This is a genomic window from uncultured Campylobacter sp. (assembly GCF_938030145.1).
GTDB lineage: Bacteria > Campylobacterota > Campylobacteria > Campylobacterales > Campylobacteraceae > Campylobacter_B.
Map to the genome: position 1 here is coordinate 57,672 of NZ_CALHGM010000030.1, position 57,671 is coordinate 115,342.

At 46.6% G+C, this 57,671-nt stretch carries 53 protein-coding genes, 1 tRNA gene and 1 pseudogene (2 of these 55 cut by a window edge); 36 read left to right on the forward strand and 19 right to left on the reverse strand.

Going from position 1 to position 57,671, the window contains the following annotated elements; translation table 11 throughout:
• Window positions 1–306: the 5' portion of a DUF1508 domain-containing protein gene (locus Q0323_RS05720; protein ID WP_298052401.1), read on the reverse strand. The gene continues 57 nt to the left of window position 1, outside the view; only the first 306 of its 363 coding nucleotides appear in the window; its start codon is at window positions 304–306; the stop codon falls past the left edge of the window.
• Between the two features lie 116 nt (window positions 307–422).
• Between Q0323_RS05720 and Q0323_RS05725 the strand changes: the two genes are divergently transcribed.
• The 4 genes from Q0323_RS05725 (at window position 423) to Q0323_RS05740 (ending at window position 4,951) form a co-directional block, all read left to right on the forward strand.
• On the forward strand, window positions 423–902 hold the full coding sequence (locus Q0323_RS05725) for a hypothetical protein (RefSeq protein WP_297904142.1): 480 nt from the start codon (window positions 423–425) through the stop codon (window positions 900–902).
• 429 nt (window positions 903–1,331) lie between these two features.
• The gene (locus tag Q0323_RS05730) at window positions 1,332–2,174 is read left to right on the forward strand and encodes a DUF3737 family protein (RefSeq protein ID WP_298052404.1); all 843 of its coding nucleotides are present in this window, start codon (window positions 1,332–1,334) and stop codon (window positions 2,172–2,174) included.
• A gap of 1 nt (window position 2,175) precedes the next feature.
• Window positions 2,176–3,369: a MalY/PatB family protein gene (locus Q0323_RS05735; RefSeq protein WP_298052407.1), complete on the forward strand. Its 1,194-nt coding sequence runs from the start codon at window positions 2,176–2,178 to the stop codon at window positions 3,367–3,369.
• A gap of 196 nt (window positions 3,370–3,565) precedes the next feature.
• Entirely contained in the window at window positions 3,566–4,951 is a 1,386-nt protein-coding gene (locus Q0323_RS05740) for a DUF3137 domain-containing protein (protein ID WP_298052410.1), read from the forward strand.
• 650 nt (window positions 4,952–5,601) lie between these two features.
• Here the strand turns inward: Q0323_RS05740 and Q0323_RS05745 are convergent.
• The 5 genes from Q0323_RS05745 to Q0323_RS05765 all read right to left on the reverse strand — a co-directional run bounded on the left by Q0323_RS05745 (window position 5,602) and on the right by Q0323_RS05765 (window position 10,045).
• Window positions 5,602–6,462: a cysteine ABC transporter substrate-binding protein gene (locus tag Q0323_RS05745; RefSeq protein ID WP_298052412.1), complete on the reverse strand. Its 861-nt coding sequence runs from the start codon at window positions 6,460–6,462 to the stop codon at window positions 5,602–5,604.
• 20 nt (window positions 6,463–6,482) lie between these two features.
• Window positions 6,483–7,220, reverse strand: coding sequence for an amino acid ABC transporter ATP-binding protein (locus Q0323_RS05750; RefSeq protein WP_298052415.1), 738 nt, complete (start codon window positions 7,218–7,220; stop codon window positions 6,483–6,485).
• Entirely contained in the window at window positions 7,220–7,876 is a 657-nt protein-coding gene (locus Q0323_RS05755; RefSeq protein WP_298052418.1) for an amino acid ABC transporter permease, read from the reverse strand. The genes Q0323_RS05750 and Q0323_RS05755 overlap by 1 nt, the downstream gene beginning before the upstream one ends.
• Before the next feature lie 2 nt (window positions 7,877–7,878).
• Window positions 7,879–8,532, reverse strand: coding sequence for an amino acid ABC transporter permease (locus Q0323_RS05760; protein ID WP_298052420.1), 654 nt, complete (start codon window positions 8,530–8,532; stop codon window positions 7,879–7,881).
• Between the two features lie 166 nt (window positions 8,533–8,698).
• Window positions 8,699–10,045, reverse strand: coding sequence for a DASS family sodium-coupled anion symporter (locus Q0323_RS05765; RefSeq protein WP_297943958.1), 1,347 nt, complete (start codon window positions 10,043–10,045; stop codon window positions 8,699–8,701).
• Between the two features lie 616 nt (window positions 10,046–10,661).
• Between Q0323_RS05765 and Q0323_RS05770 the strand changes: the two genes are divergently transcribed.
• Window positions 10,662–11,291, forward strand: coding sequence for a hypothetical protein (locus Q0323_RS05770; RefSeq protein WP_298052422.1), 630 nt, complete (start codon window positions 10,662–10,664; stop codon window positions 11,289–11,291).
• Between the two features lie 170 nt (window positions 11,292–11,461).
• Here Q0323_RS05770 and Q0323_RS05775 read toward each other — a convergent pair.
• From Q0323_RS05775 to purB, 3 genes and pseudogenes are all read right to left on the reverse strand, one after another.
• Window positions 11,462–11,666, reverse strand: a pseudogene (locus Q0323_RS05775) (ATP cone domain-containing protein); the annotation flags it as partial.
• Between the two features lie 117 nt (window positions 11,667–11,783).
• Window positions 11,784–14,210, reverse strand: coding sequence for a pentapeptide repeat-containing protein (locus tag Q0323_RS05780; RefSeq protein ID WP_298052425.1), 2,427 nt, complete (start codon window positions 14,208–14,210; stop codon window positions 11,784–11,786).
• A gap of 65 nt (window positions 14,211–14,275) precedes the next feature.
• Entirely contained in the window at window positions 14,276–15,604 is a 1,329-nt protein-coding gene (gene purB, locus Q0323_RS05785; RefSeq protein WP_298052428.1) for an adenylosuccinate lyase, read from the reverse strand.
• 75 nt (window positions 15,605–15,679) lie between these two features.
• On the opposite strand from purB, the gene Q0323_RS05790 reads away from it, so the two are divergent.
• Window positions 15,680–17,092 (forward strand): pseudouridine synthase, encoded by a 1,413-nt coding sequence (locus tag Q0323_RS05790; protein ID WP_298052430.1) that lies wholly within the window; start codon window positions 15,680–15,682, stop codon window positions 17,090–17,092.
• 973 nt (window positions 17,093–18,065) lie between these two features.
• Here Q0323_RS05790 and Q0323_RS05795 read toward each other — a convergent pair.
• The 4 genes from Q0323_RS05795 to hisF form a co-directional block, all read right to left on the reverse strand.
• Window positions 18,066–18,656, reverse strand: a complete 591-nt coding sequence (locus Q0323_RS05795) for a hypothetical protein (protein ID WP_298052432.1) — start codon at window positions 18,654–18,656, stop codon at window positions 18,066–18,068.
• A gap of 67 nt (window positions 18,657–18,723) precedes the next feature.
• Window positions 18,724–19,833: a 23S rRNA (adenine(2503)-C(2))-methyltransferase RlmN gene (gene rlmN, locus Q0323_RS05800; protein WP_298052434.1), complete on the reverse strand. Its 1,110-nt coding sequence runs from the start codon at window positions 19,831–19,833 to the stop codon at window positions 18,724–18,726.
• On the reverse strand, window positions 19,830–20,375 hold the full coding sequence (locus Q0323_RS05805; protein ID WP_298052436.1) for a purine-nucleoside phosphorylase: 546 nt from the start codon (window positions 20,373–20,375) through the stop codon (window positions 19,830–19,832). The genes rlmN and Q0323_RS05805 overlap by 4 nt, the downstream gene beginning before the upstream one ends.
• A 353-nt stretch (window positions 20,376–20,728) precedes the next feature.
• Window positions 20,729–21,583 carry an imidazole glycerol phosphate synthase subunit HisF gene (gene hisF, locus Q0323_RS05810; protein ID WP_298052438.1) on the reverse strand — a complete coding sequence of 285 codons (855 nt, stop codon included), beginning with the start codon at window positions 21,581–21,583 and terminating at the stop codon, window positions 20,729–20,731.
• A 91-nt stretch (window positions 21,584–21,674) separates the two neighbouring features.
• Here hisF and rsmA point away from each other — a divergent pair, with 91 nt between their 5' ends.
• The 6 genes from rsmA (at window position 21,675) to ybaK (ending at window position 27,359) form a co-directional block, all read left to right on the forward strand.
• Complete coding sequence (gene rsmA / locus Q0323_RS05815; RefSeq protein ID WP_298052440.1) at window positions 21,675–22,535, forward strand: 16S rRNA (adenine(1518)-N(6)/adenine(1519)-N(6))-dimethyltransferase RsmA; 861 nt, start codon at window positions 21,675–21,677, stop codon at window positions 22,533–22,535.
• Window positions 22,516–24,756, forward strand: coding sequence for a ribonuclease J (locus tag Q0323_RS05820; RefSeq protein ID WP_298052443.1), 2,241 nt, complete (start codon window positions 22,516–22,518; stop codon window positions 24,754–24,756). Before rsmA ends, Q0323_RS05820 begins: the two co-directional genes overlap by 20 nt.
• A gap of 44 nt (window positions 24,757–24,800) precedes the next feature.
• Complete coding sequence (locus Q0323_RS05825; protein WP_298052446.1) at window positions 24,801–25,028, forward strand: hypothetical protein; 228 nt, start codon at window positions 24,801–24,803, stop codon at window positions 25,026–25,028.
• A 104-nt stretch (window positions 25,029–25,132) separates the two neighbouring features.
• On the forward strand, window positions 25,133–26,095 hold the full coding sequence (locus tag Q0323_RS05830; protein WP_298052448.1) for a KpsF/GutQ family sugar-phosphate isomerase: 963 nt from the start codon (window positions 25,133–25,135) through the stop codon (window positions 26,093–26,095).
• An 8-nt stretch (window positions 26,096–26,103) separates the two neighbouring features.
• Window positions 26,104–26,865 carry a pseudouridine synthase gene (locus Q0323_RS05835; protein WP_298052520.1) on the forward strand — a complete coding sequence of 254 codons (762 nt, stop codon included), beginning with the start codon at window positions 26,104–26,106 and terminating at the stop codon, window positions 26,863–26,865.
• Between the two features lie 20 nt (window positions 26,866–26,885).
• Window positions 26,886–27,359, forward strand: coding sequence for a Cys-tRNA(Pro) deacylase (ybaK, locus tag Q0323_RS05840; protein WP_298052450.1), 474 nt, complete (start codon window positions 26,886–26,888; stop codon window positions 27,357–27,359).
• Window positions 27,360–27,721: 362 nt separating this feature from the next.
• Here the strand turns inward: ybaK and Q0323_RS05845 are convergent, their stop codons facing one another.
• Entirely contained in the window at window positions 27,722–28,285 is a 564-nt protein-coding gene (locus tag Q0323_RS05845; RefSeq protein WP_298052452.1) for a LemA family protein, read from the reverse strand.
• A gap of 70 nt (window positions 28,286–28,355) precedes the next feature.
• Between Q0323_RS05845 and Q0323_RS05850 the strand changes: the two genes are divergently transcribed.
• Together Q0323_RS05850 and Q0323_RS05855 are read left to right on the forward strand one after the other, a co-directional pair.
• Window positions 28,356–28,432: transfer RNA gene (locus Q0323_RS05850), tRNA-Met, on the forward strand.
• A gap of 201 nt (window positions 28,433–28,633) precedes the next feature.
• The gene (locus Q0323_RS05855) at window positions 28,634–29,227 is read left to right on the forward strand and encodes an effector protein (RefSeq protein ID WP_298052454.1); all 594 of its coding nucleotides are present in this window, start codon (window positions 28,634–28,636) and stop codon (window positions 29,225–29,227) included.
• Between the two features lie 91 nt (window positions 29,228–29,318).
• Here the strand turns inward: Q0323_RS05855 and Q0323_RS05860 are convergent, their stop codons facing one another.
• Window positions 29,319–30,470 carry a hypothetical protein gene (locus Q0323_RS05860; protein WP_298052456.1) on the reverse strand — a complete coding sequence of 384 codons (1,152 nt, stop codon included), beginning with the start codon at window positions 30,468–30,470 and terminating at the stop codon, window positions 29,319–29,321.
• A 312-nt stretch (window positions 30,471–30,782) separates the two neighbouring features.
• On the opposite strand from Q0323_RS05860, the gene Q0323_RS05865 reads away from it, so the two are divergent.
• The 8 genes from Q0323_RS05865 to Q0323_RS05900 all read left to right on the forward strand — a co-directional run bounded on the left by Q0323_RS05865 (window position 30,783) and on the right by Q0323_RS05900 (window position 37,890).
• On the forward strand, window positions 30,783–30,950 hold the full coding sequence (locus Q0323_RS05865; RefSeq protein WP_169765898.1) for a hypothetical protein: 168 nt from the start codon (window positions 30,783–30,785) through the stop codon (window positions 30,948–30,950).
• A gap of 9 nt (window positions 30,951–30,959) precedes the next feature.
• Window positions 30,960–31,673 (forward strand): disulfide bond formation protein B, encoded by a 714-nt coding sequence (locus tag Q0323_RS05870; RefSeq protein ID WP_298052459.1) that lies wholly within the window; start codon window positions 30,960–30,962, stop codon window positions 31,671–31,673.
• A gap of 11 nt (window positions 31,674–31,684) precedes the next feature.
• Window positions 31,685–32,581, forward strand: coding sequence for a hypothetical protein (locus Q0323_RS05875; protein WP_298052461.1), 897 nt, complete (start codon window positions 31,685–31,687; stop codon window positions 32,579–32,581).
• A 22-nt stretch (window positions 32,582–32,603) separates the two neighbouring features.
• The gene (locus Q0323_RS05880; RefSeq protein WP_298052464.1) at window positions 32,604–34,895 is read left to right on the forward strand and encodes a molybdopterin-dependent oxidoreductase; all 2,292 of its coding nucleotides are present in this window, start codon (window positions 32,604–32,606) and stop codon (window positions 34,893–34,895) included.
• A gap of 1 nt (window position 34,896) precedes the next feature.
• A complete protein-coding gene (locus Q0323_RS05885; protein WP_298052466.1) occupies window positions 34,897–35,448 on the forward strand; it encodes a 4Fe-4S dicluster domain-containing protein in 552 nt (183 codons plus the stop codon).
• Between the two features lie 10 nt (window positions 35,449–35,458).
• Complete coding sequence (locus tag Q0323_RS05890; protein ID WP_298052467.1) at window positions 35,459–36,106, forward strand: molecular chaperone; 648 nt, start codon at window positions 35,459–35,461, stop codon at window positions 36,104–36,106.
• Window positions 36,107–36,108: 2 nt separating this feature from the next.
• Entirely contained in the window at window positions 36,109–36,996 is an 888-nt protein-coding gene (nrfD, locus tag Q0323_RS05895; RefSeq protein WP_298052469.1) for an NrfD/PsrC family molybdoenzyme membrane anchor subunit, read from the forward strand.
• A 180-nt stretch (window positions 36,997–37,176) separates the two neighbouring features.
• Entirely contained in the window at window positions 37,177–37,890 is a 714-nt protein-coding gene (locus tag Q0323_RS05900) for a rhodanese-like domain-containing protein (protein ID WP_298052471.1), read from the forward strand.
• A gap of 611 nt (window positions 37,891–38,501) precedes the next feature.
• Here the strand turns inward: Q0323_RS05900 and Q0323_RS05905 are convergent.
• The 4 genes from Q0323_RS05905 to folE all read right to left on the reverse strand — a co-directional run bounded on the left by Q0323_RS05905 (window position 38,502) and on the right by folE (window position 42,596).
• On the reverse strand, window positions 38,502–39,290 hold the full coding sequence (locus Q0323_RS05905) for a transporter substrate-binding domain-containing protein (protein WP_298052472.1): 789 nt from the start codon (window positions 39,288–39,290) through the stop codon (window positions 38,502–38,504).
• Between the two features lie 405 nt (window positions 39,291–39,695).
• Entirely contained in the window at window positions 39,696–40,697 is a 1,002-nt protein-coding gene (locus tag Q0323_RS05910; RefSeq protein ID WP_298052474.1) for an iron-sulfur cluster assembly scaffold protein, read from the reverse strand.
• 3 nt (window positions 40,698–40,700) lie between these two features.
• Window positions 40,701–41,900, reverse strand: a complete 1,200-nt coding sequence (locus tag Q0323_RS05915) for a NifS family cysteine desulfurase (protein ID WP_298052475.1) — start codon at window positions 41,898–41,900, stop codon at window positions 40,701–40,703.
• Between the two features lie 111 nt (window positions 41,901–42,011).
• Complete coding sequence (folE, locus tag Q0323_RS05920) at window positions 42,012–42,596, reverse strand: GTP cyclohydrolase I FolE (protein ID WP_298052477.1); 585 nt, start codon at window positions 42,594–42,596, stop codon at window positions 42,012–42,014.
• 187 nt (window positions 42,597–42,783) lie between these two features.
• On the opposite strand from folE, the gene Q0323_RS05925 reads away from it, so the two are divergent.
• The 14 genes from Q0323_RS05925 to Q0323_RS05990 form a co-directional block, all read left to right on the forward strand.
• On the forward strand, window positions 42,784–44,934 hold the full coding sequence (locus Q0323_RS05925; protein ID WP_298052479.1) for a TonB-dependent siderophore receptor: 2,151 nt from the start codon (window positions 42,784–42,786) through the stop codon (window positions 44,932–44,934).
• Window positions 44,935–45,090: 156 nt separating this feature from the next.
• Window positions 45,091–46,404 carry a trigger factor gene (gene tig / locus Q0323_RS05930; protein ID WP_298052482.1) on the forward strand — a complete coding sequence of 438 codons (1,314 nt, stop codon included), beginning with the start codon at window positions 45,091–45,093 and terminating at the stop codon, window positions 46,402–46,404.
• Window positions 46,405–46,989 carry an ATP-dependent Clp endopeptidase proteolytic subunit ClpP gene (clpP, locus tag Q0323_RS05935; protein ID WP_005871578.1) on the forward strand — a complete coding sequence of 195 codons (585 nt, stop codon included), beginning with the start codon at window positions 46,405–46,407 and terminating at the stop codon, window positions 46,987–46,989.
• Entirely contained in the window at window positions 46,990–47,508 is a 519-nt protein-coding gene (def, locus tag Q0323_RS05940) for a peptide deformylase (RefSeq protein WP_298052484.1), read from the forward strand.
• Entirely contained in the window at window positions 47,505–49,022 is a 1,518-nt protein-coding gene (locus Q0323_RS05945; protein ID WP_298052486.1) for a YifB family Mg chelatase-like AAA ATPase, read from the forward strand. The genes def and Q0323_RS05945 overlap by 4 nt, the downstream gene beginning before the upstream one ends.
• Window positions 49,019–50,665, forward strand: a complete 1,647-nt coding sequence (locus Q0323_RS05950; RefSeq protein WP_298052487.1) for an NAD(P)H-hydrate dehydratase — start codon at window positions 49,019–49,021, stop codon at window positions 50,663–50,665. The genes Q0323_RS05945 and Q0323_RS05950 overlap by 4 nt, the downstream gene beginning before the upstream one ends.
• Window positions 50,656–51,234, forward strand: coding sequence for a phosphoribosylglycinamide formyltransferase (gene purN, locus Q0323_RS05955; RefSeq protein WP_298052488.1), 579 nt, complete (start codon window positions 50,656–50,658; stop codon window positions 51,232–51,234). Before Q0323_RS05950 ends, purN begins: the two co-directional genes overlap by 10 nt.
• Before the next feature lie 139 nt (window positions 51,235–51,373).
• Window positions 51,374–52,414 carry a DUF3137 domain-containing protein gene (locus Q0323_RS05960; RefSeq protein WP_298052491.1) on the forward strand — a complete coding sequence of 347 codons (1,041 nt, stop codon included), beginning with the start codon at window positions 51,374–51,376 and terminating at the stop codon, window positions 52,412–52,414.
• Window positions 52,415–52,931: 517 nt separating this feature from the next.
• Entirely contained in the window at window positions 52,932–53,534 is a 603-nt protein-coding gene (locus tag Q0323_RS05965; RefSeq protein ID WP_298052494.1) for a CDP-alcohol phosphatidyltransferase family protein, read from the forward strand.
• A 459-nt stretch (window positions 53,535–53,993) separates the two neighbouring features.
• Window positions 53,994–54,632 carry a 1-acyl-sn-glycerol-3-phosphate acyltransferase gene (locus Q0323_RS05970; protein WP_298052497.1) on the forward strand — a complete coding sequence of 213 codons (639 nt, stop codon included), beginning with the start codon at window positions 53,994–53,996 and terminating at the stop codon, window positions 54,630–54,632.
• A complete protein-coding gene (locus Q0323_RS05975) occupies window positions 54,613–54,966 on the forward strand; it encodes a hypothetical protein (RefSeq protein ID WP_298052500.1) in 354 nt (117 codons plus the stop codon). The genes Q0323_RS05970 and Q0323_RS05975 overlap by 20 nt, the downstream gene beginning before the upstream one ends.
• On the forward strand, window positions 54,963–55,892 hold the full coding sequence (locus tag Q0323_RS05980) for a phosphatidate cytidylyltransferase (protein ID WP_298052503.1): 930 nt from the start codon (window positions 54,963–54,965) through the stop codon (window positions 55,890–55,892). The genes Q0323_RS05975 and Q0323_RS05980 overlap by 4 nt, the downstream gene beginning before the upstream one ends.
• Before the next feature lie 7 nt (window positions 55,893–55,899).
• Window positions 55,900–56,454, forward strand: coding sequence for a DUF1287 domain-containing protein (locus Q0323_RS05985; RefSeq protein ID WP_298052506.1), 555 nt, complete (start codon window positions 55,900–55,902; stop codon window positions 56,452–56,454).
• Window positions 56,455–56,492: 38 nt separating this feature from the next.
• A protein-coding gene (locus Q0323_RS05990; RefSeq protein WP_298052508.1) for a bifunctional alpha/beta hydrolase/class I SAM-dependent methyltransferase crosses the window boundary here: on the forward strand, window positions 56,493–57,671 show its 5' portion. The gene runs 861 nt beyond the window's last position; 1,179 of the gene's 2,040 nt are visible here — the first part of the coding sequence; it begins with the start codon at window positions 56,493–56,495; its stop codon lies off the right edge, out of view.

The window sequence follows — 57,671 nt, forward strand, 5'->3', positions numbered from 1 at the left end:
TAGAGCGTCCGCTTTGGCCTCAAAATCTTTACTAACGGCGATGATCTGTCCGTTGCTGGCCGTTAGGCGGAAGCGAACCTTGTCTGCTTTATCGGTGTAAAGCTCAAATTTCGGATTGTTTAGCTTCTCGCCGCCTGAGATTTGATCCTCGATCTTATTTAGCGCGGCGTTTTTTGCGACGCTTTCGATGCCGTTTTTGCAAGCGGCCTTGCTCGTGTAAACCTCGGAGGTGCACAGTACGTGCCCGTCATAAAGTAGATCGAATTTGCAGCCGTCCTTGGCGTCTTTGATTAAAAACTCAGCCATTTTTCATCCTTTCGTAAAAGATATCGTTATTTTAGCTAAAATTTTAATAAATATTTTTAATAGGCGCGGAATTTTCTGCTAAAATTGCGTACAAATTTCATTTACAAAGGATCATAATGATAAAGGCTCTACGTTTTAGCTTGATTTTCGCCGCTACTTTAGGATTTGGCGCGGATGAGAGCGATGCATTATTTAAGGACATAAGGACGCGTCTGGGTTGCAATCTAGCCGCACAGGACTGCGAGACTAACGCGGGCGGGCAGAAGGCGCTCTTTAGCGTGGCGCGCCATCCGATCGAAGCGGGAGCAAACGAGCTAAAAATAAGCGGAATTTCGCGTGAGCTGAAAAATCCGAGCGTTAAAATTTCGGGCGTGAGTATGAATATGGGCAATGCAGAATTCCCGCTAAAGCGCAGCGCAGACGGCTATGAAGCGACGCTTGATGTTGCAGTGTGCACGCACGCCGTAATGCGCTACAAACTTGAAATTTACGAGGATGGCGAGCCTAGTGGGCTTTTTGTGTATTTTGATCTGCGAAAGCGCGCTACAGATCGAGACCGCGGCGAAGATATCCACTTGCATCACCACGAGCATTAGACGCGCCCCGTCGCAATATGGTATAAAATTTTACGCTTCTTTGCGACGTCTGCTAAAATTTACACGTTGCTCGGAGAAAATTTTATAAATTTTAAAGCGACGCTTGCGAGAAATTTTATGTATCTTTCGAGCGACGCCCGTCGCGGGCAGACACGGATGCCTGCACAAATACGCGAATAGCCGTAGTGATCTAGGCGCGCTTATGGGCATTTTGCAAGCGCACCATTGACTTCTTATAAGCGCGCGGCTATTTGCCGCGCATTCGCCGCATATGTTTCGTAACCGCTACCGAGGCGCGTCAAATTTAGCCCCTCGTCGCCTTTAAATTTTAAAATTTTTAAAATTCGCTTGCGTTTCATACGCCTAAGCTACGCGGAATTTTGAAATTCCTTGTATAATCTGAAGCAAATTTTAAATCTAAGGAAAGCCATGCAAATATTAAGACAAAAGCACTTTAGCGGCGAGCGCGCGCTGTTCGGCGCAAAGGATCTGCGGATCGAAAATTCCGTCTTCGGCGAGGGCGAGTCGCCTCTAAAACACAGCGCAAATATCGTCGCGCAAAACTGTAAATTTGAGTGGAAATATCCGTTTTGGTATGCCGAAAATATCCGCGCGCAGGACTGCTTCTTTGACGAGATCGCGCGCGCAGGGATCTGGTATAGCCGCGGTGTGGTGCTAAAAGACTGCCTCTACGGCGCGCCCAAGGGGCTTCGCCGCGTAAAAGACGCCGCGTTGCAAAATGTGGAATTCCACGATGCGCAGGAGACCTTGTGGCACTGCAGCGACGTCACGCTAAAAAACGTCACCGCAAGGGGCGCGTATTTCGGCCTTGATTGCGAAAGCTTAAGCATCGAAAATCTATCGCTCTTCGGGGATTACTGCTTCGACGGCTGCAGAAACGTAACGATCAAAAACTCCAAACTCCTATCCAAGGACGCGTTTTGGAACTGCGAAAATATCCTCATCGAGGACTGCTTCATCGCGGGCGAGTACTTCGGGTGGAATTCCAAAAACGTAACGCTGCGAAACTGCAAGATCGAGAGCCTGCAAGGCTTTTGCTATATGCAAAATTTGCGCTTGCAAGACTGCGAGCTCATAAATACGACGCTAGCGTTTGAATACAGCGACGTGCATGCCGAAGTAAAAGGCGCGATCGATAGCGTCAAAAATCCGAGCAGCGGGCTAATCCGCGCAGAAAGCATCGGCGAGCTGATCCTAGACGGCGCAACGGACGCGTCTAAAACTGAAATTATTACTGAATTAAGGGCGTAAGATGGGGCTTTTTGATTTTATAAGTGGCAAGGAGAAATACGACTTCGACACGTTGCCGAACCGCCGCGGCACGAAGTCGCTTAAATGGGACGTAGGCGAGAATGAGCTTCCGATGTGGGTCGCGGATATGGACTTTGCCGTCGCGCCCGAGATCATCGAGGCTCTGCAAAAGCGGCTGAACGAGCGGGTTTTGGGCTATTCGATTATCGATGATGAGTGGCGCAGCGCGTATCAAGGCTGGTGGCTCGCGCGCCACGATTATGAAATCCAAAAGGAGTGGCTGATCTATGCTGGCGGCACGCTGCCTGCGATCGATTCGATCATCCGCAAGCTCACCTCGCCCGCCGAAAACGTGCTGCTGATGAGCCCGGTTTATAACTGCTTTTATTACTGCATCAAAAACGCCGCCCGCGTGCCGTTGCAAAACGAACTTGCCTACGCTAGCGGCGATTATAGCATCGATTGGGATGATCTACAGGCTAAGCTCGCCGATCCGCAGACGACGCTTTTTATCCTTTGCAATCCGCACAATCCGGTCGGCCGCACCTTTAGCAGAGACGATCTTGCTCGTATCGGCGAGCTGTGCGAAAAGCACGGCGCGACGGTACTTAGCGATGAGGTGCATTGCGATCTGACTGAGCCCGGCGTGCGTTACACGCCATTTGCTGCCGCGAGCGAGACGTGCGAGAAAATTTCAGCTTCCATAATCGCTCCTACGAAGGCGTTTAATATCGCGGGGCTGCAAAGTGCGGCGGTCTTTGCCGCAGATAAGCGCTTGCGTCATAAAATTTCAAAGGCGCTAAATTCCGACGACATCGCCGAGCCGAATTTTTTCGGCGTCCAAGGAGCGATCGCTGCATTTACGAAGGGTGCCGCGTGGCTGGATGCTCTGCGCGAATACCTCAGCGAAAATCGTAAATTCGCGACGGAATTTATCGCGCGTGAGCTTCCGCAGGTGCATGTCGTGCCGCAAGACGCGACTTATCTGATGTGGCTTGACGCGGGCGCTTACACGCAGGATAGCGCGGAGCTTGCGCGCTTCATCCGCGAAAAAACGGGGCTGTATCTCTCCTGCGGTGCGCAATACGGCAAGGGCGGCGAGAAATTTTTGCGCCTAAATATCGCGACTTCTAGGGCGCTGCTAAAAGACGGGCTAGGGCGGCTGAAAGAGGCGCTAAAGATTTGCCCGCATTAAGCAAGCTGCGGCGCGGCAAGGACGAAATTTAAAATTTTACAGCGGCTAAATTTAAAGTGGCGGAGCAAATTTTAAAATTTTGCAGTAGGGCGCGGCTTTGCGCTAAATTTAGCGGCGATCAGGCGGCGGCGCGCGAACGTTTAAATTTACGCGCGACAAATGAACCGGCGCTTAAATGCACTACAAAAGGCGGATTATGGATAGAAACGGCGATTTAGAGGAGCTTTACCTACTTGAAAAACGGCGCGAAAAGCTCGCGCGCATTAGCAAGCTCGTCTCATTTTTGACAACCCTGCTGCTGCTCGGACTTTACGTGTTTTTGAATACCAGGGCGGAACCCGTCTCATTTGATACGAATTGGCTTATAGTCGTGCTTTTCATCATCTTTCCAGTTTTAAACGGACTGCTCTACCGCTTATTTTACAGCTTAAGCTTTGGCAAAAATGAGGGCGCGCAGCGCGCAAATTTTGATAAATTTAGCGGCTTTGATACGGCGCAAGACAGGGGCGCGCTAGGGCAGGGTGCGGCACAAAATGGGCAAATTTTAGGCGCCGATGCGAAAGAGGGGCGGGTATTAAAAGCCGAAGCGGGCGAGGGTAGCGGCTCCAAAGACAGCGATAGCCGCACATCCTCTACCTACGGAAGGTTTGAGCCTAAAGCCGCCGAAGGCGAGGGCGGGAGCGAGAAAGACGGCGCAACTCAGTCAAAATTTAACTTCTTCACCGATCTGCAGAGCCTGGAGGATGAGCGCGCGGCGCTGCAAAAAGCGGTGAAAAAGGCTGGTCTAATCGCCGCTGTCGTAGGGACCGGCGTGGGCGCACTGGTGGCGCGCTTTTGGGACGAAGTGGCGGCCGGCGTATTTTTCGGCATCTCCGTTTACGGCGTCGTGAGCGCTCTTTTAACGGCGAGTAAAAGACGAAATTTCAGATCAAATTTTAAAAGCAGGGTCGTCGCGAGTATCGCAAAAAGCTTCGGGCTTAGCTACGATGAAAGCGGCGGATTGGGGACGGATGAGTTTTTTGAAATTTACGACTGCTACATAAACGAGCAATCGAGCGAGGATATGATGAGCGGGGAGGTGCAGGGCGTGCGCGTTAGATTTAGCGACTTTTATGCCGCTGAAAAGGTGCGCACCAAAAACGGTACTCGCACCGACGTAAAATTTCACGGAGTGCTTTTCGTCGCGGACTTTCACAAAAGGCTTAGCTGCGAGGTGCGGGTGTGTCACAAAAACTCGCGAAATCTGCGCAAATACGGGCAGAGAGCGAATATGGACGACGTGAAATTTGAGGAGTTTTTCGACGTCTATACGACCGATCAGGTAGGCGCGAGATACGCTCTGACGCCGCTTTTGATGCAGCGACTGACGGAGGTTTATCTAAGGCTGGGCTCGCAGATAAACGCGGTGCTAAGGGAGGATAAAATTTACGTGGCGATCGAGACCTGGCGCGATAATTTCGAGCCTAGAATCGACTGCTCGCTAAAGCAGGACGCTACGATAGCGCTTTATGTAGATGAGATCGGCGCGCTTGTGGGTATCGTGAGCGAGCTAAATTTGAACCGTAAAATTTGGAGCGAATGAAGCGGGCGGCGGCGCTGTGGAGTATGGCGGAGGCGGCGGGCTGCATACGGCTCTGGCGACACACAGATATGCAGACAAAACGCACGCGATCGTAGGCTTAGCGACAGCGGCACGGATGCGTTGTACAGCCGGGTGTGGAAACGGATGCGCTGCGCGGATCGTGCGTTTGGGCGGATGTACGATCGCTTCTTCACGCGAGCCAACTGAAAGATGGAACGCACGCGGAAGGCGTTGGTATAAGATTTTGCAGGCTGCATGAGCCGATAAAATTTTATAAATTCCCGATCCGTTTAATGAGCGAGTGCTCGCGATTTATCATTGCTCGCACGGCAAAATTTTTACCGCACGAGCAGTTTGCATTAGAATTCTACTATCGCTTGAAATTTTATGTCGCCGCGCGCGACTTAAATTTTGCCGCAACAACCCGCGCTAGGCTGTATTCCATCTCGGCTAAAATTTACTCCGCGGCAAATTCGCCGCGTGGAAGCAAAACTCTGCCGCAAGATCGATAAATTTAGTTATCTTATAAAAGCGCTCGCCGCCACTTTGGCGTTTGCAGCCGCCGTTTCCGGTAAAGTTACGGCGGCTCGTTCCTGCGAGGTGCAGGGCTTAATAAGATTGCCCCGCTAAACTAGACGGCGAATCTAAATTTATAGCTTCCCGCCCTCAATTACGACGTCGTCAGCCTTGATATCGTCGCCATATACCGGCGCTAGCGTCGCGTCGTAGTCAGCGTGAAAAAATTTCTCGCCCGCGAGCTTTACGATTAGATCGTCAAGCCATTTGCGAAGCTCGTCGTTGCCCTTTTTGACCGCAGGCGCGATGACGTCCTGATCGCCCAGCGAGCGGATACCTACCTTAAAGCCAGGATTTGACTTCGTCCACGCAAACAAAAGCGTATTATCATGCGCGATCGCATCGCCCCTGCCGTCCAGCATCGCACCGAAAGTCTCGGTATTTTGGTCAAATTTTAAAAGCTTGATCTCGGGATGGTTTTTCGTAAAATACAGATCTGCGGTCGTGCCTTTGTTGATTAAAAGCGTTTTGTCTTTAAGCTGCGAAACGTCGGTGATATCGCCGCCCTTGCTTGCGACGCCTAGGGCTACCTTCATATACGGCAGCGCGAAATCCACGACCTCTTTGCGCTCAGGCGTGACGGTGAAATTTGCAAGCGTGATATCGACCTTATCCGACGCCAAAAATTCCGCGCGATTGGCGGCCTCTACGAGCACGAACTGCACCTTGCTCTCATCGCCTAAGAGCTCCTTTGCGATGCGTTTTGCAAAATACACGTCATATCCCGCGTTTTTACCCGTCTCGTCGATATAGCCAAACGGCGGCTTATCGCCGAAAACCGCGATCTTTACTACGCCGCGCTTTTTAATCCCGTCGATATAACTTTGCGGCGCGGCGGAACCTTGCGCGGAATTTGAGGAGCCTTTGCCCTCGTCGTTGCAACCTGCGAAAAATAACGCACCTAAGATAAAAAGCGTGCTTAGCGTTTTTTTCATCTTTTCTCCTTTATTAAAATTTATTTTTTAAATTCGAACATATTTAAAAATTTCTTCGCGCGCGCTCTCTTCGGCGTGGTAAAGAACGCCTCCGGCTCATTAATCTCCACGATGCTTCCCTCATCCATAAAAACTATACGATCGGCTACGGCGCGCGCAAAGCCCATCTCGTGCGTTACGATTAGCATCGTCTGTCCCTCTTTGGCGAGATTTAGCATTACGTCGAGCACCTCGCGCACGATCTCGGGATCAAGTGCCGCGGTAACCTCGTCAAAAAGCATGATCTTGGGCTTCATCACAAGGCTTCGCACGATTGCGATGCGCTGCTTCTGCCCGCCGCTAAGTTCTTTGGGATAGGCTCGCTCTTTATTTTCTAGTCCTACGATTTTGAGCCAATGCCTGGCTAGCTCTACAGCTTGCTCGCGCGGTACGCCTTGGACTTTCACGGGACCTAGGATTATATTATGCAGCACGTTTAAGTGGTCGAAAAGCTCGTAGCTTTGAAAGACCATGCCGATCTTTTGCCTGATCCTACGCCACTCTTTGAAATTTTGATCGATCCGCTCGCCCTCGATTATAAAATTTCCGCTTTGTACCGGCTCTAAGCCGTTGATCGTGCGAAGTAGGGTGCTTTTGCCGCAGCCGCTAGGACCTAGGATCACAACGACTTCGCCCTGCGCGACGCTAAGGCTGACGTCCTTTAGCGCGTGCAGTTCGCCGTAGAATTTATTAACTTTATCGATTTTTAAAATTTCCATCAGCTCCACCTGTTTTCTAGTTTTTTCGAAAGCGCCGAGATCGGATAGCAGATCAAAAAATATACGAAAAATATCGCTCCATAGATGATTAGCGGCGCGTAATTGTCGCGGAAGACATTTACTTCGATGATCTGCTGTCCGACCTTGACGAGCTCGATAACGCCGATAAGCACGGCGATCGAGGTTGTTTTTATCATCCTGCTGAATAAATTTATCGTTGCGGGCACTAGCCGCCTCATCGCAAGCGGCAGGATCACGTAGAGATAAATTTGAGATCTGCTAAATGCGAGCGCTTCGGCGCTTTCGAACTGATGCTTAGGGATGCTAAGCACGGCGCCGCGCACCAGATCCATCATCTCAAAAACACCCCAGATGCTAAAGACGATGATCGAAGCCGCGATATTTGAGATGTGGATGCCAAATGCCTTGCTCGCGCCGAAATATACGATAAATAGCCAAACGATGGGCGGCATGATGCGCACGATCTCTAGGCAAATTTTAAGCGGGATGTATAGGGCTCTGCGCCCCGAGGCCATTAAAATTCCAAGTACCAAGCCTAGAGCGAGCGAAACTGCGATAGAGATTAGCGCGATTTGCAGCGTGACCCCGAGTCCGCCCAGAAGCCTGATTAAATTTTCGCCGCCGAATAGTTCCATCGCTAGCCCCTCATATACGCAAGGCGCTTTTCAAGCAGCGTAAGCGCGAGCGAAAGCGGCAGGATTATGATCAGATACGAAACGCTTAGCATAAACAGCGCCTCATTCGTCTTGTAATACAGCCCGATAATGTCCTTTGCGGCATAAACGAGATCGGCGAGTGCGACGATGCTAACGATCGAGGTTTCTTTAAGCAGAAAGATTATATTTGCGCTGATGGAGGGTAGGGCGATCGCAAAAGCGCGCGGCAGCACGACGTAAAATACTATTTGCGCCTCGCTAAGGCCCAGGCTCATCGCGCTTTCGATCTGGGATTTTTTTATTGCCTCAAAACCGAGCCTAAAGCTCTCGCTCATATAGCTTCCGCCCAAAAACGCAAGACCTACAATCGCGCAGGTAAAGCCTGAAATTTGAATGCCTAGCTTCGGCAGGCCGTAGTATAGAAAAAATAGCTGAATTAAAAGCGGAGTGTTGCGAGATAGCTCGATATATGCGTTTACAAGCGGACTTAGCAGAGGTACCCTTTTATATTTTATTAGCGTGCAGATAAAGCCGATGATGATGGATAGTAGAATCCCGTAAAATGCGAGCTTCAGCGTTAAAATACCCGCCTTTACGAACATCGGGCTAAATTTGGCTATAAAATCAAAATCCATAAATTCTTCTTTCCGTAAGATATGCGTATTATACAGATAACTGATTAAAATAGTATTAAATTAGAATTTTTTTATAAAGATTCCGAAAATTTAGGAGTTTAAAAATATATCTCATAAATATATTTAGTCCGAGTAGATACCCGGACTATAGAATTTTGACGGAATTTTACGAGTAAAAAATATACGCGTAACCCGAAACTAAAATCGCAGAAACCACTGCTAAAATTCCGCCGCTTCGCACCATCTCTATCTGACGGATACGTCCCGTGCCGAAAACCAAAGCATTCGGCGGCGTCGCTACCGGCATTACGAAAGCGCAGCTCGCGCCTACGCCGATGATAATCGTAAGAGTTTCTTTCGGTAGCCCCATCTGAGCCGCTACTCCCGCAAACACAGGCACTAAAAGCGCAGCAGAGGCGGTATTGCTGGTAAATTCCGTTAGGCAGATGATAAAGATCGCTGTTACAAGCAGTATTACGTAGGTAGGTGCTCCGCCGAAAGTGTGCGCGACTAGATCGCCCAGTACCTTAGAGGCTCCCGAATCGCCCAAAACAGCACTTAGAGTAAGTCCGCCGCCGAAAAGTAGCAATACGCCCCACTCGGTATTTTCGGCGATGTCGTGCCACTTGGCAAGTCCTAGTATGACGATTACGACTGCCGAGCAGATAGCGACGTAAGCATCGTCCACTTTAAAGCCCACAAGGGCTGAAATTTGCTTTGAAAATATCCAGCCAAGCGCTGTTAGAGCAAATACGACGATAGTAATAATGCGCTCGCGCGTCCAAGGGATATGCTCCAGATCCATCTCTATTTTATGGCTTAAATTCGGCTTGAAAATTATATAAAGCACCACAAGCATTATCGGTAGCATCACGCACATTAGCGGCAAACCTACCTTCATCCAGTCCGCGAAGCTGTAGTGCAAGGCTTGAGCCACGATTAAATTTGGCGGAGATCCCACGAGCGTGCCCAGACCTCCGATGCTTGCAGAATACGCGATGCCTAAAAGCAAAAACACAAGCGTGCCGCGATCTTTGCTCTCGTCCATGTTGGCGCAAATTCCAAGCGCGATCGGAAGCATCATAGCAGCAGTTGCGGTATTTGAAACCCACATCGAAAGGATCGCCGTAGCAAGGCAGATTAAAATCGCAGCTACACCCAAGCGACCGCCTGCGCGGGCGATTAGCCACATCGCGATCTTTTTATCGAGCTTTTGCATATGCAGAGCCGTTGCCAGAGCAAAACCGCCGAAAAAGGTAAAGATCGTAGGGTTTGCAAAATTTGCAAGTGTGCTTTTGATGGTGGCAGCCGTGAAAGTGCCATCTTTAGCGAATTTGCCAAGTCCGATAGCTACCGCAAGCACCGGCACCATAAGTGCGGTTACCGTGATATGCACGGCCTCTGTAAGCCACATAATCGCGATAAAAGCAAGTAACGCAAGGCCTTTTTTGACATTGGGCTCAAATGGTAGCGCGGCATATAGCGCAAAGCCCACAGCAGCGGCAATCGCTATAATGATGACACCACGCTTAGGAAACGGCACGGTGTCGGTGAGCCTGTCTAAACCCAGCTCGTCTACGTCTGAGTCCAGTGGTCCTTGTAAGCGGGAGTTGCGTAACTCCACTTTGTGTTCTTCCATAGATACTCCTTTTTTGGATTTGGCTTATGATACAAAAATGAGGCGGGAATTTTATAAATTCCAAATCAAATCGTATTAAATTTTTAAAAGTGCAGTTACTATCGGTAACACGGCACTTATCTCGTGTGTAAATTTTAAATTATACATAAAAACGAACAACTAAGTAAGCGCTTTAAATTTCATCACAGATTATTTTTTAATGACACCCGACATTAAATTTGCTAACTGCCCAAGGGAGGCGGTGTAGAATTTCGTCGAATTCCGTGCTGGCAATCGAGATAAAATTTTATCCAAGGCGAGTGAGATAAAATTCTGCGTCTTACCTTAAAAATTTATCGAAATTTAAGTGGGAGAGGGGGCTATTATAATCAACAAATTTTAAACGGATTTGTAAGCGGATCCGGTGGAGGAGGCTCAAAGATCGTAAGTTATAAAACGGTAAGAGCGGCGGCGGTGGAAAGCCCGAAATTATAAATTGTAAGGAGAAAATGTGAAAAACAAAATTTTAATCGCGGCGTTTACCGCTGCGGCTTGCGTTAGCGTAGGCTCTAGCGAGGGTTTACTTTTAGGCATCGAGGGAGATTATTCTTTTAAATCCAGCATCACTACTAAATGGTCTGACGAGGAAGATTCTGGCACGAATAAAGATAATAAGGGGCAGGCTGCGCTCGGCTTTAAAGGCGGCTATGATTTTGGTATAGCTAGAGCATATGGCGAGTATATGTATGACTTTAAGGTTACAAAAAATGGTAGTGATGAGGATGGAGATTTTAAACACTCTTGGAATAAGCATAGCTTGCTAGTAGGCGGAGATTTTACGCCTGAGATTACGAATAGCTTTAGGCTAGTAGCAGGCGCATATACGGGGGTTTCGTTTTTGAAATACAAAGATTCGTATAATGACTTCAGCGGCGATAGTGACTCTATATCAAAGACAGTACCAGGCTGGGTCATCGGTGCAAGACTAGGCGGGCTATATAGCTTTGATGAGCATAACGAGATCGAGTTTGGCTACAAGGCGGACTACACGAGGTACAAGGCCAGTAAGCTCGGAGAGGATGTAGACAAGGTATATGAGACTAACCATGGAATTTATCTGGGGTATAACTTTAAATTTTAAAAATTCTAACGTGCTAGCGCAGGATGGGGCGAACGAACTCCCGCTCCATCCGCTTTTAAATTACAAATAATTCTTAGTTAGATTGAGTCACAAAGCTAACTTAGATCCAAATCTGCGCTAATTTTACAAGCAGCTATAATGGTACTGCCCGCAGCGTTTTTATGCCTGTAGATGCCAATCTTTTTGAGGGCCGTTTTGATGAGGGTTTGTTGGATCTCTTCCGCGCCGATCATATCGCAAAATTAAATTTTTGCATCCACCTCAAGCTCGCTTAGGCTTACGTTTGCTAGCTCTGCGACCGCCTCGCTCGTGTATTTTTTTGATCTTGCTTACGTCAAGCTCTTCCGTGCGTCCGTTTCGTTTTTTTACTTTCATTTTCCTCTCTTTTAAAATTTTTTAAGATTGGTTTTAAACTACTTAGAATATTTTCGTACCAAATTTATGTAAAATATATAGTTTTAGCCATCAATATCAAAAACGCAACTCTTGTTCTTATGATATAATCGAGTTTTTGCGCGCTGTTTTAGTTAGAGAATATAAACATAAAATCATAATAATAACGTATAAAATATATATCGATTTATATGTTTGTGAGTTGATTTCATCTAGTCTTATAGCTTTATAAATATCAAGATAAATTTTTTGCTTTTCTACGATAGGGGCTAGTTTTTGTAATGCGCCTTTAATCTTTGTAAGAGCATCAATTACCAAATCTATCTCTTTTTGGATCTCTTTTTCATCAGCAAAACCAAATTTTAGCCTAAATTTATCACTTATTTCCATATCATAGAGGTCGCGCTTATATACTTTATTTGCTACAAATATCAAATCTAGCGCAATGCCTCTATTTTTAGGTTCTTTGAGTGTTGTATTTAAATCGTCTTTGTTAGAAAGATTTTTTAGAATTTTATTCAATTCCTCTTTTTCATCCTTTCGAAATAAAAGGCCCAAAACATTCTCTAACGTTGCTTTGTTGGCTATAATAAGCTCTTTTTGATTTACTATATTACTTTCTAAAAATGTTACGTTTTCGTCAATATTATAATCTCCAAACGATAGTCTTGTTAAATTTGCTAAATCTTTATAATCTATTTTAGCAAGCTCTTCTGACAAAATTTTATTTTCTATATTCTCTCTATTAAATATGCTTAATGTTGGATTTATAAGCTCTGGACTATTTAATAATACTATAATAAATCCGGCATACGCAATAATTTTCATTAGGATAACTGCTAAGTTGCTACTTCTAGTAAAAATAAAATATGTAAAAGATAAAATAAGTATATATAGCAAAACACTAAAAGTTATGTATGATATATTTTGTAAGATAAAAATAGTTAATATAAAAATAGCAAATAAAAATGTAATTGCTAAAGTGCTTGCGTCGCTTATCTTTTTACTATTAAGTATTGGTATAAATATAAGTAAGGCAAGCATTATTAAATTCAAATAAAAATACATTATTTCGTTTAAACTATTCCTATATATAATTTTACTAGTTGTATTAATACACAATAAACAGAACCCATAGCTTACAATCATTAGCAAAGTAAAGTGAAAAATTTTATTTAAATTTGTATGATGATCACTAGTTTCTCGGTATAGATACAATTGCAACACTTCAATCCATTTGGTTATATCCGGTAATTTCATTTTAAATAATGTGATCTTTATAAGATTAATAAAGTATTTTATATTAAATATACTATATATAAGTCCTGCGATTACTATATATATTCCATATAATACAATGCTACCGACTAATGAATACACAAAACTTTCTAAAAATTCGAATTTTTTACATAATTTTAAAAATAATAAAGAGGTGGTTATAATAATTACAAACACGATTAAAAGTACTTTAGAATATAAATAATTTATATTTCTTTTTTCAAATAAGCTTATACTTTTGTTAAAATTTACTCTTGTTTTTTCATCGTTTTTAATTTCATAATCAAGCCCCATTTCTTTACAATAAAGCTCTGCTTTGTGATGGTTGCTCGCATCTATTAAATTCCCATTTTCATTTAATGTATGTTTCAGTATAGAAAACGAGTTTCTAAAGTCAGAATAGACTTTTTGATAAATTTCTGTTTCGGTGGCTTCTTTATTGTTTTCAAGTCTTCTTTTTATCTCATCATCACAATCTCGTTTTATACTACTAAAACTATGCGAATCAAATTTCATATTAATTAAAATTGGTCTTTTCATGAAAGATACACTGCTAAAATTTGGCGTTTTATAAAATCTTATCCCATAAAAGGAAGCTAATTTTTTAAATTCACATTCATGAAAATCTGCAAATTTCTTAAACTCGGAATTATTAAAGTAGGCATTATCTTCAAAAATAGTGTTTTTAAAATTAGCAAAGCCGTAAAATTTGTTATTTTTAAAATTTACATTTTCAAAAATGCAATCGTTAGCTATAAAATCACCATAAATAGTACAATCGTTAAAAGTTATATTTTGAAATTTAACACTTCTTATATTTATATTAGACTTAAAAATACAGTCTTGAAAAACAATATTTTTAAAATTTGTTGGAGCAAAATCTATATTATATGATTTTGAATAGAATTCGCACTTTGTAAAAACTAATTTTTCTTTTATATTTGTATCAGATATATTAGAGTTAAACATTTCAATTTTACAATTATGAAATTCTATATTTTTAAAATCATTTATATTTAAAAATCCAAATTCACAATTTTGAAATTTTATATTATGTTTTTCTAAAATATCTCGTAAATTTTTATTGTTTATAGTATCTATTTGACATATTTCTTTTACAATATGAGTTTGCTCAGCGCCATTAACTCCAATTAAGGCATACTTGCTAACTTTATCGTCGCCAAAAAATTCTTTTAGTTTTTCATTGGCTAATTTAAATGTATCTGATGCTTCCGATGATGATGTCAAGCAAGCTCGCTTAAAACTATATTTGTTTAATAAATTTAAAAATTTGTAATATCTGGACTTAATCATTACCCAAAAACTCTCTTGAAAATTCCATCTACGTTTTTGGTGTAATATCCGTAGTCAAAGCACTCTTTGATTTCGCTTTCGCTTAGCTTTTCTCGTAGCTTTGTATCTGCTAGCAGATTTTGCAAAAACAGGCTATGCCCTTGCTCATCTATAGCTTTTTTGCCCTCTTGCAGATCCGCCCAGACCTTCATCGCATTACGCTGTACGATCTTATAAGCATCCTCTCTGCTAACTCCTCGTTTAGGCAGCTCTAGCAGCACGCGCTGCGAAAACACGAGCCCACCGGTTAAATTTAGATTTCTCATCATATTTTCAGGATATACGAGCAGTTTTTCGATCAAGCTTGTCAAGCGATTTAGCATAAAATCGGCGGTTATAAAGCCGTCGGGGAGGATAAATCGCTCGACTGAGCTATGGCTGATGTCGCGTTCGTGCCATAGCGCTACGTCCTCCATCGCGGGTATTGCGAAGCTACGGATCATACGGCATAGCCCCGTTACGTTTTCGCTAAGCACAGGATTTCGTTTGTGCGGCATCGCAGAGCTGCCCTTTTGACCTGGGCTAAAAAATTCCTCTGCCTCATAAACCTCGGTGCGTTGATAGTGGCGGATTGCGATAGCGATCTTTTCGCAGCTGGAAGCCAGGATCGCAAGTGCGCTCATTACCTGCGCGTAGCGATCGCGCTGGATGACTTGATTGGACGCGGGGGCGGGCTTTAACCCCAAATATTCACACACTAGCTCTTCCAGCTCTAGTGGAGCGTGGGCGAAATTCCCCATCGCACCGCTTATTTTGCCGTAGCTGATAACGCTTTTTGCGTGTTGCAAAAGCTCTAGCGCGCGATTTATCTCATCATACCAGACCGCAAGCACGAGTCCGAAAGTGATCGGCTCGCCGTGGATACCGTGGCTGCGCCCGACCATCAGTGTCATTTTATGCTTCATGGCTTGAGATTTTATCGCGGCTTTTAAATTTTGCACATCCTCAATGATAAGCTCCATGCTTTCTTTGATTTGTAGCGCGACGGCGGTATCGATGCAATCGCTGCTAGTCATGCCGTAATGCACGAAGCGGCTCTCCTGCCCAAGGCTCTCACTCACGCTCGTTAGAAATGCAATCACGTCGTGCTTGGTGGTCTTTTCGATCTCATCTATCCGCTCGATCCTAAAGCTTGCGTTTTGTAGAATTTTATCTTTATCGCAGTCACTTATTAGACCTAGCTTATTCCACGCCTTAACCGCCGCGAGCTCGACTTTTAGCCACGCGTCGTATTTGGCTTGCAAGCTCCATTTTTCAGACATCTCTTTTCTCGCGTATCTTTCGACCATTTTAGTAGCCTTTCGGTTAGAATTTCTTGTATAATGATGGCAAAAATTATATAAAAATGGGGCTGAAAGTTTAATATGGGTTATGAGAAAAGAAGCTTGGGAAGCTTTGAGGGGCGCAAAATTTACGAAATTCTGCTTAGCCTCGGATACGATATGAAATCCGCGCAGCGCATCTGTGACAAGCACCGCGTAACCGATGCAGAGGATCGAAATTTACATAAAAGCTCCGTCGCGCACGGAGAAATTTTTTTGATCGATTACAAATGCGAGCCGCGCGGACTGAAGCCGATCTTTGAGTGCGATGCGTTTGCGGCATTTGACAAGCCGAGTGGAATTTTAAGCCATCCGAGCGGGCGTAACTCGCCTTATAATATGTATGACGAGATCTGGTCGCTATACGGGCAGGATGCATGCGTGGCGCACAGGCTTGATTTAGAAACCAGCGGAATTCTTATCGTCGCTAAGGATAAAGACGCGGCGCGCGAGCTTAAAGAGTGTTTCGAACAGCGTAGGGTGATGAAAAGCTATCTAGCGCTCGTGCAAGGGGATTTGAGAGAGGGCTTGCGAGGGGATTTGCAAAGTGCTGCTTGCAATGGCGAGATAGAGAATTGCTATGCGCTAGGTTCCTATGAAATTTGCGGATCAAAATTTGCGGACGATGCTGTGAGTTTACCAGATAACGTGTCGGATCTGCGCGATACACTAGCTCTAAAAGGAGTAGGCAATAAATTTGGATTTAATATCTTGTCTAATAGTGCGAGTAGGGGATTATGGCGCAGCACTCTATCTGGCGGCGCGCAGGCTAAATTTGAATCTGGCACTCCTACTGGCGATGTTGGCAGCGGATCTGAATTTGATGCTTTATCCTACGACGTGAGCGATAAGCTTAAACCCGCTATCGCGATGAGTAGCGCGGATAACGGACATAAACCTTGCGCCTTATCTGTGGCTAAATCTTTGCCAGCTACTTCTAAGGGCTGTGTAAATTTGAAAAAATTTGAGCCTGCAAAATACGCAAAATTTAGCGAGAAACTGAAATTTTTAAAGGATTTTGAGGGGTTTGTGATTGATGCTCCGATCGCTCCTAGCGACGAGTTTGCCGATCTTAAAATTCGTATGAAAATATCGCGCGACGGTAAGGAGGCGATCACGCTGATACGCCCGCTGCGATATTTCTCGGACATGGACGCTAGCCTGATCGAGTGCTATCCGCTGACGGGTAGGCAGCATCAGATCAGGCTGCATCTATTTGCCGCGGGCATGCCGATACTGGGAGAGCCGCTGTACGGGCTTTCGCGCGAGCAAGCGGAGCGGATATTGGATAAAAAGATGGATGAGATAGAGCGGATCAGAACGACGGGAGCGCCGAGATTGTTGCTGCACGCGGATGCAATTTGCTTTGAACTAGGCGGCGAACGATACGAGATAAAAAGCAAATTCGATGCCGCAAGAGAGTTTTATAATCTCGCGAAAATCGATAAAATTTAGACAACTCAATAAAATCTGGGTGCTTTGGCGGATCAGATAAATTTTTAAGATAAGAATTTATTTTGTGTGCGTATTTAGAAGTTTGGCGTATATAAAATTTCTTGGAATTTTCGCGTAGCTTTTAATGAGATTTACTAAAAGGTTGAATATAGCTGCGTCATAAATCAAATAAGTCAAATCTAATTATATTCGCTAAAGCGCAAGGTGGGATGATAAATTCTACTACGATGATAAGGCGCGCCTAGACGTACATTTATTGTAAGCACGTTTTGTTTTTAAATTTTATTAGTTTTTTACGCCTTACGATATACCATAAAATTTTAAAATTTCAGCAATTACTTGCTTTGCCGTAATCTATAGCGCTAGGACAAATTTCTTTCATGCAGCGCGTTAACCTATCATTCTGATAAGTCTTTTATTTTGGTTTAAATTCTTGATTTTATTGAGTGGCCTTTTAGAACTTTGAAAAATTCTGCTTTAAAATCTCTTCTAATAAAATTAGAATTTAGGAAAATAATTTTTGGCTGCTATCGCACGCGGCTAAATTTATATAAACGCGGATCCGATTGCCATAAAGCATGTAGCTAAATGCATATTTATGCTCTATAATCGTCATAATTTCGCAACTTACGCGAAGTTTCAAATAAACAATTTTAAACTAAATTCAAATAGCCATAAACGCTACTTCCGCTTCGCCGATATTTATGACCTTGCCTTTGCGCGTCATAATGTCCAAATCGTGCTCCATATTCCACGAGTAGCTAAACTGAAAGCCGATTTTGCGTCGTCTAGGATATAGATATTTTACAGCTCCAATAGTTCGCTAAGTTCCTGTGTGGCGTGCTGATGCCTGGCATGAAATCGCTTTTCGTCTCACTCGGATAGTCGTAGATCTCCTGCCATTTTGGGTAGTTTTTTAAAATTTCAGCTAAGATGTCTGTTAAAAATTCTTCCTGATTTTGCTTTAGAAATTCTACGCGTCCGATTGTGCCTGGCTAGGCTCATCCGTCTTCTCGCCGTTTTCATCTAAAAACGCGCAGCGAAACTCGCCCTCTTGCTCTAAAGTTTTGCCGAAATACTCCAGTCGCAGCGGGAAACTAAAGTCCTCGTATTCCTCATCTTCAAATTTAGGAAAAATTTTAGGCTCCGCAAGACGTGCATTAAAAAACTCCGCGACCTTTGGGCTGCGGATGAAAAGATACTCCTCATTCGCTTCGTAACTTTTGCACAAAAATTTAAGCGCCTCCTGCTCCACGCCGCACTCCAAGCAGCATTCGCCCTTGTAATAATCGCTCACGTAGGGCGGATTTTCATTGCTTCTGGCGTGCTTATCCATCTCGCCTAGCCAGCGCAGCATATTTTGGGTGTCGCCCGCCCATTTGTTCTCATTCACCATGCGCGCCGCGTAGATGTATGAGTCGTAGACGCGGTATTTCTCATCGTCCGCCTCCGCCCATTTTGCCTCGATAAAGCGGATAATTTCCGCCTTTGTAATCTTTGATTTTTTAAGCAGCGATCTGTCTAAGAAGATGCCGATCTCATCCATTATTTTTTGCGCGTCCATTGCTACTCCTTTATAAATTTTTTGCCGATCTGCCTTATGATCTGAAAATAATCGCCGAATTTTTCCTCTACTTGTTCGAAATTTTATCGGCACTGATACTACTTTGAGCCGGAATTTTATTTTTCTCATTTCTTTGTTTGAGCTGTCCGCACGCCGCACTGATATCTAGCCCCTTGCTCTGGCGGATCGTGCAAGTAATGCCGTGCGCGCATAGATAGTCTTGAAATTTCACCATATTTTCGGGGCTTGGTCTGCCAAAGCTCGAGCCTTCGTGCGGATTAAAATAGATCAGATTTACTTTTGCACGGATGCCGTGCAGAAGCTTCACTAGCGTTTTGGCATCGCTTGAGCGGTCATTTACCCCATCGATCATTAGGTATTCAAACATCACGCGCTTTCGCAGATCGATTGGGAACTCGCGCACCGCCTGCATGATCGATGCAATATTGTAGGCACGATTTATCGGCATTAGTTTTTCACGCAGTTCGTCATCCACTGCATGCAGTGAGATCGCGAGTAGCACGCCAAGATCCATTTCGCCAAGCTTTTTTATCTGCGTAGAAAGTCCGCTTGTACTTATCGTTTGGCGACGCGGCGCTATTGCGAGTCCGTCGTTTTCTTTTAAAATTTGCACGGCTTTGGCAACGTTGTCTAGGTTATTAAGCGGTTCGCCCATCCCCATATATACGACATTGACGCGGCGCTCGTACGGGATCGCGTTCATTTTTTTGATGAGCCAAATTTGAGCCACGATTTCGCCTGGAGTTAAATTCCGTACGAAACCACTTTTTGCTGTCAAGCAGAAGCTACAGCCGATTTTGCAACCCACTTGCGAACTTACGCAGATTGAGTAGCGCGCATGTCTTATAATTTTTTCGTTTTTATCTCGCAGCTCATCCTTCATCGGTAGCAGGACACTTTCTATCGTCTTGCCGTCTTTGAGAGCGAAAAGGTATTTGATACTGCCATCGCTACTTGTTTCGGATCTGATGCATTTAAGCGGGTCTAAATAAAAATTTTGAGCTAAACTTTGACGGATCTCTTTTGGTAGATTTAGCATTTGTGCGAAGTCGTCCACATTCTTTTTGTAAATCCATTCGTAAATTTGCTTGGCTCTAAATTTTGGTTCGACGAAATTTTCAAGCTCTTTCATTGTAAAATCAAAGATATTTTTCAAATTAATGCCTTAGTTTTTAGATATTTAGTTAAATTTTCTTTTGCAGCGGCGTGATTTTTTAAAAAATCTGCGTGAGCGTTTGAATCGCAAAAATTCGTTGCACAAAAAATTCCGTAAGCAGGGATTTGAAATTTTTGAGCTACCTTAAGAACCGCAAAAAATTCCATATTTTCTAAAAAATAACCTCGCTCAAAGAATTTTAGCGCGGATTCTTTATCGGTCGTGATAAAATTTGAGCTATTAGTTATTGTTTCATATGAAACATCGGCAGAATCCCTAGCTAGAATTTTATAGTTAATTGGAGAGTATGAAAGTTCATAAAGCACCGATATCTCACAGTTTGCAGCCGATCTGCTTTCATAAATTTTTAGAATTTTACCTTCTTTATATAGCCCTGCAGAACCCACGAAAATGATTTCACTCGGCAAGCTTTGCCTATTTTCGCATAAAAATTTAGTCAAATTTATACTCATATCCACTAGCCCTACACCCATAGGCAGGGCAAAATCAAAAATTTCATTTCGTCCGGCAGAGATTATCATTTACGCATTCACGCTTTCATTATTTTTCACTAATCATAGCAAAATGACGATAAATTTAAAGCTAAATTTTGAAATTTTATCGTGGTAAATTATCTGATAAAATTAAAATCAATTTAAGCAAATATCTATGAGAACTGTACTCTTACCTTCCGTAATCGTAGTAGCGCAGGTGGCGGGTAGAAGATGGAAAAGTATTTAAAAAAGCTTATGATTTAGCTAAAACGAATAAATTTTATCTAAGCAAAATAATACTTGTCAAAAAACTTGCAAGATAACGAAGGGCTGAAATAAAATTAATTGTTTAGTCGCTTTGGCGGCTAAGTTTCAACCCCACGGTATAAACCTGACTAAATTTACAGTCTCACTTCAATGTTTTGTTCTCGCAAATACGCTTTTAGTGCCTTGATTTCGATTTCTCTGAAGTGAAAAATCGATGCCGCCAGGCATGCGTCCGCACCCGCCAAAAACGCGTCTTTAAAGTGCTCCATCTTGCCTGCTCCGCCGCTTGCGATGACGGGGATGTCAAGCGCGCTGAAAATCCGCGTCAAATTTAGCTCAAAGCCGTTTTTGACGCCGTCACAGTCCATCGACGTGAGTAAAATTTCTCCCGCACCGCGCTCCTGTGCCTCTTTCGCCCAAGCAAGCGCATCCCTGCCGGTATCCAGCCTACCGCCGTTTATAAAAACGCTGTAGCCGCAAAGCTCGCCGTTCCCAGTCAAAATTTCATCCTGCGAATCGCTTGAAATTCTGCTCAAATTCTGCGTTGCGTCGCGTAAATCGCCGCGCGAAATTTCACTAGAATTTCGTTTCGCGTCGATCGCGACCACGACGCACTGCGAGCCGAATTTATTCGCCGCTTCATCTATCAAATTCGGATTTTTTATCGCGGCGGAGTTGAGGCTTATTTTGTCGCAGCCGACGTTTAGCAGGCGCGAGATATCATCGATCGTGCGTATGCCGCCGCCCACGGTCAGCGGGATAAAAAGCTCGCGCGCGACCCGTTCCACGACGTCCACGATCGTATCGCGCCCCAGATGCGACGCCGTGATGTCGAGGAAGCACAGCTCGTCCGCGCCCTCCTCGTTGTAGCGTTTGGCGACTTGCACCGGATCGCCCGCATCCACGAGACCTACGAAATTTACGCCCTTTACGACGCGTCCGTCTTTGACGTCGAGGCACGGGATGATCCGCTTTGCAAACTTGTTCACGGCGACCTTTCTTTGGGTTAAATTTTATGATTTTAGCCAAATTTTACTTAATATAATGACTTTATAAGTAAAATTTGGCTAAACTCTCGCCATGATTAGGGCGAAAAAAGAGTTCGGACAAAATTTTTTGAAAGACGAAGCCGTTTTAAGCAAGATCATCCAAGCGATCCCCGAGAGTGTACAGAATGTCGTTGAGATCGGGGCTGGCTTAGGTGATTTAACTCGCAAGCTTTTGGAATTTTGCAGATTAAAAAGTTTCGAGATAGATGAAGATTTATATCAAATTTTAAGCGCTAAATTTGCGCAGCAGATCGCTAGCGGCGAGCTTGAGCTCGTTTTGGGCGATGCTTTGCGGATTTGGCAGCAGCAGGGTCTTGGCTGCGGCGAATATTTTTTGGTCGCAAATTTGCCCTACTACGTCGCTACGAAGATGATTTTGCAGGCGATCGACGATGAGCTATGCGGCGGATTTTTGGTGATGATCCAAAAGGAGGTCGCTTTAAAATTCTGCGCTAGAGCAGGACAGAGCGATTTTAGCGCTCTTTCGATCCTGGCCGATCTTGCGGGCGGCTGTGAACTTCTATTCGACGTTGAGCCCGACTGTTTCGAGCCTGCGCCGAAGGTGACCTCATCGGTGATCAGGCTCGTAAAAGGCAAAAATTTTAAGCCCGGCACCGAGATAAACGCAGACGGCCTCGGCGTAAAAAGTTGCGCCCGCTTCGAAAATCTCGATGAATACGAGAAATTTAAAAGCTTTTTGCGCGTATCTTTCAGCGCGCCGCGAAAGACGCTTATTAAAAATTTAAGCGCAAAATTTGATAGAGGCTTAGCCGAAGAGATCTTTTTAAATTTGAAAATTCCGCCCACGGCTCGGGCGCACGAGTTAAATTCCACCCTTTTTTTAGAAATTTTTAAAAATTTAAAGGTAAAAGATGGAAGAAAACAGAAATGAAAACGGCGTCGAACGACTCAAAAAAAGCAATCGCTATAAAAAACGCAAGGAAAATCTAAAAAAATCTATCGCAAGCGAAGGCTCTGCGGGCGATGTGGAATTCGGCGGCGAGCACGAAAACGGCTCTCGCAAAAATAAAGGCGCGAAAAACGGGCAAAATTTCGTTCGTTCAAAGGGTTCAAAAAACGGCTCTCATAAGGGATCAAATTCTGCGGGTGGTTCGTCAAACGGCAGTTCAAACGCCGTGCATTCAAACGGCGCGAATGGTGCGCATTTCGGCGGCGCATACCTAAAAAACAACGAAAACGGCGCGGGCGGTTCAAATTTAAACCGCGACGGTCGTGCAAAATCAAATAGCAGCAGCGCAAAAGGCGCAAATCCTAGCGCCACAGACGATGCAAGCTCCGCAGACGCTCAGAAAAAGAAAAAGCATAAAAAGCGCTCAAATATGCCAAAAAGTCTTACTGGCAACGAGCCGTGGCAAAAGGCGATGGACGATGCGATCGCGCAAAACAAGCTGATCCACGAGGAGCGCCTGCACCCGCTTAAAGACGCTAATCGCAGCGATGAGACGGTGCGTATCACGCCGCTTGGCGGACTGGGCGAGATCGGCGCGAATATGACCGTTTTTGAGACCAATACGAGTGCGATCATCGTCGATGTGGGCATGAGCTTTCCGGAGGAGAGTATGCTTGGCGTGGACATTTTAATCCCCGACTTCGATTATGTTCGCAAGATAAAAAACAAGATCAAAGGCATCATTATCACCCACGCGCATGAGGATCATATCGGCGCGATGCCATATTTTTTCAAAGAATTTCAATTTCCGATCTACGCTACACCGCTTCCTTTAGGGATGATAAGCAATAAATTTGAAGAGCATGGCCTAAAAGCCGAGCGTAGCTACTTCCGCCCCGTGCAGAAGCGCCAGCTTTATCAGATCGGTGATTTTGAGGTCGAGTTTATCCACATAACGCACTCGATTATCGATGCGAGCGCGCTTGCGATCACGACGAAGGCGGGCACGATCATCCACACGGGCGATTTTAAGATCGATCACACGCCGATCGATGGCTATCCGACCGATCTGAACCGCCTAGCGTATTACGGCGATCGCGGCGTTATGCTTTTGATGAGCGATAGCACAAACTCACACAAAGAGGGGATTACGAAGTCCGAAAGCTCGGTGGGCAGGACCTTTGATACAATATTTTCGAGCTGTAAGGGGCGCGTGATAATGAGCACCTTCAGCTCAAACATCCACCGCGTCTATCAGGCTATAGAGCGCGGCGTAAAATACGGCCGCAAGGTCTGCGTCATCGGACGAAGCATGGAGCGAAATTTATTTACCGCGATGGAGCTCGGCTATGTAAATTTAGACAAAAAAATCTTCGTCGATGCCGATCAGGTCTCAAAATACCCCGATAATGAGGTTTTGATCGTAACCACGGGCTCGCAGGGAGAGACGATGAGCGCGCTGTACCGCATGGCGACGGACGAGCACAAATACATTAAGATCAAATCCACCGATCAGGTAATCATCAGCGCCAAGGCGATCCCCGGCAACGAAAGCAGCGTCTCGACCGTGCTTAATTACCTGCTAAAAAGCGGCGCAAAGGTCGCGTATCAGGACTTTAGCGAGATACACGTAAGCGGGCACGCCTCTATCGAGGAGCAAAAGCTCATGCTGCGCCTGATAAAGCCAAAATTTTTCCTACCGGTGCACGGTGAGTACAACCATATCGTAAAGCACAAAGAGACTGCGATGGAGTGCGGCATCGAGGAGAAAAATATCTATCTGATGAACGACGGCGATCAGATGGAGGTTTGCGAAAAATACCTAAAGCGCGTCAAGACCGTCAAGACGGGCAAGGTCTTCATCGACAACCAGATCAACAAGCAGATCTCCGACGAGATCGTCAAACACCGCCAAAATTTAGCCGATTCGGGCGTCGCGGTCATCATCGCGCAGATCGACAAAAACGAAAAGAGGCTCATCCAGACGCGCGTCATCACCTACGGGCTCGTCGCCGAGAACCAAACGGCGCACTTTACCAAAGAGATGCAGGGCATCATCGAGCAGTTTTTGGCAAATTTAAAAGATGAGTTTTTGCTCGATCACTGGGCACTGGAGGGCAAGATCCGCCAGGCCGTGCGCAAGCATATCTTTAGAAAGATCAAAAAATATCCGACCATCGTGCCGGTGATCTATTTGATGTAAGCGCGGCTAAATTTAGCGAGCGAGGCGGCTTTGATTTGCGGCGGATGAATGAAATTTTATGGCGCCTGCGAGCTTTCGGGCGTGAAATTTTGCGATGTGAGTGGGTTTTGCAGCGTTGGAATTTCAAGGCGGCATTAGCAGGTCTTGCAGCGCGAAATTTTAAAGCAGCGAGTAAAATTTCAAGCGCAAAATTTCGGCGTAAAGCAAAATTTAAAGAGCATCTAGCAAGCCCGCGGCGAGCGGGCAGGACGGCGCGCTATTTTGTAGATTAGAATTTTATGACGCAAATTTCAAAGGTGCGAAATTTCGGCTAGCGCAAATTTAGGCGCGGCGCAAAGAGGCGTAAAATGAAAGTAAATTTTAAAAAGAAGGTTTGATGAGTGAAATTCTAGATACGGCACGAGAGGTGCTAAGGCTCGAAGGAGCGGAGCTTTTGCGGCATGCGGATCTTATCGGCGGCGAAATTGAGCGAGCCGTAAACTTGATCCTAGCTTGCAAAGGCAAGGTAATCGTCACCGGCGTGGGTAAGAGCGGCCACATAGGCGTTAAGATCGCTGCGACGCTTGCCAGCACCGGCACGCCGTCGTTTTTCGTCCACCCTACCGAGGCGCTGCACGGCGATCTGGGCATGATCGGTAAGGACGACATGGTGCTTGCGATCAGCTTTAGCGGCGAGAGTGAGGAACTGGTTAGAATTCTACCTCATCTCAAACGCTTCGGCGTGAAGATCATCGCGATGGCGCGTGATAAAAACAGCTCGCTCGGCAAGGTTAGCGACGAGTTCATAAGCCTAAATATCGTCAAAGAGGCCTGCCCGCTAGGCGCCGCACCGACGGTTTCCACGACGCTAACACTTGCGTTAGGCGACGCGTTAGCGATCTGTTTGATGAGGCAGCGTAGATTCGGCAAAGAGGATTTTGCAAATTTTCACCCAGGCGGCAGCCTCGGTAAACGGCTTTTCGTCAAAGTAAAAGACGTGATGCAAAGCAAAAATTTACCGGTCGCAAGCCGTAACGCCAGCCTAAAACAAGCTATCGACGTTATGACTCACGGAAAGCTCGGCACCGTCTTGTTAGTGAACGAAAAGGGCGCGCTTGAGGCGATCTTAAGCGACGGCGATCTGCGCCGCGCACTGATGCGAGAGGATTTTGACATCAATGACGGCGCGCTAAAATATGCCACCAGAAATCCTAAAATGCTGGACGATAAAAATATGTTAGCCATAGACGCGCTAAATTTGATCGAGCAATTTAAAATTCAAGTCCTGCCCGTGGTCGAAAACGGCGTGCCCGCGGGGATCTTGCACATTCACGATCTAACGAGTCTGGGGCTAAAATAATGCAAAAGATGCGTCTGAATAAATTTATCTCTCATAACACCGGCTACTCGCGTCGCGAGGCGGACGAGCTGATCAAGCAAGGCAAGGTTAGCATTAATGGCCGCGTCGTTAGCGATTTCATCGAAGTTAGCGGCGAGGAGAAGATCCGCATCGGCTCGCGCCTCATCAAGCCTAAGACGGAATTTACGATGATCGTTTATAACAAACGCAAAGGCGAGTTAGTTACTAAAAAAGACGATCGCGGCAGGCGGACGATTTATGATAGCTTGCCGGAGGGATTTAGCAGATTTGTTAGCGTGGGGCGTTTGGATTTTGCAAGCGAAGGGCTTTTACTGCTGACCGATGCGCCCGCAATCGCTACGGCGCTGATGAACAGCGACATCGAGCGAGAGTACTATCTAAAGGTAAAAGGCGAGGTGGGGGATGAGGTGGTAACGGCGATCCGCGAGGGCTTTTTCGCCGCAGATGCGAGCAAAGGCGCGCACGCTAAAAGCAAGATCAAATCGATGGAATTTAAGCCCTTTTTGGGCTACCGCATAATGCCTAGCAGCGGCGGCTATACGAAGATCAAGGCGATTATCAACGAAGGTCAAAATCGCGAACTGCGTAGATTTTTCGGCTACTTCGATCTAGACGTCGTGGAGCTTAAGCGCACGGCATTCGGCAGAATGACGCTTGGGACGCTAAAGCCCGGCAAATGGCGTTATTTCGATCAGAGCGAATACGAAGATCTGCGCGATTTTCTAAAAGAGAACAAAATCCGCTATTAAATTTAAGAAAAGAGGCGAAAATGAGCTCAAAGACGAACGCCGCGCGTGTACTGGACGGTCTGAAAATCCCTTACGAGATCAAAGAATATGCGGTAGACCCTTTAAATTTAGACGCGGTGCATGTAGCAAACAGCGTGAGTGAGCCGATCGAGCGGGTCTATAAAACGATAGTTTGCACGGCGGATCACGAATACGTCGTAGCCTGCCTGCAAGGCGATCTAAATCTAGATCTCAAGGCGCTCGCGCACATCTGCGGCGCGAAACGTTGCGAGCTGATGGATTTGAAGGATTTGCAAAAGGTAACGGGCTATGTCAGGGGCGGCTGCTCGCCGCTTGGGATGAAAAAACACTTCCGCACCTTCATCGACGAGCGAGCGCTAACGCAGGAGAAAATTTACGTTAGTGCAGGCGTGTGGGGAAAACAGATTGCTCTCGCGCCAAAGGACCTCGCAACCGCAACCGAAGCGCAAATTTGCAAAATAACGCATGACTAACGTGGCGTTACTTTTGCCGCCGTTTGCGTAAGTAACGCCGGTAGCGAGCTAGCTAAAATTTACACTGTGAGATTTAGACTTTTAAAATTTGGCGTTGCACCGTTTGTTAAAACGAGCTCCTGCGCAGCAAGAAAATACAAATCAAATTAATTTCGTAAAATTTTATTGTTAAAATTCTCAGTACCGCATGCCGCAAGATATCTCAAACAAGATGACGAGTACGCAGGGTATGGCAAGTCTCTTTTAAGAACGCGCTCTTTGCGCGTGATCCGTTTTATTCACTATAAATTTAGACTCACGGCATTTGGAGCCATTTGCGATGAAATTTTAAAATTTCATCGCAAATTTTCTACGTCTCGCGCCTATTTTTTGAAAAGCCCAGAGACGTTCGGGGCTTGCTTTTCTTGCTCGCTAGCGGCGAAAAATTCCGCTTTAGCGAAGTTGAAAACGCTGGCGATGATGTTAGTAGGAAACATCTCGCAGGCGTTATTATAAACTGTAACGGCGCCGTTATAAGCGCGGCGTGCAGCACTGATCTGCTCCTCGCACTCGCCTAACGCGTTTTGTAGCTTGGCAAACGATTCGTTAGCCTTGAGGTTCGGATATGCCTCTACCGCAATGCGGATCTGCCCCAAAAGAGCCGAGATTTCGCTATTTAGCTTAAATTTATCCGCGTTAGAAGCCGCGTTGATCGCTTGCGAGCGAAGTTCGCTAACGCGCGTTAGTACGGCGTTTTCGTGGCTCATATATTCGCGCGTGGCGCTAACTAAATTTGGGATGAGGTCGTAGCGCTTTTTAAGCTGCGTATCGACGGTGGAAGCGATATTTCGCACCTGGTTGCGCTTAGCGATGAATGAGTTATAAACTCCCACTAACGCCAAAACTAACAAAACTATGACGACTAATAAAATCAAAGCCGCATTCATTTTCGCTCCTTTTAAAGTGTTTCAATTAAAAATAAGAATATTTAGCTATACTTGCCATTTCTTTTTACATGTCAAGGTAGCTCAGCTGGTTAGAGCGCTGGTCTCATAAGCCGGAGGTCGAGAGTTCAAGTCTCTCTCTTGACACCAAAACATTATTTCGCGCCCAAGCGTCTTTTACGATACCGAAAAGCGCGCCGCCTTTCGAATATATTTATTAGTTTACAAAAAAATTCCTATAGTTTGGCTTTGTATTTGTTTAGATTCGAAAATAAATATTTATAAATTCTTAAAAGCAAATGGTAAAATTACGCACTCGATACTTTTGGCTAAAATTTTACAGGAGGGATCATGAAATTTAAAGATTTTAAAGCTGTAAACTGTTCTAACTACGACTTTTTCAGCGCCGAGGAGCTAAGCCATAAAGAATTTATCAGGCTTAGTTTTGACGAGTTTGCCCGCAAAAATCCAAACTCGAGCTGGGCGCTTAGCATCGACGATAGGAGCTTTGATTCGTTTCCAAATTTTACTCAAAAGCATCCAATTTGCTTGTCTGATTTAAATTTTAAAGATAGCATCTTTCAGTTTAGGATCTGCTCCGAAAACAGCGTCCAAAGCCTAGGACACCGTATTTTCACCTGCCTAGACGGCATCCACAAAGACTTCGTCGCAAGCGAGATCAAGCAAACCGACGAAGTGATGATGAAGCTAAAGACGGGCGTTTTGAAGGACTTTACCTGCGTCTCGAAGTGCGGCTGGTGGATAACCGATATCTGGCGCGATATGTATCCGGTGACGGATGAGAGCGAGAGCGAAAATTTCGTCGCGGATATGCTTGGTAGCGAGTTTTCGGCGCAAATGCGGCTCATAAACGAGCGGCTTTTGAGCGCGCAAAATAGCGGAGAGCTTGACGGGCTCATCGCCGAGCTAAGGACGCAGGAGTAAATTTTTAAAATTTTGCCCGCGCATTATTCTTGATGCGGTGAGCGAGCTCGTACGTCTTTGCGGAGAAATTTTAAAATTTGCCGCCTTAAATTTACCCCAGCTTGCCGTTTGTCGCACAGCTATTTACGGGATACGGCGTGAGCCCATAGTCTGCAGCTTCGACATTCCAAAAGTCCAAATTCGCGCTGCGCGAGACGATATACTCAAAGCCCTTTTGATTTAGCTCGATCAAAATTTCAAATTCATTGCCGTTTTTGCAGACGATACTTTCGAAAAAGTGCGAAAAGCAGGCGATCTTCGCGTTTTCTTTCTGCATCGATTGATTTAGCATGAGCTCCATATTGCTTAAAATTTTAAACACCGTCTGGCTCGTCTCAAACCTGCCGAAGCGCGCGTAATACTTCGCTAAATTTTGCTCATTTAGCGTAACGGATTTGGTGCAGTTTTGCGTTATCTGCTCGTATATCGCGCCGAAAAGCTCAATCGACGCGTTTTGATTATCTATCACCTTGTTTTCGTGGTTTTCGATGACGACGAAGCCGTCTTTTATGCAAAATTTCTCGTTTTTATAGTAAAAGCTCACTCTCGCGATCTCTTGTTCGAAGTGCTTTTTATAAGTGAAGGGTAGATAGGTCGTAAGGCCCATTTTATCGATGATCGCAGAGCTTTTTACGCCGCCGTCCAGCTCGTGCTGCATAAAGTAGCGGATGAAGCTGCCCTGCTCGATATCGAAGCTATTTAAATACTCGATCTTATCCAGATACGCGCAGCGGTAGAGCCGCACAAACTCGGAATTTAGCGAGATATTGATCTCGTCGGGGATGTCTCCGTATTTTTCGCTCTGCGGCGCGTCGATGCGTTCTATGATATTCATCTGTTTTTCGACTTTGTCTTTTACAAAAATAGTGATTTTGACCTGCTGCATCTCATAGAAGCGCTTTATCGTCTCGGTAGCGCTTTTTGTGATATCGGTCTTAAATTTTTTCGCCAGCTCCGATTTTTTGAGTGTCAGCGAAAAATCGCCGTTTTTTAGCTTGTTCTGCGAATACAGAAGATAAAGCAACTCCTCATAAATCATCAAATGCGAGTAGGTCAAAAAGGTATTATCCACGACTATGACATAATAACAGCGCGTTACGGAGTATCTTTTGTTGTCTCTTAGAAAGTCGTTGTAAATTTTTAGCTTGCTCGCATTTTTCGATACCTTAAATACGTCGTAAGATTCTAAAAATATATTTTCCATATTTCGCCTTAGGTTAAAATTCTGTTGAAATATTACACAATATTTGTTTAAGTTGTTTTAAATTTTATCTTAAGGATAAAAAATATTAGCGAGTAAAATAATTTATCAAATTTTAATTATATCTTTAATATTCACTTAAATATAATAAAATAATTTATAAAAATAGATTTTTTGTAGGAAAATTTTATACAAAAAATTTAATATGAACAAAGAAATCTATTTTTTAAACTAGAATTAATAAATAAAGTTATATTATTTCTTTAAGAATAAGCATGCTTAGGATTAAATTTTATTAGGAAAGGACGGTTTGAAATGGAATTTCTTATTTTGACGCTATTTTTGATCAGCGGGCTTATATTATATTTTAAGCCGCAGAGGAAAAATCTAGCTACGGGCTGTGCGGCGGCAGGCTGCGCGATATTGATCGCGCTCGAGTTTTACGTAAATTTATGGGTCGTCGTGCCGGTAGGCAACTTTTAGGAGGGCGATATGCAAAATTTAGAACAAAATCAAATTCCCGCCGCCGAGCGAGGATTTTTTAACCTAATGTCGCTAGCCATCATCGCCCTCGTGGCGCTCCCGGTCGGTATAGCCTGCTTGATACTGGGCTTTGGTATGGGGGATAGCCCGTGCGTGATGTGCTGGGCGGAGAGGATCACGATGATAGCCATCAGCCTTATCGCGCTTTTTATCCTTAGATACGGCTTAAGACCCGGCTACGTCGCGGCGCTTTTGCTAATGGCTTGCTGGGGGATATTCAACGGCTTTATCCACTACAGCCTTGATGGGACGTTCGGCGGCTACCTCGACATAAAACAGGGCTTCGGACTTGAAATTTTAGGCGCGCACACGCAACTTTGGGTCATCGTCGTAGATTTTTGCGCGATCGTGTTTTTGGCGGTCATATTTTTATGTAGCAAAAATTTGGGCGAGATAATGAAAAAGAGCACTAGTGGCGAATACGGCGAGTTTTTGCGCTACTTGCCTCTGGGTAAGATCGCAAATTTAATTTTCATCGTCATCATCGTCGCAAACTGCGCACAGGCTTTCATCGTCTCAGGCCCGCCGCCGTATCTGGGCTCTAGCACGCCGGCTAGATTAAGTCTTGATCCCGCCAAATGGTTTTGGGAAAAAGATCACTGGCAAAGTGCGCTTGATTTTAGATTTGATTGGAATCCGGAACTTCCGGATCTGCCAAACTAAGGAGCAAAAAGATGAAAAAGCTGATGATTTTTATGGCGCTAGCGGCTCTGGCGTTTGGGTTTGAGTTTAATCTCGATAGCAAAGCAGGTGCACTTGAAGGCGTGAAGGAGCTCGGTGCACCGAGTGCTGAAGTGAGTTTAAGCTTACAAAACGACGCGCCGATTACGGGAGCGGATTATGACGCAGATAAAAAGCAGTTCGCGCTGGTTTCTAAAAATAACGAATTTTACGTTGCGGACGAAAATTTAAAGCCGCTTAGATACGGTAAGCACGATCGCCACTTTATAATGGAGATGGAAGCGACCGTAGGTGCGACGTGGTATAAAAACGAGATTGGCATGATAAGCTTTAATAAAACTTTCGTATTTTATGAGCCTGCGGACGGGCTTAGTGCAGAGGAGCAAAACAGCCAGTGGAGGCACTTGACCGAGGGCTGGGATAAATGGAAGCTAAACGATCTTGGCAACAAAGGGCGCTTCTCCACGCTTCGAGCAAAGCAGCAGTATATCCTCGGCTGGGATTACGACGCGGCTGCGAATAAATTTATCGTTGCGTCCGTGCCTAACGACGTGAGGGATTATTGGAGCGTGGCGGTGTTTGACGGCGACGATAAGATGATTTTGGAGGAATTTATTCCGCAAATCGGCTCAAATTTAAAGCTAAAAGAGAGCAGGAGCCTAGGCGAATACTATGTCACGGGCATCGATGCTCAGCCTGACGCCGTTTATCTTTTGAGTAAAAATTTCTCGACCATTTTAAAGTTAAATTTACAAACTCATAAGATTGAGGATGCATATGGCTTTAGCGGAGCGGCAAACGCGAGGGCGCTTGCTGTGAAGGACGGCAAATTTTATGTTTTTTCGCGCGAAGGCAAAGAAAATGAAGTTTTCATATACGATATGAAATAAAGCCCACATTTAAGGAGAAGAGATGCAAAGACGTTCTTTCTTAAAAGGCGCGGGAGCGGCTCTAGCTACGGCGGGAGCCTCTCCAAGCCTATTTGGTATGGAGCAGTTTGAGGTGGATTTTAAACCGAAATCCTATAGAAACGAGCAGGGCGTAGAGTATCACTACCTCACCTGTCCTAGAAACTGCCGCGACGCCTGTTCGATGATTGCAGAGATCAAAGACGGCAAGATGGTTAGCATCAAGGGCGATCCGAAGCACCCTCTAACGCAAGGCACGGTCTGCGTCAAAGGTCATACCTACGCAATGCACCTATACAACGCCGATCGTATAATGTATCCGATGAAGCGCGTCGGTAAAAAGTGCGAGGGTAAATGGGAACGCATAAGCTGGGATCAAGCGCTAAAAGAGATAGCCGCGAAGCTTACTGAGATCAAAGCAAAATACGGCGGCGAGGCGCTGACGGAATTTGTCTATTCGGGCAACGAAGGGCATATCTCAAAGACTATCGCGCCTGGAAATTTCTTTGAAAAATATGGCGCTACGAGGCTTGTACGTAATCCATGCGACTGGCCGCGCTATGCGGGCACGCCGAGCGTTATCGGTACGGACTTTTCAAAAGACGCGCTGGAAGTCGATGATAGCGATATGTATATCAGCTGGGGCTCAAACGAAGCCTATACGGCGGTGCACTGGATCAGATTTGCCCACCGCGTCAAAAAGCGAGGCGGTAAGATCATCGTCATAAATACGATCAGAATTCCGCTCGCAAACCAAGCCGATATGTTTATCCAGCTAAAGCCTTCGAGCGATCCGGCATTTTGTCTAGCAGTGTGCAAATTTTTGATAGAAGAAGATCTATATGATCATGAATTCGTAGAAAAATATACAACCGGCTTTGAAGATCTAGTACATGAGTGCTCACTCTACACTTATGGCGAACTATCTGAAATGTGCGGAGCAAGCGTCGATCAGATCAAGGTTTTCGCGAGAGAATACGCCCACGCCAAAGCGCCTGCCATTATGCACGGCGACGGCGGACAAAGACACTTTAACGGCGCAAGGCTGGTGCGCGCGGTTACCTTCTTGCCGGTACTTACGGGTTGCCTTACAAAACTTGGCGGCGGATTATTTTGGGCTTACGTGCACGTAAAGGGCTGCTTTAACTTCGATAACTGCATGCCAGATCTTTCGCCGAAAGACGCGGAAGGCAAAAAGATAGAGCGCCAGCAAATAAGCTATATAGAATTTGGCAAAGGTATCCAAAAGGAAAATCCGACCTATCTAGGTAAGCCGATAAATACGGTAATTCGAGCCTGTATCAACTACAACTCGAATTTGATGGTAACGGCGCCCAATACGAATTTAATCAAAAAACGCGTGATGGACGACGATTTTTTCTTGGTAGTTATCGATCCTTACGATACCGACACCTGCGACTACGCGGACTACGTATTGCCAGGCGTTACCTTTATGGAGAGCGAGGATATTCAAAACGATCAAATTTCAGGCTACGTCTGCTACAACGCCCAAAGCATCAAGCCGTTGGGCGAAGCCAAGACGAATTTGGAATTTTTTAACGCTCTAGCCAAGGCGATGGGATATACCGAGGAGTGCTTCGACTGGGATAGCGAGACGGTTTGTAGAAGGTTTTTAGATACGGAATTTGCCAAAAAGCAAAATATCACCTACGAAAAGCTAAAGAGCGTAGGCTGGATTAAGCCGTTTAGAACGCCTGAGACGATGAAAGATCAGTTTCCTTACTACCCTTATGCGCCGAAAGATAAGCTGGTATTCGGTACTAAAAGCGGCAAGTGCGAGCTTTATTCCGAGACATTCAAAGAGGCAGGTTATCATCCAGTGATCGATCTTGACGACGATTGGGATTACTACAAAAGGCATAGAAATTTTGGCAAAGATTATTTGAAAAAATATCCGCTTTATTTTATGACGCCAGGCACGCAGCTTCAGGATAACTCAAACTGGGGCAATATGCCTTACATCCTAAAACGCGTCATTGTAAAGGGCAACGCCGAGCTATTTATGACGCGCGAGGATATGCTGGCGCGCGGTATCAAAGAGGGCGATACGGTCGAGGCCACGAATGAAAAGGGCACGGCGATATTTACGGCGGTCGAGACCAATCAGATGCAGCCTGGAATCGTTTATGCATGGAATAATATCTGGGTTAAAGTCACCAAATCTCGCACGGGAGCAAATATCCTTTGCTCGGACGGAGTGAGCGATTTGGGTAACGGATCGACCTATACCGCAAGCTTTTGTGAAGTAAAAAAAGCTGCAAAACAGGAGGCATAAAATGAAACGAAAACAAGGATTTTTATTTGATTACAACTTTTGCATAGGTTGTAAGGCGTGTGAAATTTCATGTCAGGTCTATCATAACCAAGACCCCGACATCAACTGGCGCCACGTCGATATGATGCTCATCCATGAAGACGAGATCGAAAAGGAAATTTTCATCTCGCATTCGTGCCACCATTGTGAAGAGCCTGCGTGTATGGATGTTTGTCCCGTGGGAGCTTATATTAAACTTGAAAACGGCATAGTTCAGCCGTTGCACGATAAATGTATCGGTTGCGGATATTGCTTAGTCGCCTGTCCTTACGGCTCGATAACCAAAGGCAAAGACGGCAAAGCGCAAAAGTGTAACCTCTGCGCCGAGAAGCTCGAGCGCGGCGAGGAGCCTGCGTGCGTAGCGGGCTGTCCTTGCGACGTGCTAAAGCTAGTTGATAGCGATGTGAGCGATAGTGCGGGAATGGAGAAAGAGATGCCGGGCTTTAAGCACTTTTTTACAAAGCCAAACATCCGCTTCTATCCTCGTATGAAGCGCAATGAGTTTATCCACTAAGGATAAAAAGATGCGTAATTTAAAGCAGAGTCTTTGCGTCGAGGACTTTTTGAGGCAGGTATTTTTGGTGCCTCTTACCGGTGAAAATTTGGACGAGCTTTTAAATTTGACACAGGATTTTGCGCCTAAGTTTAAAGAGCATAAATTTATCCCCGAATTCACTAAATGCAAAAACGAGTCAAATTTAATCGATGAAATTCGCTACGAATTCAATAGGCTCTTCGTAGGCCCTAAGCGCCCCAAAGCCGAGCCTTACGAGTCGGTGTATTTCGACTATCAAACGATGTTTGGAGCAAAGACGATGCAGGTGCGAAGCTTTTACGAGAGCTCGGGGCTAAAACTCGAGGATGCGCAGCTTGATAAATTTCCCGACGATTTCATCGGGTACGAGCTGCAATATCTTTATTTTCTAAGTTTTAGCGCGCTAAAGGCGGAGGATGAGGCTAAATTTAATGAAATTTTGCATAAAAAGGCGGAATTTATCGCCGCTCATCCGTCGCAGTGGTTTTGCAAATTTGCCGCTCGCTGCGACGAGCACGCAAATTTAGACCTTTGGAAGAGTTTCGGAAGCTTTTTAAATCTCTACCTAAATAGCGAGATGGATGCGCTGAAAAGTGCGCTAAAAGATCCTGAAATTTTTGAAAATTTAAAGGAATGACAATGGTACAGACGACTTGGGGATGGCTCATAGTCATCTATCTGTTTTTAGGCGGTCTAGGCGCCGGAGCATTTTTGTGCTCGGCTTTGGCTTACAAGGGCTTTTTGGGCTCATTAAACGAGAGGTTTTATAAATTTGGCTTTCTGCTCGCACCCGTTGCGGTGATAATAGGAACTGCGCTTTTGCTGTTTGACTTGGCGCCGAGCGCTGCGATAAATCCTCTTAAAATTTTACAGCTCTACACGCGCCCAGTTTCGATGATGAGCATAGGTACATATCTGCTTACGTTTTTTATCGTAATTAGCGTTTTGGTGCTTTTACAGATCAAAAAGAGCGGTAAAATTTGCGACATGATGCTCACGCTCGGAGCCATTCTGGCGCTTGGAGTGATGGGATATACGGGGCTACTGCTTTACGTCGTAAAGGCGATCCCGCTTTGGGCTAGCGTGTGGCTACCGATTTTATTTACGATCTCCGCAATCTCTACGGGGCTTAGTGCGAACGCCGCCGCTACGCTAAATGCAGGGCACGGGCTAAGCCACTGCGCGCATAAATTTCACGTCGTGTTAGTCGCGCTTGAGATTGTTGCGGTGCTAGCGCTATTTGCTAGCGTAAAAAGTGAGGCTGCGGGTATGGCGAGCGTAACCAAGATAATCAGCGGCTCGCTTGCGCCGATGTTTTGGATAGGCTTTGTCGTGTTTGGGCTTGCTTTGCCGCTGCTAGGCGGAAGTAAATTTATGCTTCGCAGCTGCAGCGTGAATGTAGACGGTAGCGTCTGTGCGCACGGCGGCGAGGAGGTAAAAAGCTGTGTTTATAACGAATACGGCGTGCTTATAGGCGGCTTTTGCCTAAGAGCGTTTATCGTGCTCGGCGCGGTCTATATATTTTAACCCCTCCTTTCTGATACCGGTCGGACGAAAGTCCGACCTTATTAAATTTTATCACTCTTTTGCTTTTGCAAGCAAATCGCCTACTTGATCGCTCACATCTGCTAACGGCGTAAATTCACACTATTTAGCTAAAATTTCGATATAATCTCCGCTTTAAAAATTAAAATTTAAAGGAAACACATGAAATTTATTTCTCACAAATTTTTAAAAAGCGCGGTTTTGCTGGCGGCATTAGGATCTTTTGCGACTTGCGGCGCAGAGACGCACCAGCCTAACGGCTACGCCATAAGCGGCGCGGCGCTATCGGCGATAGAGGAGGACAATAGGGCGAAAGAAAATTATCTAGTCATCGACGTCAGAAGCGCAGATGAGTACGCTGCAGGCCACATAAAACACGCGATCAACATCCCGCTTGAGCAGCTTGAAAGCAGGCTGGATGAGATAAACGCCTACAAGGATAAAAACGTCGTGCTTTATTGCAATACGGGCAATCGCAGCAGCAAGGCGCTTGATCTGCTTAAACAAAAGGGCTTCAATGTGCTTATGAACGCGCCCGGTGTGAAGCAGTACGACTACGAGCTGTATAAGGTCGGCAGCATAAACGCGGAGGGGTTTTTGAAAATAGCAAATGATCCAAACGTACTGGTCATCGACGCTAGGCAGAAGCAGGACTACGACGCGGGGCATATGAAAGGCGCGATAAATATCCCATACGGCGAGCCTTTAGAAAACTACAAAGACGTACTTGAGGCCAACAAAGACAAAAAGATAATCACGCACTGCTACAGCGGCAACCGTAGCGCCAAGCTAGCCAAAGCCCTAAACGAGCGAGGCTACAACGTCACAAATCTACTCGACGGCACGAAAGAGTATAATTACGAGTTGGTGAAATAAATCAAGATTGGCTCTTGGGGTAAAATTTTACGATTGCTTTTTGCATTTGCCAGGTCTTTGTAATATGCAGCTTCGCGGCGCCGATAAGACAGGCGCCGCTAAATTTGAAATTATTTGCTCCGCCTGCTCATTTAGCGCCTACTTTGCATAAAATTTGCCTTTGATGTAGGGCGTAAATTTTAAATTCTCCATACTGAGGCAATAATAGCGCTTGGGAGTTTAACTCCTTTTAGAGGAATTTTTAAAATTTAAATCATAAAGTTGTAGTGGAAAAGCAGGTATTTAGAGCTGAAAAAATAGAAATTTACAAGCTAGCGCGGGTTTTGTGGGATGTAAAATTGAAACGGACTCTATAAAAGTTGCGTGAATTTTAAATGCAACCTAATCGCTTAAAAATTTTACTTCCGAAAATGGAATTTCACGCTAGTGGTGCGCGCGTTTTAAATAGCCTCACCAATTTCGATAAAATTTGCGCTTTAGTAGAGGCAAGTAAAATCAAGACCGAATTCTAAAAGCAAATTAAGCCCGCAACGTATTCTCCCACTTAGTCATTACAATAAAACTAATTTCAAGCGGAAGTCAAGCGCACGAATTAAATTCTGTACGAAATTTTATTCAACCAAGAATTCCTTCTTATCGATCGTGCCATGATAAAAAATCCCGAGCGTATCATCAAAGGTCTTATCCAAAAATCCGTCTTTTTTTAGTCCTACTAAAGATGTATTGATTAGCTCTAGCAGCGCATTATTGCCCTTCTGCACGGCGATTGCGTTGTAAGTTTGCTTACCTAGACCATCTAAAGCAACTTGCGTTTTATTATCAATGATCGCGTATGCGTGCAGGATTAGATTATCATCGACATGCACGGCATTTTTCGTCCTTTTGAAAGCGCGGTAGCATTTAGCCGAGCTGGCGCAAAAGTTTAAATTCTTTCTAAAGCCTGCTTTTCGTAAGAAATTGTGAATAGGAGAGTGTTTGATGACGAAAATCCTCTTTTTGCGCAGCTGATCGAAACTCGTGATATTCTCGTCTTTTTTGGCTAGCACACCCACCTGCACCTTAAAATAAGGCTCTGAAAAATCCACCTTCTTAGCTCGCGCAGGCGTCGGAGTAAAGGTCGCAATCACTATATCTGCCTCATTGCGTTGCAAAGCGCTAATGCGCCTTGAAGCCGTGATCGGGATAAATTTTACCTTGCCGGGATTATCTCCGAAAATCTCCTTACCGAGCTTTTCGCCAAGAGCAATCTCAAATCCCCTATATTTGCCGTCTACGAGCGCACTAAACGGCGGCTGATCGTTATATACACCTATGCGAACGAGCCTATCTTTTTTGATCTGATCCAAAGAATTTGCAGATAGAAAACCAAGTAGCAGAGCCGCCAAAACAAATACTTTCATTTGCTCCCCTTTTAGTTGAAATAAGGCGCAATTATAATAAAAAGAAATTATAGCCAGCTAAAATTCTGCGATTTATGGCGCATTTTCATCTAAATTTATGAAAAGATGAAATTCGCGGAGAAATTCTATGTCCAATTTACAAACGAAATCTCATAAAAAACTTACACGAGCGAAAAAAGCTTTTAATTAAATTTTATAGACAAAATCTACGGATGAATTTCACGCTAGAAAACCTTAGCTAAATTTACGATATTCTTAAAAGCAAGCACCGAAATTCTACGCAGATTTAGCGTCTAATTGCGGATTTAGCTAAGGGACGAAATTTAGCTCCGCTGTTGCGCAGAAGCTCAAGCTCTTAAAATTTCGTCAAGACCAAGCCAAGATGAAACGTAGCGGCCGATAAGTTTAGATCGGCATTACGCGGATGTTTGGGCTAAGGTTTTCTTGCAAAACATTTTCGATCGCATACAGCGTGCCACTTGCGCCACTCGCGCAGCCGCTACAAGCGCCCAGATAGCGGATATAGATGTCCGTTTTGCCGTCGTCTGCAGGTCTGATGTCGATGACGTCGAGATTGCCGCCGTCCATCTGAAGCATCGGACGGATATCCTCGTCAAGCACCCCTTCGACCGCTTTAAATTTACCGATCAAATTTAGCTGCTCAAAGCTCATCTCCGCTCCCGCTTTCACGTTATTAGCGGCGCTCGCCTCGGCTTGAGCTTGAAGTCTCTCTCGCTCCATCTCCTCTCTGGTTTGCTTTAAAATATCGACCAGATAGTAATCCTTCTCCTCGTGTCCGCCCGGGCGCACGCAGGATTTACAAAACGCGCCCGCTTTTGTGTATTGCGTGATCTCTTCAACCGTGTGAAGGTCGTTTAGGCGGATAACTTCTTTGATCGTGCCGAGGCTCACGCGCGCGCAGTCGCACACGATGATCTCATCCTCGAAATGCGCAGGATCGACCCCCTTATAATTCGCCGCGGCCTGCTTGATGACGTCGTATGCCATTACCGAGCAGTGCATCTTTTGCGGCGGTACGGCAGGCTCATCTGGGGTATCGCGCATCGCGTGCTCTACGTCTAAATTTGTAATCTTTACCGCTTGATCGACGGTCTTGCCGATACAAAGCTCGGCCATCGTGTCCGAACTCGCAATCGCCGTGCCGCAGCCGAAGCTTTTAAATTTAGCGTCCAAAATTCTATCAGTCTTAGGATCGATCAACCAATACAGCCGCACCGCATCGCCGCAGCTCTCGGCGCCGAAGTCTGCGACCACTAGCTTACCGCCCCTAGCCTTCGCTTCCTCCTCGGTGATCTCGCCCATATAGCGAGGATTATTCATGCGGTCCTGTACTTTTTGCGAGTACTGCTCCCAGATAGAGCCGTTTATCAAACTATTTTTTGCCATTTTTTATCCTTTATTTTTCTCATAACCTTGCGGCGCGTAAGCAAACGTGCTTGAAATCCCGCGCAGACGGGCAATAGCTTTACCAATATGTTCGATCGCGTAATCGATCTCCGCTTCCGTAGTAAAGCGCGACAGTGAAAGCCTTAGCGCCGTATGCGCCAGCTCCTTATCCGCGCCGATCGCTTCCATTATCGGGTTATTCTCGAGCGCCTCGCTCGCGCACGCAGAGCCCGTAGAAGCGGCGATGCCGGCTTTATTTAGATCCCACAGCATCGCCTCTCCCTCGACGCCTTGGATTGAGGCAAGAATGGTGTTTGGCACACGGATGCTGCGATCGCCCACGACGCTGACGTTTGGAATTTGCAAAAGCGCATCCTCCAGCTTATCGCGCAGCCTGCTTACCTGAGTGCGCTCAAAATCCATAAATTTATTCGCTAGCTCCAAGGCTTTGCCGAGCCCCACGATGCCCGCGACATTTAGCGTGCCGCTGCGGCGTCCGCCCATCTGCTCGCCGCCGTGAAGCAGGCTCGTAAGCGGCTTGCTATCTTTGATGTAGAGCGCGCCGACGCCCTTTGGAGCGTGAAATTTATGCCCAGAAAGGCTTAAAAAATCCACGTCCGCATTGCACACGTTCACCTTTATCTTACCTATCGCTTGCACCGCGTCGGTATGATACAGCGCGCCGTGTTCGTGTGCGATTTGCGCGATTTTTTTTACGGGGAAGATCGTGCCGGTTTCGTTATTTGCCCACATCACGCTAACGAGCGCAGTTTTGTCGTCGATCTTTTCGCTAAGCTCGTCAAGATCGATCTGTCCGTCTTTATCGACGCCGAGGCGGGTGATCTTTACGCCGCAGGTTTTTTCTAAAAAAGCACAGGTCGCGCTGATTGCGGGGTGCTCGACGGAGCTTATGATGATATTATCCTTCTCGCCGGTTAGAATTTTATCGTAGTAAATTCCTTTTAAAACCCAGTTATTGCTCTCGGTCGCACAGCTTGTGATGACGATGTCGTCCGCATCTGCAGCGCCAAGCCCCGCATAGAGCCTATCCATCGCGGCTCTTAGCGCGGGGTGAGTCTCGCTGCCGAAGCTGTGAAGGGAGTTTGGATTGCCGTATTTATCGCAAAAAAACGGCTTCATCTCCTCAAAAACTTCGGGATCGACCATCGTAGTGGCGTTATTATCCAAATAAACGCGCTGCATAAAATTCCTTTCTAAAATTTGTCTAAAATTTAATCAGACAATTTCGCTCTTTTATCAATTTCGCACGATAATATAACATAATTGCTAAATTTTTCTTTAACGCTTACCGTTTTAAAAACCAAAAGTTTTCGGAGAATTTATTAGATCGAAAAATTCCTTACGCGTATCGTTTCGGCTGATAAAAAGCCCCCGCAGTGCCGACGTAGTCGTGGCCGAGTTGATCTTTTGCACGCCGCGCATCTCCATGCACATGTGCCGCGCCTGCAGCACCACGCCCACGCCGAGCGGATGGATCACCTCCTCTATAGCACCTGCGATCTGCTCGGTAAGCTGCTCTTGGATCTGCAGCCTGCGCGCGAAAATATTTACCATACGCGGAATTTTGCTAAGCCCCACGACCTTTTTATTCGGGATATACGCGACGTGCGCGCGCCCGATGATAGGCAGCAGATGGTGCTCGCAGAGGCTATAAAATTCTATATCTTTTATCAAAACCATCTCGTTGTTGCTGCTCTCAAACAGCGCGTCGTTTAAAATTTCTTTTGGATCCAGCTCGTAGCCGTTAGTTAGAAACTCATAGGCTTTAGCCACGCGCTCGGGCGTCTTTGCAAGCCCGTCACGCTTCGGATCCTCGCCTAAAATTTCAAGCATCTGCGACACGCAGCTTTCAAATTTCGCTCGGCTTTTTTCGTCCATTTTTAGCAATTCCTTAAAGATCGATGCGCGATATTACTCAAAAACGCCTTTTATAACGCTGATAAATTTTAAAATTCCACGCGAAATTTTATCAATCTCATTATGTTAATGATAATATATTTAAATTTAAGAAATTTTTGTTTAAAATCCGCCGTTTAGATAAGCTTTATCTATAAGGAGTTTGGCGATGAAATTTAAGATGAGTTTTGGCGCGGCTTTGGCGCTTTTTTCCTTTGCTTGCGCCGAACAAAACGCCGCGGCAAATCCAGCTTCGGGCGAAAACCTAGGCGATATCGAGGTCGTAGAATGGGCGAATAACGACGACGGTTACCGCGCCGTACGCAGCGAGATCGGCAAGACGACTAAGAGAATTTTAGAAATTCCGCAAACCGTAAATGTCGTAACGCAGCAGCATCTAAAGGACAAAAAGCCAGAAACCTTAGCGGAATCGCTGCAAAACGTAAGCGGCATAAGCTATGCAAATACGACGGGAAATATTTTCGATGCGATCATCAAGCGTGGCTTCGGCGAGGGTCGCGACGGCTCGATTATGCGCAACGGCGTGCCGGGCGCCGTGATGCACAACTACAATAAAACTATTCAATCCGTCGAGGTTCTAAAAGGGCCCGCGAGCATGCTCTACGGCGCGCAGCAACCGGGCGGCGTCATAAACATGGTAACCAAAAAGCCGCAGTATGAGTTTATAAATGAAATTTGGGGCGGGCTGGGCAATCGCAACTATTGGGACGCGGGATTTGATACTACAGGGCCGATCGCAGACAGCGGCTTTGCGTATAGATTTATATTCGATTACTACGCGAAGGATTATTGGCGAAATTTCGGCGGTATAAAAAACACGCTCTTTGCGCCGTCACTTGCGTATCAAGGAGATGATTATTCGATAAGCTTAGGCTACACCCATAGCCGCTCTACCGATCCGGTAGATCGCGGCGCGTTTTTGGTGCCGAGTACGGGTAAAATTTACGGCAGTGGCAAAGTCCGCTTCGACGAGCCGGTAAATAAACTACAAAGCAAGCTCGATACGGTTGATTTCGGCTTTGAGAAGGAATTTAACGAGGATTGGATATTAAAAGGCGCCTATGCTTTCTCGCGCAGCAAGCACGAATACGGCTACGTCCGTCCGAACAATCCATTCACGCCCCAAGGCCTTACCGGCACGACGCGATCGTATAACTACTACGATAATTTCATACACCGCACGCACGCAGCAAGCGTCACGCTAAACGGCAAATTTGAAACGGGCCCGCTTAAGCACGACGTCCTTTTCGGCACGGATTACAAAAACTACTACAGATACCGTCCGGGCGCGCTAAAAGGCACCGCAGGACGCATCAATATGCTTACCGGACAGACCGCTTCGGGCGCCGTCCTAACGAACGATAGAGAGCCAAAAATACAATATCAAAAGCTAAGAACGATCGGGCTTTACACCCAAGATAATATAAATTTAACCGACGAGTTGATACTTTCTTTGGGCGTGCGTAGGGAATTTTACGATCAAGTAGCCAAACAAAGCTGGCAAGGACCGAACAACACCGATCAGAAAAAGGCCACTACGACCTATCAGGGCGGGCTTTTGTACCTGTTAAGTCCGCAGTGGTCGGTATATACTAACTACGCGCAAAGCTTCACGCCGCAGATGTCAATAGGCGAGGCGATAGGCGGCGATCTAAAGCCGGAGGAAGGCAAATCCGTGGAGCTCGGCACTAAATTTCAAAACGATCGCGTCACTGCGGGTGCGGCGGTGTTTAATATCGATAAAAGAAACATCCTGCGGACGGTAAATAATATAAGTGAGACGATCGGCAAGGCTCGCTCGCGAGGATTTGAGCTCGATATAAACGGGCGTGTAACGCAGGGACTTAGCATGTCGGCAAGCTACGCATACACCAAAACGAGGGTGCGCGAGGACGACGGCGCTTTTGCGGTGCTAATCGGCAAACCGCTGGAAGCGACGCCGAAGCACCAAGCAAGCCTATTTGCCAACTACGATTTCGCGCATCTAGGCGCAAAGGGGCTTAGGCTCGGCGGCGGCGCGCGATACTTCGGCTCGTGGTACACCTACTATATGCGCACGAACCTACCGAACGTGCCCGCAGGAACAGCGTTTAAGCTGCCTCACGCCGTAGTTTATGACGCCTTTGTGAGCTACGATACTAAAATTTCGGGCTATGATACGAATTTTTCGTTTAACGTCAAAAATTTGACCGATAAAAAATACTACACCTCATCCTCGACCGGCACAACTACGAGCGTGATACCTATTCAAATGGGCTACGCGCGGCAGTTTATGTTTAACGTATCGGTAAAATTTTAGCCTCAGTCCCGCTTTAAATTTCAAGGCGGGCTCTTAAAATTTTAAAATTTAAAAGCCGCGAGCCGCTTAGGCTCGGCAAATTTTAGGAATTTATACTTTAAATAAGAAATTTTTTGATATATTACGAGCTATTTTTAAATTTTCTAAAGGAATTTTATGGAAGTAAAAGCAAAAATGAAAGACGCCGCAAATGCAGTAGCTGCGAGCAAGATCGAAGCAAAGCAGATCGCAGCCAAAGTAGAAGAGCTAGCCAAAAAGGCCTCCAAGCAGCTAAGAATCGACGGATTTAGACAGGGCAAAGTGCCTACCGCGGTGGTTTTGAAGCGATACGGCAAACAGCTTGAGGGCGATGCAAAGCAGGAACTTCTTAAAAACATGATCGACGAGTCTCTTAAAATTTTAAAGAAAAAACAGGAGGAAATTTTATCCGAGCCGGTCTTTTCTAAATTTGACGAAAACAAAGGCGACATCGACGTGGAGATCGAAATTTCTTTCAGGCCCGAGGTTAGCGTCGAGGGGTACGAAGAGCTGATCCCTAAATTTAGCAGCCCGCGCGTTACTCAAAAAGAGATCGACGAGAAAGTGACGGAATTCTTGCAGATGATCGCTCCGCTTTCTAAAACTAACAAAAAAATTCTAGCCAAAGACGATTTTGCAAAATTTGATTTCGAAGGCTTCGTGGACGGCAAGCCATTCGACGGCGGCAAGGCGCAGGACTACGTCCTTCAGATAGGCTCAAATCAATTCATCCCCGGCTTTGAGGACGGAATGATCGGGCTTAGAGTGGGTGAGGAGCGCGACGTAGCGGTTAAATTCCCCGAGAATTACGGCGCGAAAAGCTTAGCCGGCAAGGACGCGATCTTTAAAGTCAAGCTTCACGAAATTCAGGCTAAAAAACCCGCCAAAGAGCTCGGCGAGGAGGAGCTAAAGCAAGCGCTTCCGGGAGAAGCGGAGCCGAGCAAGGAGAAATTTGAAGCGCGCATCAAAGAGCGCATCAAAAACGATAAGCTTCAAAAGCTTATAAATGAGGATTTAAAGCCTAAATTTGCCGACGCGCTCGCCGAGAAATTTAACTTCGCGCTTCCAAAAGCGATCGTCGAGCAGGAGATTAATTTGCAGTTTAACAACGCCTGGAGCGGCTTTTCAAAAGAGCAGATCGAGGAATTTAAAAACAACAAAGACGCCCTGGATAAAAAGCGCGAAGAGTTTAGAAAGGCTGCCGAAAACAGCGTCAAACTTACCTTCTTAATCGACGAGCTGGCCAAAAAGCGCAAGATCGACGTGAGCGATCAGGAGCTCGTCCAAGCGGTCTATATGGAGGCCTATACCTACGGCGCAAACCCAAAAGAGCACCTAGATAGGTACCGCAACAACGGCATGCTGCCGGCCGTCAAAATGGCGCTGATCGAAGAGAAACTATTCAACGATATTTTCTCCAAGCAGGGCAAAAAAGAAGAGAAGGGCGAATAGATGGTGATTCCTTATGTTATCGAACAAACTAGTCGCGGAGAGCGCAGCTACGACATCTACTCGAGGCTGCTAAAAGACCGTATCGTAATGCTTAGCGGTGAGATCGACGACGCAGTGGCAAGCTCGATCGTCGCGCAGCTTCTGTTTTTGGAGGCGGAGGATCCCGATAAGGATATCTATCTATACATCAACTCCCCGGGCGGCGTGGTTACGAGCGGATTTAGCATTTATGACACGATGAATTACATCAAACCCGACGTAAGTACGATCTGTATCGGTCAAGCAGCGTCGATGGGAGCGTTTTTGCTAAGCTGCGGCGCCAAAGGCAAACGCTACGCACTTCCAAACTCGCGTATAATGATCCACCAGCCACTCGGCGGCGCGCAAGGCCAAGCTACCGACATCGAGATCCAAGCCAAAGAAATTTTACGAATGAAAGAAATTCTGAATGGCATCCTTTCGCAAAATTCCGGCAAAGATCTCGCGCAGGTCGAAAAGGACACCGATCGCGACTTTTTCATGAGCGCCGAGGATGCCGTGCAATACGGGCTGATCGATCAAGTACTTCAAAAGAGCTTTAAATAGATGATCCTGGACGTCCTTACCTATCCGAATAAAAATCTTTATCAAAGATCGACCGAGGTCGTGAAATTCGACGCGGCGCTAGGTAAGTTTTTGGACGATATGTATGAGACGATGATCGCAAAAAACGGCATAGGCCTTGCCGCCATCCAGGTAGGCAAGCCCGTGCGCGCTTTGATCATAAATTTAGCCAATGAGGAAAAAATCCAAGACAAAAAGGACCTCATCGAGATCATCAATCCGCAAATTTTAAAAAAGGAGGGCGAGGTCGTTTATCAGGAGGGCTGCCTCTCGGTGCCGGGCTTTTACGAGGACGTCATGCGCGCCGAGTTTATCACGGTGCAGTTTCAAGACCGTGCCGGAAATACCCAGCAAATGGACGCTAGCGAGCTGCTAGCCGTCTGTATCCAGCACGAGATGGATCACCTCGATGGACATCTTTTCATCGAGCGCATCGGATACAACAAACGCAAAAAATTTGATAAAGAATTCAAAAAAAGCCTAAAAGAAAAATCGAAATGAAATCCCTAAAATGCGCTGCCTTCACGGATGCTCTGATACCCGTAGAGGTTGAATCGACATTTGTGCGGGGGCTGCCGGGATTTAATATCGTTGGCCTTGCGGGAGCTACGATAAAAGAGAGCGAAAGCCGCGTAAAAGCCGCTCTTGTGAGCCTAAATTTTAAATTTCCCGCCTCCAAAATCATCATAAATCTCTCCCCCTCCGATACGCCCAAAAACGGCTCGCACTTCGATCTTGCGATCGCGCTTCTCATCGCGCTGCAAAAAGAGCGCATCGACGGCGATTTCTTCGTCTTCGGCGAGCTCGGTTTAGACGGCAGCCTAAAGAGCACGGCGAGCCTCTTTTCGATCCTGCTTTTTTTAAGCACGAAGGTGAAGCGCGCTAAAATTTTAGTGCCGCAAAGCATTGCGCTAAAGGCCTGCACGATCCCAAACTACGACGTTTATGCGGTGGATAGCCTAAGCGACGCGGTCAGATTTTTTTTAGACGAGGAGTTTGCCGCAAGCAGACTAATGCGAGAAACCCATCCGCTTTTTAAAAACGTCGTGGAGATTGACGGGCAAATTTACGTCCCCAACCGCGATTTTTCGCTTGATTTTAAAGACGTCAAAGGGCAAAAACGCGCCAAGCGCGCGAGCCTGATCGCTGCGTGCGGCATGCACAATATCCTATTTGAGGGCAGCCCCGGCTGCGGCAAAAGCATGTGCGCAAAGCGAATAGCCAGAATTCTGCCGCCGCAGAGCCTAGGCGAAGTGCTACTCTCGTGCGCCTACGAGTCGCTAAATAACAAAGACGTCGATTTTAGCGCGCTGCGCCCCTTCCGCTCGCCGCACCACACCAGCACGCGCAGTTCTATTTTCGGCGGCGGCAGTAGCGGCGCAAAGATCGGCGAGGTCGCGCTCGCAAACGGCGGCGAGCTGTTTTTCGACGAGCTGCCGCACTTCGGCAAGCAAATTTTAGAAAGCCTACGCGAGCCTCTGGAAGACAATAGAATTTTGATTTCGCGCGTAAATTCCAAGGTCGAATACCAAACGAAATTTATCTTCGTCGCGGCGCAAAACCCCTGCCCGTGCGGAAATCTATTCTCTAAAAACCTAACCTGCACCTGCTCGCTAAACGACATCAGGCGCTACAAAAACACGATCTCCGCGCCCTTGCTCGATCGCATCGACATATACGTCGCGATGGATGAGACCGGCGCAGACGATAAAAGCGACGTTTGCAGCGAGGAGATGGCAGATGCGGTGCTGCGGGCGTTTCGCGTGCAGAAGGCTCGCGGACAAAGCGAGCTAAACGCAAAGCTGCGCGACGAGGAGACCGAAAAATTTTGCGTCTGCGAAAGCACTGCGCGGGATGTTTTGCAAACCGCGATCACCCGCTACGATCTTTCGCAACGCGGCGTAAATAAAACGCTAAAGCTCGCGCGCACGATAGCCGATCTAGCAGGCGCAGAAATCATCGCTAAAGCGCATATTTTGGAGGCTCTTAGCTTTCGCATAAGGAGCGAAATTTGAAAAAAATTTTCTTTAGCACTGAGGAGCTCGACGCGCGAGCTAGTGCGAAATTTGGACTTGGAGAACAAATTTTAATGGAAAACGCCGCTTGCAGGATCGAACGCGAGGTCAGAAAGCGGCTCAAAAAGGGCTCGCGCATTTTGGCGCTTTGCGGCGGCGGAAATAACGGCGCGGACGCGATGGCGGCGCTACGAAAGCTAAGCGGCGATTTTAGCTGCACTGCGCTTTGCGTGCTAGAAAATAGAAGCGCGGCTGGCAAATTTCAAGCTGATGCGGCGCAGGCTGCGGGCGTTAAGTTTATTGGTATCGCGAGCGCAAAAGACGATTGTGGGCACGTAGAGGGCACGTCTAGCAAGGATATCTGCGCGCATGAAAGCGCGGACGGCTCCTCTTTAAAAGACACTGGTGCGAGCGAGCCGCAGAGCGAGCATGAAAACCTAAGCGGCGCTGACGCTTCGGACGATGGCGATAAATTACGTGCAAAATTTACAAGCGCTAAATTTGAGATCGCAGGGCACGACGGAGATTTCGGCAAACTAGGCAACGATTGCAGCGAACTGAGCGTTCTACGCGATGAGATTATAAACGCAGACTGTATAATCGACGGGATTTTCGGCAGCGGTTTAAACAAAGCCTTAAGCGCTGAAATTTGTGAAATTTTATCTCTCGCAAATAGCGCAAAATCGCTAAAAATCGCAGTCGATATTCCAAGCGGTATCGATAAGAGCGGGCGCATTTTAGGCGGTGCATTTTGCGCGGATCTGACGATCACGATGGGCGCGTTAAAGCTCGCGCTGTTTTCGGACGGCGCGAAGGATTATGTAGGGCGTATCAAGGTCGCAAATCTTGGAATTTCGCGCCAAAATTTTGAGGAGCGGAGCGAATATTTTCTACTTCAAAAAAGCGATCTGAAGCTGCCGCTGCGCAGGAAGCAAAACACCAACAAGGGCGACTTCGGGCACACCTACGTAGTAAGCGGACAGATGAGCGGAGCGGCGCAGATGGCGGCTCTGGCGGCTCACGCCATCGGCAGCGGGCTTGTTAGCGTCGTTAGCGATGAGCCGTTAAACTTAAGCCCGATTTTGATGCAAAAAAGCTCATTTGGTGCCGCGCGGGTCGTAGTCTGCGGCTGCGGCCTCGGAGAGCAAAAGATCGATCTTGCCGCGCTGCGGGACAAAAGCTGCGTCATCGACGCCGATCTGTGCTACGAGAGCGAAATTTTAAGCCTGCTAAACGCCAATTCAAATTTAATCATAACGCCCCATCCGAAGGAGTTTTGCTCGCTTTTAAAGATCGCTGGCATCGCAGATCTTAGCGTGAGCGAGCTGCAAGAGCGGCGCTTCGAGCTTGCACGGGCGTGGAGCGAAAAATTTAGCGGCGTGCTCGTGCTAAAGGGCGCAAACACGCTAATCGCCCAAGCTGGCGTCATCTACGTCTGCGACAAAGGTAGCGCCGCGCTCGCAAAGGGCGGCAGTGGCGACGTGCTCGCAGGGCTCATCGGCGGGCTGCTCGCGCAAGGCTACTCGCCTCTGCAAGCCTCAATCTGCGGCGTCCTAGCACACGCACTCGCCGCGCGAGCCTTCGCCAAAAACTCCTACGCTCTAAGTCCGCTCGATCTCATCGAGGAGGTAAAATGGTTGTGAAAAAGCTCGCCGTGCTTTTTAGCGGCAGCGGCTCAAATTTAGAGGCGATCTTGCAGAAGCTGCACGGCAAGGTTTTTGGCGAAACCAAGATCAAGGTCGTGCTAACGCTAAGCAACAAAGCGGACGCGGGAGGCATAGCAAAGGCCGCAAAATTCGGTCTAAAAAGCGTGATCCTAAATCACAAAGACTTCGCTAGCCGCGAGGAATTCGACGCCGCGCTCGTACGCGAGATCGAAAAAAGCGGCGCGGAGCTTACGGTGCTCGCGGGCTTTATGAGGATTCTCACGCCCGTTTTTACGAGCAGGGTTCGCGCGATAAACCTGCACCCGTCGCTGCTGCCGCTTTTTAAGGGCGCGCATGCGATAGAGCAGAGCTTCGAGAGCGATATGAAAGTGGGCGGCGTGAGCGTGCACTGGGTCAGCGAGGAGCTTGACGGCGGCGCGATCATCGCTCAGCGCGCGTTTGAAAAGAGCGCGGAAATGAGCTTTGAAGCTTACGAAGCCAAAATCCACGAAATCGAACATGAACTATTGCCGCAGGTGGTCGTAGAAATTTTGTGCCAAAGCTAAATTTAGCACAGAAATTCGCGCTAAATTTAAAGAGCGAAATTCCGCAGAATTTTATAAATTTAAAGCTTAGTTCTTTAAATTTAGGGGCGGTTCGAAGCTAAGCTTTAAAAATTTACTGGCTAAATTTAGAAAGAGAAAGATGACCGCAAACGAACTGGAAAAACTAAGGCTCGGCATCCTGGATGAGGCGGAGCAGCGCAAAGGCGCGGCGTTTTCGATAATAGTACTAGCGGTGCTGGCCTCGGCGCTATGGCTATTTTTCAATTTTAGAGATCAAGAAGCAGCAGTAGGCCTCTGCTGGATCATAGTGGTATTTAGCTGCGGCAGCATCTCTTTTAGAGTAGTGAATAAAGATGCAAATATAGTGCACGTATTTATCTTTTGCATCTTGCTGTGTATACTTGCCAAAGGCGTAGAAATATGCGAGAATGATACCTTGCGCTTCGTCATCGCACTCGTAACCATCTGCCTTTCTTTGTTTAATATCGCGGGCGCCGCGCTGGAGCGGATCAAACACAACAGATCCAAAAAATTCGTCCGCGCCTTTAAACACCGATATATCGCGCCTTATATCGCAAGCCTAGGCTACCGCTATGAAATTTCAGGCTCGTTTAGGCCGGCGTATTTGCGCGCAAGCGGTCTATTTGTGGATGGCATAAGCTATTTTGATTGCGAAGATAAAATTTCCGGCGTTTATGACGGAGTATTTTTTAGCTTTGCCGATGTCTGCGTGACCCACACCGACGAACGATATAATAGCAGGGGGATCTTTTTCTACGCGGAATTTAAAAAGCGCGTAAACTCGGTGGCGGTGATCCTGCCTTCGCTCAGCGCGAGGCCAACACTCGGCGGACTTAAGAAGATCGCGATGGACGATAGCGAGTTTAGCTCCGCGTTTAGCGTATATAGCGCCGATGCCGTGTCTGCAATGTATGCCCTCACACCCGCCTTTATGCGGCGCCTGCTTCGCTTTAGAAACGGTGCCGGCGGACCGATCAGTTTAAGCTTTTCCGGTAAAAACATCTATATTTTCATCCGCACGGGATATGATAGTTTCGAGCCTAGCGTAGATCGCAGCGTATTTGGCTTTGATCCCGCCGCGTCTATCAAGCACGAGCTTCTATTCTTTCTCTCCATCGTAAAAAGTCTGAAATTAAACGAAAATATCTGGCTAGATTAAATTTTAAATTTGACTTTAAATCCGCAAATACGGAGGTTTTGCACCGCCGCGAAATTTTAAAATTTAAAAGTATTCTTCCCGGCTCGGCGCCGCTATGATTTAGAATTTTCGCGACAAGGTCTGTTACATTTGCGGCGGAGAGCGAAGTTTGAAACCTATCGCGACGAAATCCCATGCGATTTATAAATTTTTGCGGTCCGCATAGAGGAATTGAGCAAAGATGGATACTGATATGGCGATGATTGCACCGTACGCTTTCCATAATGGAGATTACTACGCTGCCTATAATCGTGCCGTAAACGCTACTTTTACCGTCGCGAGCCCGCGTCAAAAAAATTGAGTACCCATCGTGGCAATGGTAGAAGAGATAATTTACTCATATTTCATCGTTCATTTCGCTATCCTAATGCTTTTAAAAATCGACGATTAAAAAGCTCACACAAAAGCCGACCGCACATTTAATCTGCCTCCAAGCATTTTTAAGCGACAATACGAAAATCAAATTTTCGGAGTCCTCATGACGATTTACGAGTTAAAGCCCAAATTTCAAAATTTACTTCGTCCGTTAGTAAGACGCCTTTACGGCGCGGGCGTCAGCGCAAATCAAGTCACGATCACAGCCTGCGTCATTTCCGTTCTGCTGGGCGGACTTCTGATAAAATTCGCCGAAGTTTCGACGCTATTTTTTCTGCTGCCCGCTTGGATGTTTTTGCGTATGGCGCTAAATGCCATCGACGGCATGCTGGCTCGCGAGTTTAATCAAAAAAGCCCGCTGGGCGGCTACCTAAACGAAGCTACGGACGTCATCTCGGACGCCGCGCTGTATCTGCCGTTTGCCTTCGTAGCGCCGTTTGACTGGGGCGTTATCACGCTCGTTATCTTTCTATCTTTTATGAGTGAGTTTTTAGGCGTTCTAGGGCAGGTGCACGGTTGTGGTAGGCGATATGACGGGCCTATGGGCAAGAGCGACCGCGCGTTTATATTTGGGCTTATCGGTACGGTATATGCGCTATCTGGGCGACTGCCAGAGTGGTTTAGCTGGGTACTTTACGCCGCGATATTTTTGCTTGCGCTTACTTGCGCAAACCGCGTGAGGATGGGACTAAAAAGCGGGGAATAAGGAGCCTCGGACGAGGATAAATTTAATAGCTATCTCCAAAATCTACGCAAGGTAAATTTGTCTAAATTTGATATAATTGCAAAAGTTTTAAGCTCGCCTCGGCGCGGGCACGTAATCGTTATAAATTTGGACTTGTTTAAATTTACGAGATTTTTTGAGACGAGGATAAAATATCGCGACGAATTTGTCCGCTTAATTTAGACGTTTTAAAAGACGCGGCCCGCAAAATGCGCTTAGTTAATTTCGAGCGTTTTATCAAAGTCGGCGAAATCAAAGGCAAGTAGCAAAAGCGGCAAATTGTAGGCATTACTTAAAACCGTATCAGCTTTAATCGCCTCAAATTTATGTCTAGCTCGTTTTCAGCGAGATGGGCAAGAAGCTCATTTGCCGCACGCAATCGTAAAATTGAGGGCGTCACAAAAAATGAATTTGAAAAACAAAAGAGTAAAAGGATACAAGATGAAAAATTTTTTAGCGGCCGCGCTTGATTTTATCCTTTGCCGTATTACTATATTTATCACGGGCGTACGGCCGCCGCAGGAGCTTTTAAACATCGGCGACGGTACTAAAATTTACTACGCAAACCACGCTAGCCACGGCGATTTTTTGCTGATTTTCGTCTCGCTGCCTTACCGCGTGAGAAAGCGCGTGCGCCCCGTCGCGGCGGCGGAGTACTGGGAGAGCGGGCCCGTGCGCAGATTTCTTGCTAAAAACGTATTTAATATGGTGCTAATCAGCCGTCATAAAGATCCGTTAGAGGCGCTAACGCAAATGAGCGAAGCGCTGCAGACACACTCTCTCATCATCTTTCCGGAAGGCACGCGCAATATGGACGACGATCTCGCGCTACAGCCGTTTAAAAGCGGGATATTTCGCCTGGCGCAGCAGTGTCCTGACGTCCCGCTCGTGCCCGTATGGATCAAAAACGCGAGAAACGTCCTACCTAAGGGCTTTTTCGTGCCTATTCCGCTGCTTTGCGAGCTGATAGTGGGCGAGGAGATAACCTACGGCGGCGAGGGCAAGGGCGAGTTTTTACAAAAGGCGCGGGACGCGCTGCTAGCGATGAGCGATACGCAAAATGATAGAACGAAAGCCTAGCACGGCGGCTTTGGCGAGAGCGGTAAATTTAAGCCCTGTAAATCCGCCACGTAAGACGGGAAAATTTGCGACCGATTTTTACGGCAAATTTGACGACGAACCTTCTAAAGCGGCGGCTAAAAGCGTCAAATTTAAAAACAAAGCCCAGGCTAAAACGCTCGCCTCGCCGCAAATCAAATTTGACCCAAGCGTGAGCCAAAAGCGCGAGCTTTTTTCGCTAACAAATTTAACCGCCCGCAGGGCAAACCAAACGCGCGTAAATTCAGCTCGCTCGGAGCGCTCTGAAACAGACGTCAAATTTAGCTTCAAATTTAACCAAAAGGCACTAAAATGAACCCGCAAAATCATATATTAAATCTATTTTTAGGACTCATCGCGGTGCTAGTCGTCTCTAGCGCCGTTGCCTTTATCCTAAAGGCAAAATTGGGCGCCCAGAACAAAACCATTGCAAATTTGACCTCGCGTATAAACGCCTGGTGGGCGATGATTTTGGTGATTTTTGCATTTACGTATATGGGCAAAAACGCCGTGATATTTTTGTTTTTGCTCGTGTCTTTTGCCGCATTGCGCGAGTTTTTGTCGCTCATCTACATCCGCAGGGGCGATCACATCGCGCTCGTGGCGTGTTTTTACGTGATTTTGCCCGTGCAGTATATATTTATATATGCTGATTGGTACGCGATGGCGATGATATTTATCCCGGTTTACGGATTTTTGTTTTTACCGATTTTGGCGGCTATTTGCGGCGATGCGGCATATTTTTTAGAGCGCTCGACGAAGATCCAGTGGGCGCTGATGATCTGCGTGTTTTGTATCTCGCACATCCCCGCGCTTCTTTTGCTGGATCTTAAACAGGGCAGCAGCATGGAGCTGATGCTGTTTTTGATCATAGTCGTGCAATCTAGCGACGTGCTGCAGTACGTCTGGGGCAAGCTTTTTGGCAAGCGCAAGATCGCGCCTAGCATCAGCCCGTCTAAGACCGTGGTCGGCTTTGCAGGAGGCGTTCTTAGCGCTAGCGCGCTGGCTACGTGCCTGCATCATCTCACGCCTTTTGGTGCGGTAGGGGCGTTTTTTATCGGGCTTGCCGTTTGTATGATGGGCTTTTTAGGAGGGCTTGTTATGTCTGCGATCAAGCGCGATCTGGGCGTCAAGGACTGGGGTTATATGATCAGCGGGCACGGCGGGATGTTTGACCGCATGGACTCGTTGTGCTTTGCGGCGCCGATATTTTTTCACATAGTTAGATATTTTTACGCGTGAGGTTTTGATGAAAATTTGGAGCAAAATTTTACTTTTAGTGCTCGCGGCAAATTTTGCCTTTGCGTTTTTGGCCGAAAAGCTCGTGCAAGACGCTAGAGCGCAGGTCGGGCAGACGCTATTTTACGACCCTTCGTACTCAAGGCTAGCCTATCCGATAGGCGACGTGGATATGATAAAGGGCGTTTGTACCGACGTCGTGGTTAGGGCGTTGCGCGGACAGGATATCGATCTGCAGCGGCTCATCCACGAGGATATGAGCGCGAATTTTAGCGTCTATCCAAAAAACTGGGGCGCGAAAAAGACCGACAAAAACATCGATCATCGCCGCGTATCAAACATCGCGACCTACCTAAAACGCAAGGGTTACGAGGCGAAAGGCGAGTTTAAGGCGGGCGATATCGTGACGTGGCGGCTGGATAACGGCAGGCCGCACATCGGTATAGTTTCGGATAAATTTGTAGGCGGCAAAACCCCGCTCGTGATCCATAACATCGGGCTTGGCGCGCAGGAGGAGGACGTGCTAAATGTTTACGAGATAACGGGGCATTTTAGGATAAAATAAGCGTAAAAATCGATAAATTTAAGCAAGAAAGGCAAAAAATGGAGTTTAAAGAGAGCTACTTTATAACGAGCGACGGGGCGAGGATATTTTACAGATACCGCCTGGCTGCGGACGTAGCGTGCGAAAACCAGAGCGCAGACGAAGTAAATTTAAGCAAAGATAGTAAATTTGACGGCTCAAATTTAAGCGCCGGGGCCGCAAACGAAACGTCAAATTTGACTATCGAGCAAGCAGGCGGCGCGGATGAAAATGCGGAGCCTGATTTTAGCGGCGAGGGTAAAATTGATGAGCAAAATTTACCAAACAATGGCGAAAACTCGGACTCAAATTTAAACGAAGCTAGCAAATGCGGCGCGTCAAATTTGAGCGAGAAAGAGCTAGCCAAAAACGCCGAACAAAATCTCAAATTTAAAGCCGCGCCGAATGCCAAAGCCGTAGCGATATTTCACCGCGGGCACGAGCACTCGGGCAGGACGACGCACGTGGCAGACGGGCTAGCGGACGAGAGTTTGAGCTATTTTGCCTGGGATCAGCGCGGACACGGCAGGAGCGACGGAGAGCGAGGCGACGCGCCGAGTATCGGTCGTCTCATCGCCGACGTGGACGAGTTTGTGGCGCATATCGAGCACAGATTCGGCTTTGATGCCCGAAATCTAGCCGTGATAGCCCAAAGCGTGGGCGCGGTGCTGGTCTCTGCGTGGCTGCACGACTACGCTCCGCGCGTTCGCTGTGCGGTGCTAGCTAGCCCCGCGTTTAGTGTGAAGCTTTACGTGCCGTTCGCTAGAGCGGGACTAAAGGCGATTTACTGCGCTCGCGGAAATTTTTTCGTAAACAGCTACGTCAAGGCCCACTATCTCACGCACGACAAACAGCGCCAGGCCAGCTACGACGCCGACTCGCTCATCACTCGCGCGATCTCGGTGCGCATACTACTGGGGCTTTACGAGGCGGCACGGCGCGTGGTTTCGGACGCGGCCGCGATCACGACGCCTACGTTACTGCTGATCTCAGGCGATGACTGGGTCGTGGAGCACGTCCCGCAGCACGAGTTTTACAACGCTCTTGGCGCGCGCGTAAAAAGGCGCGAGATTTTAGAGGGATTTTACCACGATACGCTGGGCGAGAGCGAGCGAGAGAGAGCGTTTGAGATCGTGCGCGAGTTCGTCGGCGAGAGGTTTAGAGCGCCTTTTAGCGAGGTGGACTGCACGCACGCGGAC

Excerpts from the sequence above, each read along its gene's own strand:
- Q0323_RS05725 (WP_297904142.1), top strand. The coding sequence starts at position 423 with ATGATAAAGGCTCTACGTTTTAGCTTGATTTTCGCCGCTACTTTAGGA.
- Q0323_RS05730 (WP_298052404.1), top strand. The coding sequence starts at position 1,332 with ATGCAAATATTAAGACAAAAGCACTTTAGCGGCGAGCGCGCGCTGTTC.
- Q0323_RS05735 (WP_298052407.1), top strand. The coding sequence starts at position 2,176 with ATGGGGCTTTTTGATTTTATAAGTGGCAAGGAGAAATACGACTTCGAC.
- Q0323_RS05740 (WP_298052410.1), top strand. The coding sequence starts at position 3,566 with ATGGATAGAAACGGCGATTTAGAGGAGCTTTACCTACTTGAAAAACGG.
- Q0323_RS05745 (WP_298052412.1), bottom strand. The coding sequence starts at position 6,462 with ATGAAAAAAACGCTAAGCACGCTTTTTATCTTAGGTGCGTTATTTTTC.
- Q0323_RS05750 (WP_298052415.1), bottom strand. The coding sequence starts at position 7,220 with ATGGAAATTTTAAAAATCGATAAAGTTAATAAATTCTACGGCGAACTG.
- Q0323_RS05755 (WP_298052418.1), bottom strand. The coding sequence starts at position 7,876 with ATGGAACTATTCGGCGGCGAAAATTTAATCAGGCTTCTGGGCGGACTC.
- Q0323_RS05760 (WP_298052420.1), bottom strand. The coding sequence starts at position 8,532 with ATGGATTTTGATTTTATAGCCAAATTTAGCCCGATGTTCGTAAAGGCG.
- purB (WP_298052428.1), bottom strand. The coding sequence starts at position 15,604 with ATGGTCGAAAGATACGCGAGAAAAGAGATGTCTGAAAAATGGAGCTTG.
- Q0323_RS05790 (WP_298052430.1), top strand. The coding sequence starts at position 15,680 with ATGGGTTATGAGAAAAGAAGCTTGGGAAGCTTTGAGGGGCGCAAAATT.
- Q0323_RS05795 (WP_298052432.1), bottom strand. The coding sequence starts at position 18,656 with ATGGACGCGCAAAAAATAATGGATGAGATCGGCATCTTCTTAGACAGA.
- Q0323_RS05805 (WP_298052436.1), bottom strand. The coding sequence starts at position 20,375 with ATGATAATCTCTGCCGGACGAAATGAAATTTTTGATTTTGCCCTGCCT.
- rsmA (WP_298052440.1), top strand. The coding sequence starts at position 21,675 with ATGATTAGGGCGAAAAAAGAGTTCGGACAAAATTTTTTGAAAGACGAA.
- Q0323_RS05820 (WP_298052443.1), top strand. The coding sequence starts at position 22,516 with ATGGAAGAAAACAGAAATGAAAACGGCGTCGAACGACTCAAAAAAAGC.
- Q0323_RS05825 (WP_298052446.1), top strand. The coding sequence starts at position 24,801 with ATGAATGAAATTTTATGGCGCCTGCGAGCTTTCGGGCGTGAAATTTTG.
- Q0323_RS05830 (WP_298052448.1), top strand. The coding sequence starts at position 25,133 with ATGAGTGAAATTCTAGATACGGCACGAGAGGTGCTAAGGCTCGAAGGA.
- Q0323_RS05835 (WP_298052520.1), top strand. The coding sequence starts at position 26,104 with ATGCGTCTGAATAAATTTATCTCTCATAACACCGGCTACTCGCGTCGC.
- ybaK (WP_298052450.1), top strand. The coding sequence starts at position 26,886 with ATGAGCTCAAAGACGAACGCCGCGCGTGTACTGGACGGTCTGAAAATC.
- Q0323_RS05845 (WP_298052452.1), bottom strand. The coding sequence starts at position 28,285 with ATGAATGCGGCTTTGATTTTATTAGTCGTCATAGTTTTGTTAGTTTTG.
- Q0323_RS05855 (WP_298052454.1), top strand. The coding sequence starts at position 28,634 with ATGAAATTTAAAGATTTTAAAGCTGTAAACTGTTCTAACTACGACTTT.
- Q0323_RS05860 (WP_298052456.1), bottom strand. The coding sequence starts at position 30,470 with ATGGAAAATATATTTTTAGAATCTTACGACGTATTTAAGGTATCGAAA.
- Q0323_RS05865 (WP_169765898.1), top strand. The coding sequence starts at position 30,783 with ATGGAATTTCTTATTTTGACGCTATTTTTGATCAGCGGGCTTATATTA.
- Q0323_RS05870 (WP_298052459.1), top strand. The coding sequence starts at position 30,960 with ATGCAAAATTTAGAACAAAATCAAATTCCCGCCGCCGAGCGAGGATTT.
- Q0323_RS05875 (WP_298052461.1), top strand. The coding sequence starts at position 31,685 with ATGAAAAAGCTGATGATTTTTATGGCGCTAGCGGCTCTGGCGTTTGGG.
- Q0323_RS05880 (WP_298052464.1), top strand. The coding sequence starts at position 32,604 with ATGCAAAGACGTTCTTTCTTAAAAGGCGCGGGAGCGGCTCTAGCTACG.
- Q0323_RS05885 (WP_298052466.1), top strand. The coding sequence starts at position 34,897 with ATGAAACGAAAACAAGGATTTTTATTTGATTACAACTTTTGCATAGGT.
- Q0323_RS05890 (WP_298052467.1), top strand. The coding sequence starts at position 35,459 with ATGCGTAATTTAAAGCAGAGTCTTTGCGTCGAGGACTTTTTGAGGCAG.
- nrfD (WP_298052469.1), top strand. The coding sequence starts at position 36,109 with ATGGTACAGACGACTTGGGGATGGCTCATAGTCATCTATCTGTTTTTA.
- Q0323_RS05900 (WP_298052471.1), top strand. The coding sequence starts at position 37,177 with ATGAAATTTATTTCTCACAAATTTTTAAAAAGCGCGGTTTTGCTGGCG.
- Q0323_RS05905 (WP_298052472.1), bottom strand. The coding sequence starts at position 39,290 with ATGAAAGTATTTGTTTTGGCGGCTCTGCTACTTGGTTTTCTATCTGCA.
- Q0323_RS05910 (WP_298052474.1), bottom strand. The coding sequence starts at position 40,697 with ATGGCAAAAAATAGTTTGATAAACGGCTCTATCTGGGAGCAGTACTCG.
- Q0323_RS05915 (WP_298052475.1), bottom strand. The coding sequence starts at position 41,900 with ATGCAGCGCGTTTATTTGGATAATAACGCCACTACGATGGTCGATCCC.
- folE (WP_298052477.1), bottom strand. The coding sequence starts at position 42,596 with ATGGACGAAAAAAGCCGAGCGAAATTTGAAAGCTGCGTGTCGCAGATG.
- Q0323_RS05925 (WP_298052479.1), top strand. The coding sequence starts at position 42,784 with ATGAAATTTAAGATGAGTTTTGGCGCGGCTTTGGCGCTTTTTTCCTTT.
- tig (WP_298052482.1), top strand. The coding sequence starts at position 45,091 with ATGGAAGTAAAAGCAAAAATGAAAGACGCCGCAAATGCAGTAGCTGCG.
- clpP (WP_005871578.1), top strand. The coding sequence starts at position 46,405 with ATGGTGATTCCTTATGTTATCGAACAAACTAGTCGCGGAGAGCGCAGC.
- def (WP_298052484.1), top strand. The coding sequence starts at position 46,990 with ATGATCCTGGACGTCCTTACCTATCCGAATAAAAATCTTTATCAAAGA.
- Q0323_RS05945 (WP_298052486.1), top strand. The coding sequence starts at position 47,505 with ATGAAATCCCTAAAATGCGCTGCCTTCACGGATGCTCTGATACCCGTA.
- purN (WP_298052488.1), top strand. The coding sequence starts at position 50,656 with ATGGTTGTGAAAAAGCTCGCCGTGCTTTTTAGCGGCAGCGGCTCAAAT.
- Q0323_RS05960 (WP_298052491.1), top strand. The coding sequence starts at position 51,374 with ATGACCGCAAACGAACTGGAAAAACTAAGGCTCGGCATCCTGGATGAG.
- Q0323_RS05965 (WP_298052494.1), top strand. The coding sequence starts at position 52,932 with ATGACGATTTACGAGTTAAAGCCCAAATTTCAAAATTTACTTCGTCCG.
- Q0323_RS05970 (WP_298052497.1), top strand. The coding sequence starts at position 53,994 with ATGAAAAATTTTTTAGCGGCCGCGCTTGATTTTATCCTTTGCCGTATT.
- Q0323_RS05975 (WP_298052500.1), top strand. The coding sequence starts at position 54,613 with ATGATAGAACGAAAGCCTAGCACGGCGGCTTTGGCGAGAGCGGTAAAT.
- Q0323_RS05980 (WP_298052503.1), top strand. The coding sequence starts at position 54,963 with ATGAACCCGCAAAATCATATATTAAATCTATTTTTAGGACTCATCGCG.
- Q0323_RS05985 (WP_298052506.1), top strand. The coding sequence starts at position 55,900 with ATGAAAATTTGGAGCAAAATTTTACTTTTAGTGCTCGCGGCAAATTTT.